This is a genomic window from Levilactobacillus huananensis, from assembly GCF_003946145.1.
Classification (GTDB): Bacteria; Bacillota; Bacilli; order Lactobacillales; family Lactobacillaceae; genus Levilactobacillus; species Levilactobacillus huananensis.
In genome coordinates this window covers 57,672-113,130 of record NZ_RHOC01000007.1, presented here as the reverse complement: position 1 = coordinate 113,130, position 55,459 = coordinate 57,672, and the positions used below count along the sequence as shown (strand labels likewise).

64 protein-coding genes, 1 tRNA gene and 2 riboswitches are annotated in these 55,459 nt (G+C 46.9%); of the genes, 42 read left to right on the top strand and 23 right to left on the bottom strand.

The window, feature by feature from the left end:
• Positions 1-579: 579 nt before the first annotated feature.
• From EKM71_RS07340 to EKM71_RS07330, 3 genes are read right to left on the bottom strand one after another with little or no spacing between them, the layout of a single operon-like run.
• Complete coding sequence (locus EKM71_RS07340; RefSeq protein ID WP_125573959.1) at positions 580-1,521, bottom strand: sce7725 family protein; 942 nt, start codon at positions 1,519-1,521, stop codon at positions 580-582.
• Entirely contained in the window at positions 1,518-2,210 is a 693-nt protein-coding gene (locus EKM71_RS07335) for a hypothetical protein (protein ID WP_125573958.1), read from the bottom strand. The genes EKM71_RS07340 and EKM71_RS07335 overlap by 4 nt, the downstream gene beginning before the upstream one ends.
• Positions 2,207-4,570 carry an ATP-dependent DNA helicase gene (locus tag EKM71_RS07330; protein WP_125573957.1) on the bottom strand — a complete coding sequence of 788 codons (2,364 nt, stop codon included), beginning with the start codon at positions 4,568-4,570 and terminating at the stop codon, positions 2,207-2,209. Before EKM71_RS07330 ends, EKM71_RS07335 begins: the two co-directional genes overlap by 4 nt.
• A gap of 154 nt (positions 4,571-4,724) precedes the next feature.
• Here EKM71_RS07330 and EKM71_RS07325 point away from each other — a divergent pair, with 154 nt between their 5' ends.
• Both EKM71_RS07325 and EKM71_RS07320 read left to right on the top strand, forming a co-directional pair.
• Complete coding sequence (locus EKM71_RS07325) at positions 4,725-4,991, top strand: HPr family phosphocarrier protein (RefSeq protein WP_125573956.1); 267 nt, start codon at positions 4,725-4,727, stop codon at positions 4,989-4,991.
• 64 nt (positions 4,992-5,055) lie between these two features.
• On the top strand, positions 5,056-5,259 hold the full coding sequence (locus EKM71_RS07320) for a hypothetical protein (protein ID WP_125573955.1): 204 nt from the start codon (positions 5,056-5,058) through the stop codon (positions 5,257-5,259).
• Positions 5,260-5,371: 112 nt separating this feature from the next.
• Here the strand turns inward: EKM71_RS07320 and EKM71_RS07315 are convergent, their stop codons facing one another.
• On the bottom strand, positions 5,372-5,722 hold the full coding sequence (locus tag EKM71_RS07315) for a hypothetical protein (RefSeq protein ID WP_125573954.1): 351 nt from the start codon (positions 5,720-5,722) through the stop codon (positions 5,372-5,374).
• A 349-nt stretch (positions 5,723-6,071) separates the two neighbouring features.
• Between EKM71_RS07315 and EKM71_RS07310 the strand changes: the two genes are divergently transcribed.
• From EKM71_RS07310 to EKM71_RS07235, 16 genes are all read left to right on the top strand, one after another.
• Complete coding sequence (locus EKM71_RS07310) at positions 6,072-6,962, top strand: phosphate ABC transporter substrate-binding protein PstS family protein (protein WP_125573953.1); 891 nt, start codon at positions 6,072-6,074, stop codon at positions 6,960-6,962.
• Positions 6,963-7,050: 88 nt separating this feature from the next.
• On the top strand, positions 7,051-8,004 hold the full coding sequence (gene pstC / locus EKM71_RS07305; protein ID WP_057878580.1) for a phosphate ABC transporter permease subunit PstC: 954 nt from the start codon (positions 7,051-7,053) through the stop codon (positions 8,002-8,004).
• Positions 7,994-8,881 carry a phosphate ABC transporter permease PstA gene (gene pstA, locus EKM71_RS07300; RefSeq protein WP_057878579.1) on the top strand — a complete coding sequence of 296 codons (888 nt, stop codon included), beginning with the start codon at positions 7,994-7,996 and terminating at the stop codon, positions 8,879-8,881. Before pstC ends, pstA begins: the two co-directional genes overlap by 11 nt.
• A gap of 11 nt (positions 8,882-8,892) precedes the next feature.
• Positions 8,893-9,696 carry a phosphate ABC transporter ATP-binding protein PstB gene (gene pstB / locus EKM71_RS07295; protein ID WP_125573952.1) on the top strand — a complete coding sequence of 268 codons (804 nt, stop codon included), beginning with the start codon at positions 8,893-8,895 and terminating at the stop codon, positions 9,694-9,696.
• A 128-nt stretch (positions 9,697-9,824) separates the two neighbouring features.
• Positions 9,825-11,213 carry a MocR-like pyridoxine biosynthesis transcription factor PdxR gene (gene pdxR / locus EKM71_RS07290; RefSeq protein WP_125573951.1) on the top strand — a complete coding sequence of 463 codons (1,389 nt, stop codon included), beginning with the start codon at positions 9,825-9,827 and terminating at the stop codon, positions 11,211-11,213.
• A gap of 81 nt (positions 11,214-11,294) precedes the next feature.
• On the top strand, positions 11,295-11,714 hold the full coding sequence (locus EKM71_RS07285; RefSeq protein ID WP_125573950.1) for a GNAT family N-acetyltransferase: 420 nt from the start codon (positions 11,295-11,297) through the stop codon (positions 11,712-11,714).
• Between the two features lie 239 nt (positions 11,715-11,953).
• Positions 11,954-12,535, top strand: a complete 582-nt coding sequence (locus EKM71_RS07280; protein WP_125573949.1) for a flavodoxin family protein — start codon at positions 11,954-11,956, stop codon at positions 12,533-12,535.
• 2 nt (positions 12,536-12,537) lie between these two features.
• Complete coding sequence (locus EKM71_RS07275) at positions 12,538-13,191, top strand: NAD(P)H-binding protein (RefSeq protein ID WP_125573948.1); 654 nt, start codon at positions 12,538-12,540, stop codon at positions 13,189-13,191.
• Between the two features lie 19 nt (positions 13,192-13,210).
• Entirely contained in the window at positions 13,211-13,639 is a 429-nt protein-coding gene (locus EKM71_RS07270; protein WP_125573947.1) for a MerR family transcriptional regulator, read from the top strand.
• Between the two features lie 152 nt (positions 13,640-13,791).
• A complete protein-coding gene (locus EKM71_RS07265) occupies positions 13,792-14,274 on the top strand; it encodes a flavodoxin family protein (protein ID WP_125573946.1) in 483 nt (160 codons plus the stop codon).
• Positions 14,275-14,288: 14 nt separating this feature from the next.
• A complete protein-coding gene (locus tag EKM71_RS07260) occupies positions 14,289-15,332 on the top strand; it encodes a zinc-dependent alcohol dehydrogenase family protein (protein ID WP_125573945.1) in 1,044 nt (347 codons plus the stop codon).
• 168 nt (positions 15,333-15,500) lie between these two features.
• The gene (locus EKM71_RS07255) at positions 15,501-16,841 is read left to right on the top strand and encodes an MFS transporter (RefSeq protein ID WP_125573944.1); all 1,341 of its coding nucleotides are present in this window, start codon (positions 15,501-15,503) and stop codon (positions 16,839-16,841) included.
• An 82-nt stretch (positions 16,842-16,923) separates the two neighbouring features.
• Positions 16,924-17,526, top strand: a complete 603-nt coding sequence (locus EKM71_RS07250; protein ID WP_125573943.1) for an NAD(P)H-binding protein — start codon at positions 16,924-16,926, stop codon at positions 17,524-17,526.
• Between the two features lie 35 nt (positions 17,527-17,561).
• Complete coding sequence (locus EKM71_RS07245) at positions 17,562-17,924, top strand: nuclear transport factor 2 family protein (protein ID WP_125573942.1); 363 nt, start codon at positions 17,562-17,564, stop codon at positions 17,922-17,924.
• A 71-nt stretch (positions 17,925-17,995) separates the two neighbouring features.
• Positions 17,996-18,373 (top strand): NAD(P)H-binding protein, encoded by a 378-nt coding sequence (locus EKM71_RS07240; RefSeq protein WP_164504752.1) that lies wholly within the window; start codon positions 17,996-17,998, stop codon positions 18,371-18,373.
• Between the two features lie 221 nt (positions 18,374-18,594).
• Positions 18,595-19,446: an aldo/keto reductase gene (locus tag EKM71_RS07235; protein ID WP_125573940.1), complete on the top strand. Its 852-nt coding sequence runs from the start codon at positions 18,595-18,597 to the stop codon at positions 19,444-19,446.
• A gap of 240 nt (positions 19,447-19,686) precedes the next feature.
• Here EKM71_RS07235 and EKM71_RS07230 read toward each other — a convergent pair whose 3' ends face one another.
• A complete protein-coding gene (locus tag EKM71_RS07230) occupies positions 19,687-20,085 on the bottom strand; it encodes a tautomerase family protein (RefSeq protein ID WP_125573939.1) in 399 nt (132 codons plus the stop codon).
• Between the two features lie 116 nt (positions 20,086-20,201).
• Here EKM71_RS07230 and EKM71_RS07225 point away from each other — a divergent pair, with 116 nt between their 5' ends.
• A complete protein-coding gene (locus EKM71_RS07225; RefSeq protein ID WP_125573938.1) occupies positions 20,202-20,945 on the top strand; it encodes a LysR family transcriptional regulator in 744 nt (247 codons plus the stop codon).
• A 646-nt stretch (positions 20,946-21,591) separates the two neighbouring features.
• Here the strand turns inward: EKM71_RS07225 and EKM71_RS11220 are convergent.
• Together EKM71_RS11220 and EKM71_RS07215 are read right to left on the bottom strand one after the other, a co-directional pair.
• Entirely contained in the window at positions 21,592-22,746 is a 1,155-nt protein-coding gene (locus EKM71_RS11220) for a site-specific integrase (RefSeq protein ID WP_125573937.1), read from the bottom strand.
• A gap of 63 nt (positions 22,747-22,809) precedes the next feature.
• On the bottom strand, positions 22,810-23,454 hold the full coding sequence (locus EKM71_RS07215) for a helix-turn-helix domain-containing protein (RefSeq protein WP_125573936.1): 645 nt from the start codon (positions 23,452-23,454) through the stop codon (positions 22,810-22,812).
• Positions 23,455-23,582: 128 nt separating this feature from the next.
• Between EKM71_RS07215 and EKM71_RS07210 the strand changes: the two genes are divergently transcribed.
• The 10 genes from EKM71_RS07210 (at position 23,583) to EKM71_RS07165 (ending at position 29,425) form a co-directional block, all read left to right on the top strand.
• Positions 23,583-23,798 carry a helix-turn-helix domain-containing protein gene (locus tag EKM71_RS07210; protein ID WP_125573967.1) on the top strand — a complete coding sequence of 72 codons (216 nt, stop codon included), beginning with the start codon at positions 23,583-23,585 and terminating at the stop codon, positions 23,796-23,798.
• Position 23,799: 1 nt separating this feature from the next.
• Positions 23,800-24,468 (top strand): Rha family transcriptional regulator, encoded by a 669-nt coding sequence (locus tag EKM71_RS07205; RefSeq protein WP_042750086.1) that lies wholly within the window; start codon positions 23,800-23,802, stop codon positions 24,466-24,468.
• 16 nt (positions 24,469-24,484) lie between these two features.
• A complete protein-coding gene (locus tag EKM71_RS07200) occupies positions 24,485-24,769 on the top strand; it encodes a hypothetical protein (protein ID WP_125573935.1) in 285 nt (94 codons plus the stop codon).
• Positions 24,770-25,077: 308 nt separating this feature from the next.
• Positions 25,078-25,308 carry a hypothetical protein gene (locus EKM71_RS07195; protein WP_125573934.1) on the top strand — a complete coding sequence of 77 codons (231 nt, stop codon included), beginning with the start codon at positions 25,078-25,080 and terminating at the stop codon, positions 25,306-25,308.
• Positions 25,308-25,532: a hypothetical protein gene (locus tag EKM71_RS07190; RefSeq protein ID WP_125573933.1), complete on the top strand. Its 225-nt coding sequence runs from the start codon at positions 25,308-25,310 to the stop codon at positions 25,530-25,532. The genes EKM71_RS07195 and EKM71_RS07190 overlap by 1 nt, the downstream gene beginning before the upstream one ends.
• Positions 25,533-25,543: 11 nt before the next feature.
• The gene (locus EKM71_RS07185; protein WP_225418009.1) at positions 25,544-26,314 is read left to right on the top strand and encodes a bifunctional DNA primase/polymerase; all 771 of its coding nucleotides are present in this window, start codon (positions 25,544-25,546) and stop codon (positions 26,312-26,314) included.
• A gap of 13 nt (positions 26,315-26,327) precedes the next feature.
• Entirely contained in the window at positions 26,328-27,806 is a 1,479-nt protein-coding gene (locus EKM71_RS07180; RefSeq protein ID WP_125573931.1) for a DNA primase family protein, read from the top strand.
• A gap of 404 nt (positions 27,807-28,210) precedes the next feature.
• Positions 28,211-28,606, top strand: coding sequence for a hypothetical protein (locus tag EKM71_RS07175; protein WP_225418008.1), 396 nt, complete (start codon positions 28,211-28,213; stop codon positions 28,604-28,606).
• Between the two features lie 24 nt (positions 28,607-28,630).
• Entirely contained in the window at positions 28,631-29,005 is a 375-nt protein-coding gene (locus EKM71_RS07170) for a DNA replication protein (RefSeq protein WP_125573930.1), read from the top strand.
• A 6-nt stretch (positions 29,006-29,011) separates the two neighbouring features.
• The gene (locus tag EKM71_RS07165; RefSeq protein ID WP_125573929.1) at positions 29,012-29,425 is read left to right on the top strand and encodes a hypothetical protein; all 414 of its coding nucleotides are present in this window, start codon (positions 29,012-29,014) and stop codon (positions 29,423-29,425) included.
• A gap of 1,821 nt (positions 29,426-31,246) precedes the next feature.
• Here the strand turns inward: EKM71_RS07165 and EKM71_RS07160 are convergent.
• From EKM71_RS07160 to EKM71_RS07130, 7 genes are all read right to left on the bottom strand, one after another.
• Positions 31,247-31,696 (bottom strand): DUF3021 domain-containing protein, encoded by a 450-nt coding sequence (locus tag EKM71_RS07160; protein ID WP_060463101.1) that lies wholly within the window; start codon positions 31,694-31,696, stop codon positions 31,247-31,249.
• Complete coding sequence (locus EKM71_RS07155) at positions 31,693-32,127, bottom strand: LytTR family DNA-binding domain-containing protein (RefSeq protein WP_047020933.1); 435 nt, start codon at positions 32,125-32,127, stop codon at positions 31,693-31,695. The genes EKM71_RS07160 and EKM71_RS07155 overlap by 4 nt, the downstream gene beginning before the upstream one ends.
• A gap of 343 nt (positions 32,128-32,470) precedes the next feature.
• Positions 32,471-32,543, bottom strand: a tRNA-Ala gene (locus EKM71_RS07150).
• Between the two features lie 57 nt (positions 32,544-32,600).
• Complete coding sequence (locus tag EKM71_RS07145) at positions 32,601-32,972, bottom strand: hypothetical protein (protein ID WP_125573965.1); 372 nt, start codon at positions 32,970-32,972, stop codon at positions 32,601-32,603.
• A gap of 14 nt (positions 32,973-32,986) precedes the next feature.
• On the bottom strand, positions 32,987-34,207 hold the full coding sequence (locus EKM71_RS07140; RefSeq protein WP_125573928.1) for an ABC transporter permease: 1,221 nt from the start codon (positions 34,205-34,207) through the stop codon (positions 32,987-32,989).
• Positions 34,200-35,096, bottom strand: coding sequence for an ABC transporter ATP-binding protein (locus EKM71_RS07135; RefSeq protein WP_125573927.1), 897 nt, complete (start codon positions 35,094-35,096; stop codon positions 34,200-34,202). The genes EKM71_RS07140 and EKM71_RS07135 overlap by 8 nt, the downstream gene beginning before the upstream one ends.
• A 249-nt stretch (positions 35,097-35,345) precedes the next feature.
• Positions 35,346-36,665: a nucleobase:cation symporter-2 family protein gene (locus EKM71_RS07130; protein WP_318530883.1), complete on the bottom strand. Its 1,320-nt coding sequence runs from the start codon at positions 36,663-36,665 to the stop codon at positions 35,346-35,348.
• A 182-nt stretch (positions 36,666-36,847) separates the two neighbouring features.
• A riboswitch (purine riboswitch) is annotated at positions 36,848-36,946 on the bottom strand.
• Between the two features lie 292 nt (positions 36,947-37,238).
• Between EKM71_RS07130 and EKM71_RS07125 the strand changes: the two genes are divergently transcribed.
• From EKM71_RS07125 to EKM71_RS07110, 4 genes are all read left to right on the top strand, one after another.
• A complete protein-coding gene (locus EKM71_RS07125) occupies positions 37,239-38,222 on the top strand; it encodes an asparaginase (RefSeq protein WP_318530882.1) in 984 nt (327 codons plus the stop codon).
• Between the two features lie 71 nt (positions 38,223-38,293).
• A complete protein-coding gene (locus EKM71_RS07120; protein WP_125573924.1) occupies positions 38,294-39,457 on the top strand; it encodes a hypothetical protein in 1,164 nt (387 codons plus the stop codon).
• A 22-nt stretch (positions 39,458-39,479) separates the two neighbouring features.
• Positions 39,480-39,725 (top strand): zinc ribbon domain-containing protein, encoded by a 246-nt coding sequence (locus tag EKM71_RS07115; RefSeq protein WP_164504751.1) that lies wholly within the window; start codon positions 39,480-39,482, stop codon positions 39,723-39,725.
• A complete protein-coding gene (locus EKM71_RS07110) occupies positions 39,726-40,235 on the top strand; it encodes an O-acetyl-ADP-ribose deacetylase (protein WP_125573922.1) in 510 nt (169 codons plus the stop codon).
• Between the two features lie 83 nt (positions 40,236-40,318).
• On the opposite strand, the gene EKM71_RS07105 is transcribed toward EKM71_RS07110, so the two are convergent.
• Positions 40,319-40,513 carry an LBP_cg2779 family protein gene (locus tag EKM71_RS07105; RefSeq protein WP_125573921.1) on the bottom strand — a complete coding sequence of 65 codons (195 nt, stop codon included), beginning with the start codon at positions 40,511-40,513 and terminating at the stop codon, positions 40,319-40,321.
• Between the two features lie 277 nt (positions 40,514-40,790).
• Here EKM71_RS07105 and EKM71_RS11075 point away from each other — a divergent pair, with 277 nt between their 5' ends.
• Complete coding sequence (locus tag EKM71_RS11075) at positions 40,791-40,961, top strand: hypothetical protein (protein ID WP_164504750.1); 171 nt, start codon at positions 40,791-40,793, stop codon at positions 40,959-40,961.
• Positions 40,962-41,169: 208 nt separating this feature from the next.
• Here the strand turns inward: EKM71_RS11075 and EKM71_RS07100 are convergent, their stop codons facing one another.
• From EKM71_RS07100 to EKM71_RS07080, 5 genes are read right to left on the bottom strand one after another with little or no spacing between them, the layout of a single operon-like run.
• Positions 41,170-41,532 (bottom strand): hypothetical protein, encoded by a 363-nt coding sequence (locus EKM71_RS07100; protein WP_125573920.1) that lies wholly within the window; start codon positions 41,530-41,532, stop codon positions 41,170-41,172.
• A gap of 43 nt (positions 41,533-41,575) precedes the next feature.
• Complete coding sequence (tenA, locus tag EKM71_RS07095) at positions 41,576-42,259, bottom strand: thiaminase II (protein WP_125573919.1); 684 nt, start codon at positions 42,257-42,259, stop codon at positions 41,576-41,578.
• Between the two features lie 20 nt (positions 42,260-42,279).
• Positions 42,280-42,933, bottom strand: coding sequence for an energy-coupling factor transporter transmembrane component T family protein (locus tag EKM71_RS07090; RefSeq protein WP_125573918.1), 654 nt, complete (start codon positions 42,931-42,933; stop codon positions 42,280-42,282).
• Positions 42,930-44,339 carry an ABC transporter ATP-binding protein gene (locus tag EKM71_RS07085; protein ID WP_125573917.1) on the bottom strand — a complete coding sequence of 470 codons (1,410 nt, stop codon included), beginning with the start codon at positions 44,337-44,339 and terminating at the stop codon, positions 42,930-42,932. The genes EKM71_RS07090 and EKM71_RS07085 overlap by 4 nt, the downstream gene beginning before the upstream one ends.
• Positions 44,340-44,362: 23 nt before the next feature.
• A complete protein-coding gene (locus tag EKM71_RS07080; RefSeq protein ID WP_125573916.1) occupies positions 44,363-44,917 on the bottom strand; it encodes an ECF transporter S component in 555 nt (184 codons plus the stop codon).
• Positions 44,918-44,996: 79 nt separating this feature from the next.
• Positions 44,997-45,088, bottom strand: a riboswitch (TPP riboswitch).
• A 220-nt stretch (positions 45,089-45,308) separates the two neighbouring features.
• Between EKM71_RS07080 and EKM71_RS07075 the strand changes: the two genes are divergently transcribed.
• The gene (locus EKM71_RS07075; protein ID WP_125573915.1) at positions 45,309-46,475 is read left to right on the top strand and encodes a D-alanyl-D-alanine carboxypeptidase family protein; all 1,167 of its coding nucleotides are present in this window, start codon (positions 45,309-45,311) and stop codon (positions 46,473-46,475) included.
• Between the two features lie 165 nt (positions 46,476-46,640).
• The gene (locus EKM71_RS07070; RefSeq protein ID WP_164504749.1) at positions 46,641-47,465 is read left to right on the top strand and encodes an HAD-IIB family hydrolase; all 825 of its coding nucleotides are present in this window, start codon (positions 46,641-46,643) and stop codon (positions 47,463-47,465) included.
• Positions 47,466-47,499: 34 nt separating this feature from the next.
• Here the strand turns inward: EKM71_RS07070 and EKM71_RS11305 are convergent, their stop codons facing one another.
• Positions 47,500-47,568 (bottom strand): hypothetical protein, encoded by a 69-nt coding sequence (locus tag EKM71_RS11305; RefSeq protein ID WP_404819418.1) that lies wholly within the window; start codon positions 47,566-47,568, stop codon positions 47,500-47,502.
• Between EKM71_RS11305 and EKM71_RS07065 the strand changes: the two genes are divergently transcribed.
• The 4 genes from EKM71_RS07065 to EKM71_RS07050 all read left to right on the top strand — a co-directional run bounded on the left by EKM71_RS07065 (position 47,553) and on the right by EKM71_RS07050 (position 51,244).
• Positions 47,553-48,848, top strand: coding sequence for a PTS transporter subunit EIIC (locus EKM71_RS07065; RefSeq protein WP_125573913.1), 1,296 nt, complete (start codon positions 47,553-47,555; stop codon positions 48,846-48,848). The genes EKM71_RS11305 and EKM71_RS07065 overlap by 16 nt on opposite strands.
• Positions 48,826-49,635 carry an alpha/beta hydrolase gene (locus EKM71_RS07060; RefSeq protein WP_125573912.1) on the top strand — a complete coding sequence of 270 codons (810 nt, stop codon included), beginning with the start codon at positions 48,826-48,828 and terminating at the stop codon, positions 49,633-49,635. The genes EKM71_RS07065 and EKM71_RS07060 overlap by 23 nt, the downstream gene beginning before the upstream one ends.
• Before the next feature lie 61 nt (positions 49,636-49,696).
• Positions 49,697-50,512: a Cof-type HAD-IIB family hydrolase gene (locus EKM71_RS07055; protein WP_125573911.1), complete on the top strand. Its 816-nt coding sequence runs from the start codon at positions 49,697-49,699 to the stop codon at positions 50,510-50,512.
• Between the two features lie 81 nt (positions 50,513-50,593).
• The gene (locus tag EKM71_RS07050) at positions 50,594-51,244 is read left to right on the top strand and encodes a hypothetical protein (RefSeq protein WP_125573910.1); all 651 of its coding nucleotides are present in this window, start codon (positions 50,594-50,596) and stop codon (positions 51,242-51,244) included.
• A gap of 152 nt (positions 51,245-51,396) precedes the next feature.
• On the opposite strand, the gene EKM71_RS07045 is transcribed toward EKM71_RS07050, so the two are convergent.
• Positions 51,397-52,353 (bottom strand): nucleoside hydrolase, encoded by a 957-nt coding sequence (locus EKM71_RS07045; protein ID WP_057878481.1) that lies wholly within the window; start codon positions 52,351-52,353, stop codon positions 51,397-51,399.
• 184 nt (positions 52,354-52,537) lie between these two features.
• Between EKM71_RS07045 and EKM71_RS07040 the strand changes: the two genes are divergently transcribed.
• Positions 52,538-53,581, top strand: coding sequence for a PrsW family intramembrane metalloprotease (locus EKM71_RS07040; protein WP_125573909.1), 1,044 nt, complete (start codon positions 52,538-52,540; stop codon positions 53,579-53,581).
• Here EKM71_RS07040 and EKM71_RS07035 read toward each other — a convergent pair.
• Positions 53,566-54,321, bottom strand: coding sequence for an alpha/beta hydrolase (locus EKM71_RS07035; protein WP_125573908.1), 756 nt, complete (start codon positions 54,319-54,321; stop codon positions 53,566-53,568). The genes EKM71_RS07040 and EKM71_RS07035 overlap by 16 nt on opposite strands.
• Positions 54,322-54,363: 42 nt before the next feature.
• Between EKM71_RS07035 and EKM71_RS07030 the strand changes: the two genes are divergently transcribed.
• On the top strand, positions 54,364-55,362 hold the full coding sequence (locus tag EKM71_RS07030) for an NAD(P)/FAD-dependent oxidoreductase (protein ID WP_125573907.1): 999 nt from the start codon (positions 54,364-54,366) through the stop codon (positions 55,360-55,362).
• Positions 55,363-55,459: the final 97 nt, after the last annotated feature.

Below are 55,459 nucleotides of genomic sequence, written 5' to 3'. Positions count from 1 at the left end.
GTGATAGATGTGATTTAAATCAAAAATAGAGGCACCGCACAATTATCCCGAAGATAGTTGTGCGGCGCCTTTTTCAGATCTGAGCGTTTAAAACTAGCGTTTGAGAGGGCCATTAGACCCTTTCGAACACTTTCGCTGCCCCATGTTTTTGCGCGACAACTCGCCTGAGCTGGCAAGTCTGGTACACCGTGAAAAAGTATACGCTTAACTGCCCAAGCAGCGAGGTGCGCTAATTTAGAACGCTTTCCAAACGCATCCCGATTAGCCCCTTAGTGCTGTTCATCTCCACGATAGGCATTGCGAATGATGTTAACAATCAAGTTGGGACCATGACTAAAGTGTAAGCTAGTCCCTTAATTAAAAGCGTCCACCAGGTGGTTTCCCCGAAAACCCGCGCGATAGTTTCTAAAATTGTCACTGGCCAGAATAGTAGGATGAGTAACCGTCCCCATTTGGAATACTGTTACGTGACTTTATTGTAGCCCAGTAGATGTCGCCAGTTTTTTCGATTAAGTTTCGTATGAATTCCCCTTCTTCCGTTAAATTCAGTCTAATACGTTGCTTTTTAGGGTGAACCGTTTAGGGAAATAAAATTTTTTTATTTTTAACTGGATAGTGGGTTTTAAAGTAGGCCGTCATGGTTTGCAGGTGGTGCTCTAGACTGAGACGCTTAACGACACCGAGTCCTGGGAAGTGTTGCGTCACGTGATAGTTGGCTAATGCCAAAGCCGCAGGTGTTTGCACGGCAGCTGATTGTGTGGGTAACCAGGCCGCAAGTTTGGCGACGGCCTGAAAGAATTTTTCCTTGGGATGACGGAAATCCTCGCGGTCGTCAGAGACAAAGCGATGGATTCGGAGCTGGTCACCGGCAAAGTAGGTCAGGTGAAGGGTCACGGCACGAGCGGGATAACCATGTTCGCTGTAGTGAGCACCGCCAATCGTGTAGTCACTGATACTGGTATAGCCGTCGAGGCGAGCTTGTTGCCAATCGTTGCTAAAGAAACCGTCCGTGATGTCAGCGTAGCTGCGATCGTGTTCGGGTAGCCAGGCATGGTCAAAGAGACTACCACTAGGCCGGGTGAGTAGTTGGCGAATCCGGGCTTCGGGTGGAACGAGCAAATGGGTTGGGGCATTCAGCCAACCAGCATGGCTTGCCGCAAGGAGTTCATCATATTGGCGAGCGACCAGCAGCGTCTGATGAGTCGGTGTCGCCTGCAGGTCATCAGGGATAGTTGTTGGCGTTAAAATGTGGCCCACGATGAGATTGGGATTGTCGGCGTACGAGTGCCAGTCGTAAAGTTTTTGCTGCGTAAGCGCGTAATCGCCGACGGTGGGATTCGCAATCACGACCAGCGGTTGATGATGTTTTACGAATGCCGCGACGGTCTGAGGTAAAGCGCGATTGTCACGGACCGGTTCAATGATGGGGATGATATTCACTGGCAGAATGTGTTGTTGGGCAATGTTCTTTAGTGCGAGTAGGTCGTATTGGCGACCCCGAAAGTAAGGGAAATAGATCATGATCGCTGCTCCTTGAGTTGTTGCTGAAGATCGTGTCGTTCTAAGTTCAAAGCATCGATTTCGCTCTGCAGGGCCGTCACCGCGGTCGATTGGGTATCGTCGATGAATTGATCGTAGAAATTAGCTTCGGGGTCATAGACGTCGTAGTGTTGGTGGCGTTTCTTTAATTCCTGGTAGAGGCGTTCAGTACTGTATTGTTTGAGTCCGGTGGCCATTTGTTTGGCTTTGCCGACTTCTCGGGCTTGCGAGGCAATGAAACGTGTCGTCAGTTCGGATTCCGGCACTTGAAGCGCTTGGCGGCGGGGGGGACGTACCACGGTTAAATAGCCTGGTGTACTAGGTGCTTCCGTAGCCGTTGCCAGCATTTCCGGATTGAATGGTCGGTAGATCAACACGCCAATATGAGCGGGAATTTCGTCGGCAACTTCCTGGTAAAGTTTTAACGGGAGTACAAAATAATTGTAATGCCCCACAAAGGAGAGCTTGGCTTTGGAGTGAAAGTCAGATTTGGTGACCTTGAGTTCATAGCAACGCCACTCAATCTCACCATTCGGAAGTGCCTGATAACTCAGCGTGTCCACGATGCCTTGATCATCGGGCATCGTGACTTCTTCAACGGCAAAGGCGCCGGCTTCACGGCAATAGGCGTAGAGCGTACTTTCGAGTTTGAGGGTTAATTTGGTTTTCATGGCGAGACCTCCTGATGCCAGAAATTTTGAACGGCACTGGTGAGTTGTTCCGGACGGTAAAGTCGATGGAAATGTTGCCAGTGTTGGGGATATAAGTGCGTGTAGCGGGGACTGCTGAAACGCTGGTCCATAAGTAGAATAATGCCGACGTCTTTGGATCCCCGAATCAGTCGACCCGCGGCTTGGAAGACATTGTTTAGGCCTGGTAGCTGATAGGCGAAGGCAAATCCTTGATGCGATTGTTGGTCAAAGTAGTCGCGTAGGAGATCGGTTTCCGGATTGATACCGGGTAAACCGACGCTAACGACGCCGACACCAATGAGTCGGTCAGCCTTGAGATCGATCCCTTCGGCGAAGATCCCGCCTAGCAAGGCGAATCCTACCAATGTTGATTGGGGATTAGGGATGAAGTTTTCCAGAAAAGCAGCGCGATCGGCCTCAGTCATCTGAGCCTGTTGGACGACCGTTTTTAAGTGGGGGTAGGCCATTGTAAAGGCCTGGCTAACATCGAGGAGGTAGTGATAGGACGGCAGAAAGATCAGATAGTTCCCGGTCTTGCCGTCGACTAGGGTTTTGATAGCCAATAGGATATTGGCCAGGTTGGCATCCCGTTGTTTATAGGTGGTTTGAATGTAGTTGGTGACAAGGATTGCCTGATGTTGTGGCTTGAATGGTGACGTGAGTTGATAAGCCAGGCTGTCCTCATTGCCGCCGAGCACCCGCTGATAGTAGTCCATTGGTGACAGTGTTGCCGAGAAGAGGACGGCACCGTGGCCCAGAGCCAGACTGTCTGATAGAAAAGCACTAGGGTCAAGACAAAGTTGTTTGAGCGTAATGTTGCCATCTGCAATGGTGAGTCGCATACGGTAGGTGTCATCGTAGTAGTCGCTAATTCGTTGGTAGCTGATAGCGGCAAAGTAGTAATCCAGAATGGCCTGGGTAAAGGGGGTGTGGGGTTGATCGACAAGCCAGTCGTGAATAGCTTCTACCAGTCGGCCAAGATCATGGTCGATTGCCTCTGGAGGGGTTAGGAAAGTACTGTCATCGCGGTCATCGGCCAGGAGTGGAGCCGCGATATCGCTAAAGGTCGCTCGCAAATCTTGCAGGCGACGGCGAAGTTTTGGGGTTGCCTGATCCAAGTCCCGACTTTGTTCGATGAGCTGGTCTAGGGGGCGTGTAGTTAGCTCAGCGGAGTACATGTCACGCGAACGGCTGACCAAGTTGTGGGCTTCGTCAATTAGAAAGAAGTTATCGGGATCCTCGGTTGTGAAGAACCGCTGTAAGTGGACTTGTGGATCGAAGAGGTAATTATAATCGCCGATGATGACGTCACAAAAGAGACTTGCATCCAATTGAAATTCAAAGGGATCAAGCGTATGTTTGCGCGCGTAAGTCTCGATCACAGAGCGGGTCAGCTGATCGTTATTTTGAATGAGATCTAGAAGTGCTGGTTTTAAGCGATCATAATAACCTAACATATACGGATTCTCTTCAGGCAACAGGTCGGCTTCCTCGGGGAAGGTGATCTTTGCCTTCGCCGTCAGCGTGATACTTTTAAGTAAGAGTCCCTGGGAAGCCATGAGGTCGAGGGCCTCTTCGGCGACGGACCGAGTACTCTGTTTAGCAGTGAGATAGAAGATGCGTTGGATCACCCCTTCGCCGATAGCTTTAATGGTGGGAAAGAGTGTGGAAATCGTTTTTCCAGTACCAGTCGGTGCTTCAGCAAAGAGACGCTTGCTGGTGAGAATGGTCTTGTACACGGCAACGGCGAGTTCCCGTTGACCTGGTCGATACTCGCCAAAGGGGAAGGTAAGCTGTTGAATGGTCGGGTCGCGGCGATCGCGGAGGTCCGCTCTGAACTTGAGCCAGGTGACGTATTCGTCGATGACCTTGTCAAAGAATTCTTGGGCTTCCTGCCGGGTGATGGTTTGGTCTGTCTGCGTGGTAGTTTCCGTGTTGGTTTGAAAGTAAGTCAGGGTAAGGGTGACCTGGTCTAAGTCCGGTTCATGGTCCATTAAGAGGTAGGCGTAGAGCTTGACCTGACCCCAGTAGAGCGTGAGGGTATTGGTGCTGAGATTAGCGAAGATCGTTTCAGAAGTTTTGATTTCCTCGATACTGGCTTGACCATCCGTCAGGGTCACACCGTCTGCACGTCCGTGGAGTAGGTACGCGTTGCCATTGAGCGTGAGTGTCTTATCCAGATAGTATTCCTTCTGGTAGTCGGCCCCACGCTGTTTTTGTAGACGACGATGAATGCGGGCTCCTAATAACGCCGTGTTTTGACTGTTACTGGTTGTGCCCAGGTCGCCGGTTCGTAAAGTGAATTCGACTAATTCGCGTACCCCTAATTTAATTGGCATTCAATCGTCACCTCCTTTTGCTGATAATCAGCATACCACATTTTACGGTGGGTTTGAACGCGTGTTCGCGATTGGCTAACGAGCGTGAAAAGTGAGTCAAGGGGATTGGCAAAATCTATGAAATCGCTTACAATAAGAAGCGAGGTGATATTGGATGAAAACAATTGGCTTTCCGCTACACGAAGAGATAACTGCAATTGATGAAGCGTCTGCGCTTCAACGGATCTGTCAACGACACACGAGTAAGGCCACGATTAAGGTTCGTGACATCGAAATTAATCCCCGAGAACAAGTTGAAATCGCAACGCTTGGCAATTATGGTGGGAAATTCATTCGAATCGTGACGGATGGTCCTGACGAAGCCCAATTGGCGACCGCTATCCATCAACAGCTTGTCAAGGATCAGTATTGTGATTACTAAGCCTTGACCCACTCGTTAGGATTCGTTAAGCTCGACTTAATGAAGTGAAACGAGGGATGGCACTATGAATGAAGAACAGGTCGATAGACTCTGTCGGATTGCCCCAAAGTATGGGTTACAATTAGCCCATGAAGGGTTGATCATTACTGAAATTAACGAGCAGACCACGTCATTTGACGCGGCAACTTATATGCCTGATCAACTGATTGATATGCTGTCCAAGATTATCGCCACACAAATGAAAGCGGATCTGTGGCAGTGGCAATAGAAAAACGGGTTGTGACGTTTGACGTCACAACCCGTTTTTTTGACTAATCTATAGCGTTGAAACGTGTTGCAGAAGGTAACAACTATACTTAAGGTTTACCGGCTAGACACCTTTATTCGTCTTCCCAGCGATCAAAGTCCTGTGCGTGGCTGGCGAGGTAGGCTATGGCTTCTTGTCCGAGTTGCTGACTTTCTTGATCGAAGTTCTGGTTGTCTGACTCACCTTCGGCATCGGCTTTGTCACGCAAGAAACCTGCAGCGAGGTCCAAATACTTAGTACGACGGCCGATCCCGTTGTCCTTGAAGAGCTCGTCGAGCTTGGTCAGATCATCTTTAGCAGCAGCCGAAACGCGTTGTGCCAGGTCATGTTGTTTACCTAATTTAATGGCAGCATAGTCCATGAGAAAGTCATTCATATCAATGATAATCGCTTGCCGTTCTTTTTTTTCACTTTTTTTTGCCACTTGTGATCACCCCTTAGTTTCATTCTAGTCATTCGACTTTAATCGCGCAATTATTCTCCTTGACAGACGAGGCGTCTGGTTAACAAGTGACCCAATGATAAAGAGCATTTTGAAGTAAAACGTTAACATATCATCGAACTAATTGTCATAACAATCGTGTTTGGGTATTAACCATCTAATTATTAGAAAAATTATGCGGATTTCCCCAACATTTACCGAAAATTTACACGATTGCGACGATTACTATATATTCATCGCTTAGAATCAGGGTTGTAAGTTAAGGGGAGGCATTCGGGGTGCAAGTTGGCTTTGGATGGTTCTACTATCTCAAAGACATGGAGTGACAGAGATGAATAAGGGATCAAAATTAGCAATGGGGATTGCAGCAATTAGTTTACTTTTAGTTGGATGTGGCAAGGCCGCTAGTTCAACTAGCAGTAAGGAAAGTAGCGCAGCGCTTTCAGGAAAGGTTACGGCCGTTGGTTCAACGGCATTACAACCATTAGCTGCCAAGGCCGGGTCAAACTTCACTGCCAAGAACAGCAAGGTTAACTTGACTGTGCAAGGTGGGGGTTCCGGAACTGGGCTGAGCCAGGTCCAAGCCGGTGCGGTTTCTATTGGTGATTCTGACATTTTTGCCGAAGAAAAAGACGGCATCAAGGCTGACAAATTGACCGACCACAAGGTTGCAGTCGTGGGGATGGCCCCAGTTGTCAACAAGGATACCGGGATTAAGAACTTAAAGATGGCACAATTGAAGCAAATCTTTACCGGGAAGATTACTAACTGGAAAGAAGTTGGCGGTAAGGACGAAAAGATCGTTATCATCAACCGGGCCCAAGGTAGTGGCACGCGAGCAACTTTCGAAAATGCCGTTTTAAAGGGAACTGATGCCGTAAAGTCTCAAGAACAAGACTCTAACGGTGCCGTACAAAAGATCGTTTCGACGACGCCAGGGGCCGTAAGTTACTTGGCCTTCTCATACTTCACGAACAAGCTCCAAGCCGTTTCTATCGACAACGTGACGCCAACAGACAACAACGTTGAAACGAACAAGTGGAAGATCTGGTCCTACGAACACATGTACACGAAGGGCACGCCTGACAAGGCAACCACTGCCTTCCTGAAGTACATGGATTCCAAGACCGTTCAAGACAGCTTGGTTAAGGACATGGGTTACATCAGTATCCATGACATGAAAGTGACGAAGGACGCTAAGGGTGTCGTTACCCAGAACTAAGCATCCAGAGCGGATTTAGAAGATGTTGAAATGGGGTGAAGGTGCGGTTGAAGCACTTTCACCTTTTTTAAAAGGGGGGAGTCAACTTATGGAGCAAACAAATTTTCAACTTAAGAAACAAGATACCCAATCACAGGAATGGTCCAAGCGCCTGCACCATGCCACTCGAGCGACTCGTGAAGATTGGATTGGCCGGGGGATCAGTTATCTCTGTATTGGGGTCATTATCCTGGTCGTAGCTTCAATGCTGTGGTTTATCACCTCAAAGGGGATTGCCACCTTTACGCAAAATCACGTGAGTCTCTGGAAGTTCTTGTCTGGCACCGACTGGTCGCCAAGCCAAGGTAAGATCGGCGCGTTACCCATGATTGTGGGGTCCTTTGCTGTGACGTTCGCCGCTGCAATTGTGGCAACGCCATTCGCTGTTGGGACCGCCATCTTCATGACTGAAATCTCACCCAATAAGGGCCGGAAATTTCTCCAACCCGTAATTGAATTACTGGTTGGGATTCCTTCCGTGGTCTATGGGTTCATTGGACTGGCAGTTGTGGTTCCCTTCATGCGGCACTTGGTTGGAGGGTCCGGATTCGGAATTATCTCGGCAACCTTCGTGCTGTTTGTGATGGTACTCCCAACGATTACGTCAATGACGGTGGATAGCTTGCGGGCGGTGCCGCGTTACTACAAGGAAGCGTCACTCGCCTTGGGAGCAACCCGGTGGCAAACGGTATCTAAGGTTATTCTTCGGTCAGCAACACCAGGGATTTTGACCGCCGTCATCTTCGGGATGGCCCGGGCTTTTGGGGAAGCCTTAGCCGTTCAAATGGTGATTGGGAACGCTGCCGTAATGCCTAAGGATTTGATTTCGGCAGCGTCCACGTTGACGAGTCAATTAACAACTGGGATTGGGGATACCATCGATGGCACGTTGCCTAACAACGCCCTGTGGTCATTAGCGCTGATCCTGTTACTCATGTCACTATTCTTCAACGCCCTGGTACGGGTCATTGCAAAGAGGGGGCAACTCAAACATGAACGCTAAACGTAAAGATATGATTGCCACGGTAATCATTGATCTCATTGTCGCCATTGTGGTTGGGATCCTCTTCTTCCTGTTGGCCTATATCCTTATCAAGGGACTGCCACACGTGAGCTGGAGCTTCTTGACCGGAGCTACGGACTCCTTTGATGGCACCGGGGGAATTGGGGTCCAACTGTTCAATTCCTTCTACCTGCTGGTCTTGACGATGTTGATTTCCATTCCCATCTCATTGGGAGCCGGGATCTACCTGGCAGAATACGCTAAAGATAACTGGCGGACCAGCCTCATTCGGTCAGCCATCGAAGTTCTCAGTTCCCTACCATCCGTTGTTGTCGGGCTGTTTGGGTTCTTACTCTTTGTCGTTAAGTTCAAGATTGGGTTCTCGGTTATTTCTGGAGCCATTGCTCTGACCTTCTTCAACCTGCCACTGTTAACACGGAACATTGAGGAATCGCTCAGTGCCGTTCCTCGTAGTCAACGGGAAGCCGGTCTCTCCTTGGGGTTGTCAAAATGGAAGACTGAAGTGGGGATCATTCTCCCTGTGGCGCTACCTGGGATTGTGACTGGAGTTGTTTTGAGCGCCGGCCGGGTGTTTGGGGAAGCCGCTGCCTTGATTTACACGGCTGGCCAAAGCGCGCCAGTGACCAACTTTGCCGACTGGAATCCAATGGACGCAGCGAGCCCGCTTAATCCATTCCGACCAGCCGAGACGCTGGCAGTTCACATTTGGAAGATGAACACAGAAGGACTAGCCAGCAATGCCGCTGCCTTGTCCGCCGCTGCCTCGGCTGTGCTGATTATTGCGGTGTTGCTCTTTAATCTGGGTGCACGAGTTCTCGGGTCGTACCTGTATCGTCGGGTTACGGCCAGCAAGTAGGGGGTGTGATGATGCTTAAACAATACTCATTTGATAAGACTGCCGTACAAACGTTTGACGACCAGACCTCTCTGGCATTGAAGACGGAGAATTTGCAGGTCTTCTATGGCACCAATCACGCCATGCATGATGCCAATTTGGCATTTCCTAAGAATCAGATTACGGCACTCATTGGCGCATCGGGTTCTGGGAAGTCCACCTACCTGCGTTCGCTGAATCGAATGAATGATACGATCGCCACGGTGACGGGGAAGATCTGGTACCACGGTGTTGATATCAATGAACCAAATGTGAATATCTATGAGATTCGGCGGCACATAGGGATGGTTTTCCAACGACCGAATCCCTTTGCCAAATCTATTCGGGAGAATATCACCTATGCTTTGCGGGCAAACGGGGTGAAGAATAAGACTGAATTAACGGAACGCATCGAGAAGAGTTTACGAGGAGCCGCACTTTGGGATGAGGTGAAGGATAGTCTCGATAAGAGTGCCCTGTCCCTCTCCGGTGGGCAACAACAACGGTTGTGTATTGCCCGTTCGATTGCCATGGCGCCGGATGTGTTGTTACTGGATGAACCTTGTAGTGCCCTGGACCCGATCTCGACAGTTAAGGTTGAGGAGACTCTCCTGGAGCTGCAGAAGCAGTACACGATCATCATCGTGACGCATAACATGCAGCAAGCCGCGCGGATTAGTAGCCAGTGTGCTTTTTTCCATCTCGGACACGTTATGGAATATACGCCAACTGGGACGATGTTTAGCAATCCACAGATTCCGGTCACGCAAGATTATATTTCCGGAAGTTTTGGGTAGTTATTTTTAGAGCTGTTAGTTGCTCGTAGCCATGTGCTACGAGCTTTTTGCGTTCAAAGAGGCCATACAGGCGTTAACGATTACTGGTAAACTAAGGGTATCGTTATTGAGAAGTGGGAGGGCTTGGGATGTACTTTTTACAAGAAAAAGGGTCACTGCCCCTATATGAGCAATTGATCCAGCAGCTTTCTGCGGCAATGGATCGGGGCGAATTGACGGGAAAGTTGCCATCAATTCGCTCACTGGCGACTGAGCTGGCGGTCTCTAAGGGGACCGTGGAGAATGCCTATGAACAGCTCGTGGCGGAGGACCGAATCGAGAATCGTCCCCAGCAGGGGTTCTTTGTCAAAACGCCGTTGGTTACGTCGTCGATGGTCAGCGAACATGACCGTGATTTAGTTCAGCCGGATTTTGATTTCTCACTGGGCTATGCCGCCTCATTACTAGAAACGCATGCCAAGACCGCTTGGAAGCGGTCATTGGAACGAGCTATTCAGGACCAGGATCGGCGGGATCCCCAGACCGCCATTCGGCGGCAAGGGTCACTCGCGTTACGAGAAGAAATTGTGGCTCTCTTGGCCCGCCGGCGCGGGATGCACTGCCAGCCGGAACAAGTGGTGATCACCGCCGGTAACAGTGCTTCACTGGTTATGGTGACCCAGCTAATGCAAGATCGATTTCAATCGCCACTCAAAGTTGGATTTGAAAATCCCGGCTATCGCAGTGGACTAGAAACCATTCGACGTCAGGGCGGTCAACCGGTCTTGATTCCAGTTGAAGAAACAACCGGGATGGACGTTGATCGCCTGCGGGCCGAACCAGTTAACTTGGTTTACGTGACGCCCTCCCATCAATTTCCTTTGGGACCAGTGATGCCATTAGCCAACCGCCAGTCTTTACTAGCTGTCATGCGGACTAAGCAGGGCTTGATTATCGAGGATGATTACGACAGCGAGTTTTCGGTGTCTATGCGACCAATGCCGGCCTTGGCTTCACTGGATGCTCAGCGGGTTATTTATCTGGGCGGTTTCTCCAAGTCCATTTCGACTGAATTGCGACTCAGCTTTATGGTGTTGCCGCCGCAGTTGGTGGCCAGTTATCAGAAAGTATTTGCCTATGAAAACAATGGCGTCGCGGCTATTATTCAGGCGGCGACGGCAGAATTCTTGGCTTCGGGGGCTTATAGTCGACACATCACACGGGCCTTGCGCTTGAATCGCCGGAAGTATGCATTTTTACAGGAACAATTGACGCCATTCGTTCAGCGAGGGCTCATTTCCGCTCGCTTTGGAGAGGCTGGTATTCACTTGGTCTTTCGTTTGAAACGGCCACAAGAAACGACTAAGTTTGATGAAATCTTGGAGCGGCGGCACCTTTATCTACGGAAAATGGATCAGTATTGGCTACAAGACAAACAACCCGGCTACTACATTGTCGGGTTTGCCCACTTTGCGTTACCGAAGTTTCGACAAGGGGTCGCCAAGTTAGTGCTAGCGCTAAAGGAACTGTCCGCTTAAACTAGTCATCAACTGTCACTTCATCTCTCATGTCATCTGCCTATACTGAGAGTTAGTTAAGCAATCAGAAAGGGCGATTACATGATAACTTATCAATTAGAGGCTAGGTTAGAAGTTGCCACATTTAGAGATCTTCTTTTACGGACAGAGCTTCACCGTCAGACCAATGATCCGCAGAAGCTTCAGGGAATGTTGGACCATGCCGACTTCTTATATACGGCTTGGGATGGGGACAAGGTCGTTGGCTACATTCGCGGATTGACGGATTATGCCGATGTTATTTACGTGGCCGATTTGGCCGTCGATGCCGATTATCGGTACCAAGGGATCGGCCGGCATTTGTTGGGGATGGTTCAAGACCAGTTGGGGCAGACGCTGCACACCGTGTTATTAGCATCTTTATACGCTAAAGATTTCTATGCCAAGATTGGCTTTACGAAGGATGCACGCGGCTATGTAAAGAATCCACAGCATTTGGATCCTGCCGACTGGACAGTTTAAAAAAAGAGATGGGGACATCTGAAATAACTTCTAACTTTGCCGCAAATGGGTAAGCTAGCGAGGCCCCACATTGACTACGAAAAAAGTCTTACCAAATTGGATGCCTTGAATTTAAAGCAGTAACGACAATCGCCGCCCTGAAAAGGGAGGGCGATTTTTTTGATTTTTCACTTGCCTTGAAGTACACATTAAGGTTTAACCTAAAATCATTCAAGCAAGTAGAAAGAAGGTAGTGAATAATGACAAAACAGTTACCAAAAGGCCGTGGGGCCCGTTCTGATGGACAAGATACCAATCGAAACGAACAGCCAAACCGACATTTAACGCCAACGGCTAAGACCCTGATTATTTACTTCTCCCGGAGCGGCAATACCGAAGCTCAGACAGAATTAGCACAGCGTTATCTACAAGCTGACAGTTATGAATTAGTGGTCGACCAGCCATATCCTAGTGATTATCAAGCGAGTGTCACCCGGGCAACGGCAGAACGTGAGCGACAAGCTTGGCCGACATTAAAGGTAACCGACCTGCCTGACCTAAGTCAGTATGATTTGATTTTATTAGGTCACCCAATCTGGGCAATGACCCCGGCTAATCCGATGCGCCAATTTTTGATCCAGTTTGGTAAGCAGTTAGCCGGTAAACGAGTCGCGTCATTCTCAACTAACGCCGGGTATGGATCGGGTGATACACAGCAGGTATTAGAATGTCTAACGCCGAACAGCACAACGATTCTACCCAACTATAGTATTCACGATGTGCAGTTAGAACACACGACCAGTGATTTTAAGCGCTGGTTAACACAGACAAAGGAGTCTTAATCATGACAAGAAAAGTAATGATTTTAGCAGCAAATGGCCAGATTGCAAGAATTGTTGAACAACGGATTTTAACGGAAGACCGATTTGCTGATGTGTCGTTAACCCTCTTTCTCAGAGATACTGGGCGGCTGGCCGATTTACAATCAGATTCACGGGTGACGCTGGTGGACGGGGATATTACCGATCCAGAGGCCGTGCGGACGGCAATGGCCAATCAAGATTTAGTGTTTGTTGCCGTCGTCGATCATGATCGCCAGAATCGGTTGACGAAAAATGTCATTGCGGGAATGCGAGCCAATCAAGTATCTCGCGTAATCTTTACGAATGTTTTGGGCCTATATGATGAAGTTGGCGGTGAGTTCGGTCAGTGGAATCTTGACATGATCGGTGCTGGCATGGCACCAGCGCGAAAGTCCGATCAGTTATTGGCTGATTCAGGTTTAGACTACACGACACTACGGTTGCCTTGGCTCAATGATCGGGACATCAATTATACCGTTACGACCCGTAATCAGTCCTATAACGGGGTTTCAGGGTCTCGTCAAAGTATCGCAGATGTTGTATTAACCATTATTGCTGACCCTAGCAAGTACAGTCGTGATAGTATTGGGATAGCAGATCCTGATACTGAGAGACAAACGCGACCAGTCTATTAATTTATAGGGAGTGACATAAATGAACATTAAAGAAGCCAGTGAAAAGACAGGGGTGTCCTCGGCTGCCATTCGTTACTACGAGAAGGAATCCTTGATTCCGCCAATCGATCGAACTGAAGTGGGGAATCGTGATATCGATGCCCGGATTATCCGACGAATTAAGTTTGTGACACAGATGCGGGCTGCCGGAATGAGTATTGAAAATTTACGACGCTACATTGAGCTGTTCGATGCGCAAGAGGATAATACTAAAGAACAAAAAGCATTGTTGCAGGAACAGTTAGCCGTGATGGAAGAAAAGCGAGATGACTTGCAAGCCGCCATTGACCATTTGAACTATAAGCTTAACCATTTCTATGATCATATGCAGGAAACGGAAGAGGAACTCCGTGAGCTGGAGAAACAACATGCAGCGAAGGTTGAACGGGAAAATAATGAAGCTGACTAATGGATTTCATGATTAATCGCCAATTCTAATATATATTTGGCGTCAAATAAGCACCTGAGCTTTGTTTCAGTTGTTTTATTTTGAAGAATACTTGCCTTAAAGTCCACTTCAAGGTCTAGACTGGAGCGTAGTTAAGTTTAGGAGGAGTCGACATGACAAATAACGTTCTAATTGTGGATTATTCATGGTCTGGTAATACGGCAAAACTGGCAACAATCATCCAACAGGAAACCAGTGCAGATCGGCTGGATTTAACCGTGTCGGCAGGCACGTTTCCAGACGACATGTATGCGACCGCCGATGTGGCGAATCAACAATTGGCGACTGGTCAGCTTTCCATGCTGACCAATGAGCAGCCACGGTTGGATCAGGTCCAGTTATTACTGGTTGGTGGTCCAGTCTGGTCAGCCAAGGTAGCAACGCCAGTGCGGTCTTTCTTGCAGCAGTTGCAGGGATATCAGGGCACGGTGGCGCCGTTCTATACAGACGCGGGCACACCAGGTGACTATGAGACTGATTTTGCTAAGTTAGTCCCAAGTCTCTCGGTAGCGACTGGATTAGGTGTCGCAGCTAGCGAACTGCCACAGTCGAATCAGCTAGTGGCTGATTGGCTACAGAAATTAATGGTTAAATAGTGGAGGCTAATGACATGAAAACAGCAGTATTTATTGAACCAGGAAAAGTTGAAGCGCAAGAATTACCTAAGCCAACGGTCAAAAAACCAACAGATGCCGTATTAAAGATTGTCCGCGCCTGTGTTTGCGGTTCTGATTTGTGGTGGTATCGCGGAATCAATGACCGGCAGAAGAATACGCCAGTTGGACACGAAGCCATTGGCATTGTCGAAAGTGTGGGGAGTGCCGTTACCAACGTGAAACCCGGTGACTTTGTGATTGCGCCATTTACTCACGGTTGCGGTCACTGTGCGGCTTGTTTGGCAGGCTTTGATGGAAATTGTGAAAATGCTCGGACTGATGATGAAATTGTCGGCTACCAAGGCGAGTACTTACGGTTTAAGAACGCTGACTGGGCGCTGGTTAAGGTTCCCGGCCAACCTAGTGATTACTCGGATGCGCAACTCAATGACCTTTTGACATTGGCTGATGTGATGGCCACTGGTTACCATGCTGCGGCAACTGCCGAAGTCAAAGACGGTGATACGGTTGTTGTGATGGGTGACGGTGCAGTTGGCCTTTGTGGCGTCATTGCAGCTAAACTCCGTGGTGCCAAACGAATCATTGCGATGAGCCGGCATGCGGATCGTCAGGCATTGGCTAAGGAATTTGGTGCGACAGATATTGTTGCTGAACGTGGCGACGAAGCTGTTCAACGTGTGATGGACTTAACAGCTGGCGCTGGTGCAGATGCTGTGTTGGAATGTGTGGGGACGGCGCAGTCTGTAGATACGGCTGTTAAAGTTGGCCGGGCTGGCGCAGTTGTTGGTCGCGTGGGTGTTCCCCAGAAAGCTGAAATGAATACGAACAATCTTTTCTGGAAGAATATTGGGCTCCGTGGCGGTATCGCTTCGGTCACCACTTATGATCGTGATGTGTTATTGGCTGCCGTTTTAAAAGGTGATATTCACCCAGGGAAAGTCTTCACACAGCGTTTTGACTTGGATCACGTGGCCGATGCGTATGCTGCAATGGACCAGCGGAAAGCGATTAAGTCATTATTGGTGATCGATCAATAAATTTAAAAATAACGAGGATGTTTGCATTGAGCAGGCATCCTTTTTTGCTAGTAATAAATTCTAGTTATGAAAAAATATTTTTGAAAAAACAAAATTATGGCTTGCCTTGAAGTACAGGTGAAGGTCTAAACTTCTAATCATTCACTTGAAAGAACGAGAGGTAATGACATGAAAAAACGAAAAGGTTTTGATTGGATTCTACTGGTTATTTTAATGAGCTACTTTATGATTCTTCTGGACAATTCGATTATTTTTACGGGAACAGTTAAAATTGCCCACGACTTAGCGCTTAACCAAGCGACACTTTCCTGGGTTAGCAGCGCTTATTCGTTAACCTTTGGTGGGTTTCTCTTATTGGGTGGTCGTGCCGGAGACTTGTTCGGTCGACGCCGTGTCTTTCAACTAGGCTTAGTGATCTTTGGATTAGGGTCATTACTAGTTGGACTAGCAGTCAATGCACCAATGATCATTGCGGCACGGGCTTTTCAAGGAATTGGCTCAGCCATTCTAGCGCCGACGACTCTGGCGATTTTAATGGATACCTATGAGGGGGCAGAGCGCATCAAGGCAATTGCTTATTATGGGGCCATGGCCGGTATTGGTGCTAGTGTTAGCTTGGTCATTGGCGGCGTATTTGCGAGTTTATTGACTTGGCGGGTAGGTTTCTTCATGAACGTGCCAATTAGCATTTGGATGTTTTATTTGGCCGTTAAGCACTTACAGTTGGATCATGGTCAGGGTGGCCGCTTAGACTGGTGGGGTACGCTAAGCTCCTTGGTAGGAATGAGTGCCTTAGTTTACAGCATTATTGGCAAACGGGCACGATTGCTTGCCTTAGTGGTGGCCGTGATTGGTTTGGTCAGTTTTATCTATCAAGAATATCGAACGGCACAACCAATCATGCCACTGCGCTTATTTGTCGATCGTGAACGGATCGGCGCCTATGTCGGTCGGTTTCTGTATCTGGGCGCCATGATGGGATTCTGGTTCATTACGCCACAGCTGATGCAAAATCAATTAGGTTTTAGCGCGTTGATGTCAGGTGTGGCCTTCTTCCCCTTAACTATTGTTAACTTTGTTGTAGCGTTACAGGTAGCAAGACTGACCGCTAAATGGGGCAATGGTGGCTTGTTGGTAGTAGGGATTGCGTTAACCGCAGCGGGCATGTTGTGGTTAAGCTGGTTTACATCCCCTGTTGGCTATTGGTGGGGGATTGCGGCACCAATGGTTGTGATTGGCATCGGCCAGGGACTGTCGCTGAGTCCCTTTACGGCAGCCGGTGTGGCCCATACCCAGGGAACCGATGCCGGCGCCGCTTCTGGTGTGGTGAATGTGATGCATCAGATTGGAGGCTCGGTTGGACTATCGATTCTGGTGACGACACAGGATCTATTTGGTGGTCATATTGAAGGCTTTCAGCACGCAATTCTAGTAGGGGCAGGCTTACTGCTGGTTGCGCTGGTTGCTGCTGTCGTGTTGATTGTGCCAGGTGAGCGGCAATCAAAATAAAAAAATTTTAAATACGGCTTGCCTTGCAGTTACTACAAGGGACTACACTAATCTTATTCATAAATGAACGGAGGAATTGATGATGACAAACGTTTTAATCATTGGGGCAACTGGTTCTGTTGGGAGTGTTACCCGGCAATATTTCTTGGATCATACGGATGATCAACTAACTTTAATGGCACGGAATACCAATCGCTTGGGTCAACTGTCCAATCGCGAACAGGCAGTTGCCGGCAGTGTCACCGATGTAGCAACACTACGGACAGCATTGCGTGGGCAAGACGTCGTTTTTGCGGCGTTGAGTGGTAATTTATCTAATATGGCTAGGAGTTTAGTTGCTGCTATGGATACAGCAGGGGTTCAGCGCTTGGTGTTTATCACATCGATGGGAATTTATAATGAAATTCCGGCGAGTGTAGGGGCTAGTGGTAATCTCCGTAGTAATCCCATGTTACAAGGTTATCGTGCGGCTGCCGATGTTGTTGAGGCGTCTGACCTTAATTATACGATTATTCGTCCGGGATGGTTTGACAATGGTAATGATACGGATTATCAAGTGACTAAGAAGGGTGAGCCTTTCGGCGGCCATGATGTTTCACGCAAGAGTATTGCAGATCTTGTCGTTCGGTTAGCTCATGATGAGACGCTCGGTGCTCGTGATAGTTTAGGAGTTAACCGGAACTAACAAGGTGAATGATGATTTGAAAGGAAGTCCCATGGATGAACGATGATATTTTAAACTTATATCGGGCCTTCAATATAGCGATGGCAGCTAATGACACAGTAGCTTTAGATCAGTTGCTGGCACCAACCTTTACATTGACGCATATGACGGGGTACGTTCAGCCCCGAAGAGAATGGTTGCATGAGATACAACAAGGCACGATGCACTACTTTTCATCGGTTGAAGATCATGTCACGATGGTCACAACGGCGACTGGCTGGCAAGTCACTGGTCAAAACCGAGTGGTGGCTAGTATTCACGGAAGCCGTCAGCATGAGTGGCCTTTAAATACAGTGATGACAGTTGAACAGGTTGCTGGAAGTTGGCAAGTCGCGGCGGCCGTTGTGACTACTTATTAGGGTGAAACATAATTGATTTTGGATACTGCATATTTGGTCACAACGTCAAGCAACGTTTAGCCATTGATAATTTGTGCGTTCAGTTCGTTGATGGTGACTTAGAGGACAAAGAGAAGGTAGTAGTGTCTTTAAGTGGTCAAGACCTGGTATTTCTTAATGTTTCGCTGACTGATGCCATGAATGCAACACATCAAACGATGAAGATTGCGGGTGTTAAGCGACTGGTTATTTCAGAAACTATTGGTCTCTACGACGAAGTAGGTGGGAAGTTCGGTGAATGGGCTGAAATCAAATCGATAGCAGACGACCCGCAAATCGATGAAACTTATATTCGGATGACCATGCTCTATAACAATACGCAAAAGACAGACTATACGTTGGTTCCGTTTGGTGAAACGGTCACTGGTGCCCAAGTTTCTCGTCAAGCCGTTGCTAACTTGTCACGGTAATCGTCAAGCAACCAAATCTTGAAGTTCATCAAAATATGGCCATTATTGAAAAGTGTTCTGAGAGCATGGCAAAGCCATCGTTCTATTAAAAGGCCTGGCGAGGGTTCTTGATGAGTTTCGTAATAATAAAGGTTTCAAAAAAATTAGAAAAGGACTCGCTATGGAGCTAGCTGTATAGTTTATAGTGAATCCACGAAGTCAAACAAGGGAGAAATATAAATATGACAAGTGTACCAATGATTAAATTAAGCAACGGTGTTGAAATGCCAGCAGTTGGGTTTGGCGTTTTCCAAATCCAAAATGGTGGGACTAAACAAGCTGTTTTAGATGCAATTGACGCAGGCTACCGGTTGATTGATACGGCTCAAGCATATGGTAACGAGGCCGAAGTTGGTGAAGCTATCAAGGAATCACCAGTTGCTCGTGAAGATCTCTTCGTGACGACCAAAGTGTGGGTCAGCTCAACGGGTTACGATGCAACGATGAAGGCATTCCAAGATTCACTGGATAAATTGCAATTGGATTATTTGGATATGTACCTGATTCACCAACCTTATGGTGACGTTTATGGGTCATGGCGTGCTATGGAAGAATTACAAAAGGCGGGTAAGGTTCGGGCTATTGGGATTTCCAACTTCAATGCCGACCGGTTCGTTGATCTTGATATCCATAACGATGTCACGCCACAATTAAACCAAATTGAAATCAATCCGTGGAATCAGCAAAAAGATGAAATGGATTGGTTAAAGAAGGAAGGTATCCAACCAGAAGCTTGGGCACCGTTTGCTGAAGGTAAGCACAATCTGTTTACTAATGAAACGTTGGCGAAGATTGCACGAGCTCACAGCAAGGGCGTCGGTCAAGTGGTTCTGCGTTGGCTCTACCAACGAGGTGTCGTGTCATTAGCTAAGTCCGTGCACAAGAACCGGATGGAAGAGAACATCAATATTTTTGACTTCGAATTGTCGGTTACTGAAATGGACCAAATTGCTGCCCTCGACATGCAAAAATCAGCCTTCTTTGATCACCGTGATCCTAAGATGGTGGAAGCATTAGGCGGTCGCCAAGATTAATCAATTAATTTTAAATGTGGCGAGTCTGGGACAAAACTCTAGAATCTGAAATAATAATTTGAACTTTAGAGAAGAACAGGTCCAGAAGAGTCAGTTCATTTTCGATGTGTACAGTGCCGATTGCGTTATTTTTCAGGCGCGCGCATTGATCTGTTTACTTATTTAATGGCCAAAATTTAAATACACGAAAAGCATCGGTTACCAACAGTATTGCTGGTAACCGATGCTTTAATCTATGAGCTAAATTTGTGGCGCAATGTACCGGTAGGCTTGGGTTTTGCCACTGAAGCCCCAATCATCCGCATCAACATTCTTCACGACTACGTAGCTGGCAGGTGCGACTGGGCCTAGGATGGCCTGCATACCCGTGAAGGCTTTCTCAATAAATTGGGCCTTCTCATCGCGCGTATTTGTCCCTGTGGTGACCTTGATTTCAATGTAGAAAGTGACGGCATCCTGATTGGCAATGGCTTGGCCGCCGACGAACCAATGGGGTTGATCGGCAAACTGAACATCTACAGCGACAACGTCATGGGCTTTTCCCAATGTGTCCGTTGCTAGGTTGGTTAGGAGTTGGGCGACTTTTTGCGCGGTCTCAGTGGATTTGGGTGCGGCGATTCTGACGTTTAAATATGGCATAATGAATGTCCTCCTTAGTGATTTACAAGACTTAGTATAGCCAGAAATGGGTAGCCTGCCTATGTTCAAAATATGGTATAGTTATCGTAAAATACGATGGCCTAGGAGGATGAACGATGCAAATTCAAGATCTTAGTTTGTTTCAGGCAATGTACACTCTAAAGTCAATTAATCGAGCCGCCACCCAGCAAGGGTATTCGCAGTCTAATGTCTCGGCCCGGCTCCAGGCCTTGGAAGCTGAACTACAGGTTAAGTTGTTCGTGCGCGGTTACCAGGGGTTGACCGCCACAGCTGCTGGGGACACTTTTTATCGTTATACCCAAAAGGTTTTAGCAGAGACAACCCGGTTGCATCAACAATTGGGCCAGACGCAAACAGGGACGCACATCACCATTTCAGAGCTCCTGTTTGACTACTTAGTCGTCACGCAACATAAATATGATTTGGAAAAATACCAGTTTGCCATTAAAAAGTCGACCAAGCTGGTGAATGACACGACGGAAACAGCGCAATTAGTCATTACCTATGCGGATTTCAAAAATCCTGATTACCGTGTACTTGAACGTGGCTGGTTGCAGGCCGCTTATGCTGCCCAGCGAAAAGAAGTCACGGGTAAACCCCTATTGATCAATAGTGATCCGGCCTGTCCATTTCGACGGGCAACGTTGGCGGCAGCTAAACCAGGAACGCCTATCAGTGAGGTGGATTCTTGGAGTGGTATCGTTGCTTTGGTAAAAGCAGGAGAAGGTGTCGCACTGTTACCACAATTTCTGTTGCAGCAAAATCAGCTTGTGCCGCTGGCAGAAACAGCTACCCAGAAAATACCGTACTGGACGTTTCAGAAAGTAACGTCTGATTGATCACGGAACCAGCTTACTATTAAGCCGTCATTAGTTATTGACTAAACGTAGGAACGAGTCTGGGACAGACTCGTTTTTTGATACCATCCATAACGAACCACAATTTATTCTTGAGGAATAGAAATGTGGCAAAGTAGTAGTTAAATTCCAAAAAACGTTTTTGAGTTGTATTTCGTATTCGCTGTACTCTATGGGGGACAAGGGATTGGCAAAGTGAAAATGGGGCCGTTATTTGAATATGTATTTTATATAGCTGATTTTTGGAAGGCAATTAGATAGTCTGTTTTCGTTGCCGATTACTGACATTATCAGGTCGATTGTTGAAACCTTTATTAAAAAGGTTCAATGATATTGAGGTCAAAAAGTGATGCTCAGTTGGTGTCATTGGTGCGAAATAAAAAATAGAGCGTGAGCTAATTTCTCAGCTCACGCTCTATTCATATCTATCACTATCGATAACACTTTGATGCTCATTACATTCCACTAAAACCTATCCAATGGACCCTACCGGGATTGAACCCACATTTTAACGAATGCTTATATACCAAGGTACATGGGGGATGGAATTGCTTTTTAAAATTCTGTGAATGCCAAATTGAATGCCATTTACCTAATTTTTGCTCAATTTACTGGAAAATACTGGAAATTAAGATTCCATAAATCGAGTTAATTTATCCGTCGTATTTCTACGCTGTTCGTTAGAAACGTGAGCGTAAACATTCATAACAGTATCAACATCGGCATCCCCTAATCTATCCTGTACTTCCTTAATAGAAGCGCCAGCCTCAAAAAGTAAAGTAGCATGAGTATGCCGTAGCTTGTGGATTGTTATTCTAGGGAACTCATCCGGTTTATCATCGATGATTGCGTGTAACCATTTTCCCGGAGTATTAAGCGACTTCATGCCATTCTTAGTGTTGGCAAAGATTAATTGGCCCGGTGCCATGGTATTGTACCCCATCATGAGATATAAGCGCTGTTGAGCATGCCGCCAGTGTTTAAGGTGGCCTAGTGTAATATCATCTAAAGGGATGATCCGTTTACCTGTATTAGTCTTAGGCGGCTGGATAATCTGTTTACCACCAGTGCCTTGCGCAATAGATTTATTCACTGATAGGGTGGCTTGCTTGAAATTAATATCCTGCCATGTAAGGGCCAGACACTCACCACGGCGAATGCCGGTATAAGCTAATACACGAAACAAGGTGTACTTTTCAGCGTCCTCTACCGGGTCAATATAGCTAAAGAAATGAATTAATTGTTGTTTAGTCCAGAACTTATTGGGATCACGTTGCCAATTGTCCCGACGTTTAGGCATGGTCACCAGAGTAGCTGGGTTGCTGATGATATAGCCCTGCTTTAAGGCGTATTTAAACACCATATTGGCAAAGTTATACCAGCGCTTATAGTTTACCTTAACTTCCTTAAACCAGCCGTTAACGGCCCTCTGAACGTCTGCTAACGTGATCGTTCGAATGCGTTTATTACCAAAAGCTGGTAAAATATGATTATCGAACATCTTCGTTACCCGAACAGTGGTGCTTTCCCGTACAGTGTTGACGTACTCGGCATACCATTCGTGATAGACCGTTTCAAACAGAATATTATTGTCTTGTTGCAAGCTACCAGTGCTGGCTTCTAGTTCTAACCTAGAGGCGGCAAGGGTGGCTTCTTTTTTTGTCTTAAATCCCCGGCGAGAAGTCTTTTTAGGCTTTCCCGTTTGTGGGTTAGTCCCAACGTAGAGTTGAAAGCTGTAACGGGTATCTCCGTGTCTATCAGTGTACTTTTTAATGCTTGCCATGATACGAACTCCTCCATAACCCAGCGGTGGTAGGTATGTAAGAAGCGTGGAGTTAAGAAATAGTTAAAATGGGGTAATAGGTAGAGCTATCGAAAATGTAGCGTTGTTGAAGATAGTACTGCGTGAACTTTCATTAAGAAATTGAATGGCCGATTCCTTAAACACTTTCTGAAAACGGTTCTCTACAAGACTATAAAAAGCGTGCAAAGATTGTTCAGTCCAAAAAGAAATCAATTCTTTTCCTACAGAAGAAATGTCTAAGTTTATTGTTGGTAGGCCAAATAATTCTACCGAACTAGTATCTTCGTTAGACGGTTGATAGTCACCATTCAAGCCAGCGTTTAATTCGTAAGTATCGTACGAATGGCCGTTTTTAGATATCTTGACGAAAATATCGACTTTAAAAGTGTTAATGCCAACAATAGGACCATCTAGAGAGTCATCAGTATCGCTTTTTGGTAAACAAAATGCGGAAACATCCACAGGTTGTATGTCAAACTCTATATCAAACGGAGAGTATAGAAGAAAATCATTTGGGGTTATACGCAAATAATTACACAATGTGTTAATTGTTTCAAACTGTATCATTTTGCTCGATTCATTTGTGAGACCGGATAAAGTAGAACGAGCGATACCAGTATCACTGGAAATGCGTGTTGCCTTTAGTTTTCGTTCTGCCATAAGGACAGACAATTTATTTGTAATCATAAGTTCCACCTCTAAAAGAATTGTAGCATATATCCTGCATTATGTATTGACAATCGAACTTTTATTTAGTATCTTTAGTATGTTCAATGAAAAAAGAAGCGTTAAAGCTTCAAAAAGGAGTTGAGACAATGAAAAATAATTTATCAACAGTAATGGGGGTCAAACGTTTGAAAATTTCAGATATTCATAGGGGGACAGGCATATCACGGTCAACTCTTACTAGCCTTTATTATGGAACGGGACATGCTAGCTTAGAAACCTTGTCTAAATTATGTGATTACTTACAAATTCCACTGTCAGAGTTAATTGAGTACACGCCAAAGAAGCCTACCAAGGAGGCCTAGCATGAATGATCTAGTTTTCTTATCATCCCAGCAGGTAGACGCTGAACCGTTTACGACCGGGGATGTGATTGCGGAGTATGCGGGAATTGAACGAGATTCAGTTAATCGTATGATTCGGAATATTTATCAACGATTGGAGCGAATGGGTAAGGTCGGATTTAAAATCCGGCCTATGGCAAGTGGTCAGGAGTCTAAAACTTACTTACTAAATCAGCAGCAGGCAACACTCCTCATCACATTTTTAAAGAACACACCACGGGTTGCTGACTTCAAAGAGGAGTTGGTAGCACAGTTCTATGCTATGCAACGTGAACTGATTGAACGCCGTGCCCAGTTTGAGCTTGGTAAGCAGTTCTCAAAGAGTTTACATGCCACGATAGCTGATAGCCAGATTAAAATGCACGGTCACGAATACAGCACGTTTAATCGCTTGATCTATAAACAGGCGTTAGGCGTAGATAGCACGAAGCTACGTAAGGCACGGGACATCCCCAAGAGCGAAGCAATCACCACGTACCTAAGCAGTGATGAGGCCGAAGCAGTGAGACTGGTTAAGAATCGGGTAGAAGTATTGCTGGATGTGGGGATGGACTACCAGCAAATTAAACAGGCCCTTCAAATTAAGGGGGTGGTTTACAAAGTCACGTTGCAATTGCCAGTTAAAAACTAATAAGAGGGTGTGGCCAGTGGATCAATCACCATTCCGGGTGGTGTTATCGCCAGAGTATGACGAGCAATTGAAGAAGCAAGTAATGGCAACGATTAAGCAAGCGGTGGAAGAAGCACGCCGCCAAACGGGCATAGATAGCCCGTGGTTGAGTTCTAAGCATTCCATAGCTAAATGGTTAAAGGTGACTGACACAACGGTGACGGTACTTATTAAGAGCGGTATGCCAATCCATGAAATGCCAGAGGTCAACAAGACCATGGGTTACAAGCGAGAAATTACGGAATGGGTTTTGAATCAGTAACACATAAAACAAAAACCAGCGGTGGTAGACCATTTCGCAATCATTTTAAGTGTCCCACTTTGAGGAGGTGAGCGTATGACATTAGTTAATTTGCTGTTAGTTGGCTTCATGGCTAGTTACTTTCTAGGCATTGCAACCGGCATAGTTGGTCTGAAACGTAAGTAAGAACGGAGAATAGTAATGAATAAGAGCATACAAAAAAACACATCCCCTAACTTTGGCGAGTACAGGATGTGCCAGAAATAACAGCATTTGTATGCTTTTTTCATTGCCTATTTTACGCAAAATACAGGAAAGAGGCAATGATTTTGGATGAAAAAGAATTATTGAAGCAGGCTGAAACGCTAACAGAGGCTTGGGAGTCGATGAAAGTCAGCATTGACAGTCTAAGCATGATTATCGCACTTACAAGGGATGATAAGGCTTGGGGAAACTATTATTTTGAGAGTCATTTAGCGGATAACTTGGAAGATAACCTATTAAACATCTCTGAAACCATGTTTGCTGTGTCAAACGCTATTTGCCCGGAGGAAGACTGATGAACAATCAATCATTGAAGTTAACTCATATATTGCATGAGGCCACAGTGGCTTTAAATGGGACGCTAGTTCAGTTGGATTACTTACAGAAACTGGTCAACAAAACAAAGCTAACAGATAAGCAACGTCAGGCCGTTAATCAGCAGATACACCGGCTTAAAGTCAACAACGCAGGAGTAAAGAACTCACTGGCCATTATGCCTCATCTTGGCCACGCCAAATAGAGGTGATCAATGTGGATAGAAAAGAGTATGCACTCGCGTTGGCTAGGCAGGGTTTTAAGTTGTTTCCACTAGTGGCTAATACCAAGCTACCCTTGAAAGATACTGATGGGTACAAGTCGGCGACAAGCGATTTAGAGGCCGTTTCAGGGTGGTTTAAGGCAGGGCCTCATATCAACATTGGTTTGCGCTTAGATGCGGCTAACCTGCTAGTAGTGGACATTGACCGGCACAATAGCAGCCATAACGGGGTAATCAGTCTGGCTAAGCTAAAGGAAGCCGGTTATGAACTACCCATAAACACCTATAGTGAGCAGACACCGGGGGATGGACTTCATTTGTTCTTTAAACTTAAGGGGCAGCATCCCCATAAACGGGTGAATTGGCGACCGGGCATAGATATACTGACGGACTTTGTCGTGATTGCACCCAGTGTAATTGATGGTAAAAGCTATCATCCCTTATCTGGGGCAACGATAGCCCAAGCTAAGCAAGTACCAGACTGGTTAACCCGTGATCTAACCAAGTCAAAGCTGGATGTAGCCCGTAAGACCGCTAAGGCAACCCATAAGACATGGGCTGGCCGGTGGTTAGATGATTTAGTACAAGGGACGACCACGGGTAACCGCAATGTGTTTCTAACCTCACTAGTTGGCAAGATACTCAACACGGGGTGCCAAAGTGAAACAGCTTATGAGTTATTGCAATATGCCAACGGCCGGTTAGAGACGCCTTTACCAGATAAAGAGGTTAACCGGATATTCATATCAATTCTGAAACGGTAAGGAGGTTAAGCGTATGGATGCGGAGATCGAACGGTTAGCCGCTGAACGAGATAAAAAGATAGTTGAGGCTGATAAGGCCGATATATACACGCTGTTGAAAGCAGACGGTAAGAACTGGAAGTTATCCCACCAAACGGACAAACAAGCCGAGAGAGGCATTTTGCCCCATCTACCGACATTAGAGACCTCCTACATCATGAGGCGTCATTTAAAAATGTGCCTATTTTCCGAGAGTGAGACCGAACGACTGGCGGTCTATCTACCAAGTAGTGGCATTTACACGCAAAACTACCGGTATATTCACCGTTTAATTTCAATGGTTGATCCAGATTATAACGAGAGAGACGCAACGGACGTGGTGTACCACCTAATGAACCAAGTTCCCATCAAACAGCCGACCAATGAGCGTTACCTTATTCCAGTGGAGAACGGTATTTGGAATTTAAAGCAACACCGGCTAATGCCGTTTAGCTCAGATTATGTGTTTACGACCAAAATAACCACGAGCTACCGTGACAACCCGGTGCCACCTAACATTAAAGGCTGGACGGTAGACGGCTGGTTTAACGAGTTGGCTTGCGGGGATAAAGAGATTATCAATCTGCTATGGGAGGTCATTAACGATTGCCTGAACGGTAATTATACCCGTAAGAAAGCCATCTTCTTGTTCAGTGAGCTAGGTAACAGCGGTAAAGGGACATTTCAAGAACTTATCCGGCACTTAGTCGGGTTAAACAATGTTGGTGCTTTGAAAGTGAATGAGTTTGATGCCCGTTTTCGCTTGTCTGGATTGGTCGGTAAAACGGTCTGCATTGGAGATGATATTGCCCCGGATATTTATATCAAGGACAGTAGCAACTTTAATAGTGTGGTAACTGGTGACTTGGTAAACATTGAGTCTAAAGGGCAAGACGGGTACACGTCAGCGCTAAGGTGCACGGTTGTTCAGTCCTGCAATGGCTTACCCAACTTTCACAACAAGGGGGGAACTATGCGGCGGATTGTGATCGTCCCATTTAACAATCACTTTCAGGGTCATGGTGATAATTGGAGCATTCGTAACGATTATATTACGCGTCAAGACGTATTGGAATATGTACTCTATCAGGCTTTACAGTTGGATTTTGAGAAGTTTAGCGTCCCCGAGGTCTCTAAGAAAGCCTTGGCTGACTTTGAAGAAGATAATAACCCGTTGGTTGGGTTTAAGGTGAGCTTCTTTGACCAAGTCAATGTGGATAAGGTGCCAACATATTACCTGTACGAGTATTACAAGAAGTATTGCAGCATTAATGGTCTTAAGGCCCTAGGCCAAAGCAAATTTATTCGGCGATTTATGACGACAATTCCCACTTACGAGAAGAAAAGGGCTAAGTTGTCCAAGGCAGATATTCGGCAAGTAAAGAGTCTGAACACACAAGATGAATTAGTGGCTTTTGTCAGAATACCCGAACAAGGGAAAACTTACAATTGCATTGTTAAAAAGAGTGTGTAAGTGAGTTGGGTTAAAAAGTGTAACTTGTGTAACCAGAATAGGCTTATCCCTTGGTAATCAAGGCGCTATCATGGTTACACTTTCGAAAAAATAAGTGTAACTGGTTACACTTTAAAAGTGTAACCGTCATCGAGGTTACGGAAAGTTACAGAAAAAGTGTAACCAAGTTACACTAAAAAAGGCATAAGTGTAACCAATGAACCCCTTGATATCAAAGGCCTCATTGGCAATTGGTTACACAAGTTACACTTTTTTCGTATTTCAATTCTACAGACGTTATATGTTAATTCACGCTAATCTGAATAATACGAACAATGTGCATTTTAAAAATATAATTAGTTCGTTTTTATACAGAGCGAGTGTGTGATGTTTCATGATCGAATAACAAAAAAAGGTGATAAAACATGAATAGAATGGATTTAGAAGCTGAATATTGTGGCGGACAGCTCCCCATCCCCGTTGAGTCGCTTTATGGGAACACCGAGTATAGTCGGCCAGACTTTAATAAGTATGATTCACCTAATGCTTTTTGGGAACTAACGGATGAGCAACAATCAGCATTAGTTGAGTGGTGTCAGCAACTAGGTAAGCGCAAGACAATTTACCATGGCAGAACTAGCTACGGTTTAAAACACCTTTTTGAGCGTAACGGCTTTTATGTTTATAACGGGGCTTTTAAGGGCGCTATGTTGTTAGCTGGTTTCCGGGCGGCTGGCTTTGAATATGCTGACTGGTGGTTTAACGTCAGTGAACGTTCGGTCAAGGAAGTTATTAGGCGAGAGTTTAGAGAAGATGTGTGACAGCAATAGAAAAGGGGTTCTGAAATGAAACAACTATCAATGATTGAACAAAGCGTTTTGAATGCACTACCACACGGGTCAGAAAACCCAATTAGCACCACGGATGTATGTAAGCTAACTGACCTAAAAATGCGTGTCGTCAGAGAAATCATCAGTGTGTTGGTGAACCGCTATGGTGTACCTATCGTGGCTTTGCGGTCCGGTGAGTATAGAGGGATGTTTATTGCGACAAACGAGGCTGAACGTAACCTAGGCATTGCCAGCTATGAAACACAAATTAATAGCATGGGAATCCGGTTAAAGGCCATCCAAGAAGCCGACTTAGACAATTGGCAAGGTCAGTTGAAGTTTAAAGTTATCCCAGCAAATGAGCTAAGTCATCAGCAGAAAGCAGAGTGATCAGATATGAAAATTAAGTATCCTAAGTTAGTAGAAGACGCGTTCACGGTAGCTAAGCAACATGGCAAAATCGCACCGGGTAAAGAGAACGATGTTAAGGCCCGGATATATCAAGTTATGTTTGATAGGGGGATGTTGAATGAATTAGGCGAGCCAACCCAATTGGCTGTGGATAAAGGCATAGCAGACGGCTTAGGGCCAAACACGCAGTCTGATTCATTAGTAGAGTTTAAACGACAATTCCCCATCTATAGAGAATTTGACGACAGCCATTTTAAGCGACTTAATGGCGAGTGGATGGCAGACACTTACGTTATAAAGGCCATTTGTCAGGCAACGATAGCAGACCCCACCAGTGAGCCAGAACAACGGCTGCAGGCTGAGGAAATGCTACAGCAGATAGAAGATAGTAAAGGTTAATCAAAGGGCCGTACGTGAGAACGTATGGCCCTTTTGGGTATGCGGAAAAGCTTCATTTGTGTTTCTTGTAGTAATGGTCACGGAAAATTATATAGAGCATATATAATAAAATGATAAAAGTAGGTATTATCGCTATCCATTTAGAAAATTCAAATAATTGTTGGGCTAGTGTCAAAGCGAAAATGCAAAGATAAAGTTTAGTTATGGTTGTCATATTTTTAACTCCTAGGAAAATGCTGTGTTGTGAATGCGAAATTAGTCTTATATGAATAGCAAGGAAGATTAAAGATACCCCCGCCCCTATCAATATACAGGTAGAGCACACACATTGCCATGCGTTTATGAGATAGACCAAATTTGAAACTTTTAGGGTAGGGGGGCATATATAACTAGGCCCTGCTACTGAGGTATCTATGGACGTTCCAATCACTCGTTTAGTATCCGTTTTAGAAAGTCAATGCAGCTTAAAGCATTGATTGCAAAGTGTCTAGGTGAGATTTACATTAATAACTTGGTATTGGGAGCAAGAAATATCTGACAATCGAACCAACAAAAAAAGATGTGTCCGGTTTTGGACATAACCTCAAAAACCTCAGGCCGGAGCGCAACAAAACCTGACAAAACCTTACCTCAAAACCTGAAAAAACCTGAACTGCATTTAGACTAGTATTCATTGTTGCTTAGTTGACAAAACATGTTTTCTAGTAGAGCTGAATTTTCAGCCGCGAAAACAATTCTAATCTGTCCTTTTATCAGGTTAGATCAACGCAAAAAATAGTGTAGCGGAAAATTCCGCTCCAGTGGTTCTGGTCGTATAGCATACTCACTCGGCCGGACTTTCGGCTTAGCTATTTTATACGTAACTTTTGCTATAATCCGTTACCATGCTTAATCACTAATGAAAATGGTTTTAAGGCCTATCAAGAAAACATAAGATTTCCTATGATTTAGGGTAAAGGACACAACGTGGATTCATTGTGGAAAACGCTTGTCATTCCTGACTTTTGGCATGTTATATTTACCAACAATGCACACAAAGTAGGTGCACCCCTTTTCAAAGATACACATAAAAAAGGGTGCACCAACTCGGCCTAGTTTTCGGCTTAGCTCCCCAAAATTGGTGGCTCAAAATTGAGCCGCGAAGGACCCTATCCCGTCATCTTAACGGGTCAGCTAATGCACCAAGTTAGTGCGTTGGGGTCGTAACTTGCGACCTCAGATAGCACAGCGGAAAACTTCGCTTAGTAACTCGGCTGAAAGATCTGCGCAGAATTGCGCAGATATACTACCTAAGTTTAAGTTAGTTACCAATTTATAGCTAACGTACTTTAATAGCCCCATTAGATGGGGTTTAGAGCAACCTTTAGCTTGAGTATAATTATTTTAAAAATGGTGGAAAATGGTGGAAACCAAACATCAATTTTAAATTGCCATTAGGAAGAATAACACGAAGAAACAAGCTTCCAGAAAAGCGGTAGATAAAATGCCACCATCATCGTAAAAACGATTGAAAATGAGTCCACAAACTGAGTGTAATAAGGAAATACCAAAAATAATTGTAGTCAAGAGAAGAAAGGAATATTCAATGTTTGTGTTAACTTGTATGATACTGGGTATAACCATCATTACTAGACAGAAAAAACAAGCTAATCCCCAAAGATAAATAGTTTTTTTCGTAGGTGAGATAATCTTTTTCATGCTTAACATCCCCTTATTGATCCAAGTATAGAATAAAATTTTCTTAAAGCAATCCAATGCCAAAATAAAAACTGCTAGCCAGAAAGCTAACAGTTAGTGGACTATTAGTGTATATTTACAAACTTAGCCCTCTTTGATACGTTTATTAATCTCGTTAATCTGGTGACGAGATATGGCGACATTTACAAGCCACATAATGATATATATTAAGATAAACGTAATCGTGAAAGATATTAGATAATAAATATTGAATGGAAACCATCCTGCTAGAATTGCTAACGGTGTAAAACCTAAATAATAGATAAAAAAGTTGATTATTGTTCTTTTTAGAAGTGACCAGTTTTCAACTTCAAAAATGATAGCTCCCAAGCTGAATAATAATCCTATGGTAGCCCATAGAATAATTGAAACGAGTACAGCATTTAGGGGATTTGTGAAGTGTTCTGAGAATTGAGGAGATGATGGGTAGTAGTGGCTTGACCCATATAAGTAATTGAAAACTAGAGATATAAATAAGCCCAGAACAACGCCAGTTTGCATACCGTAAATAGAACTTTTGATTGTTTTTTTCATATTCCTAATTTCTCCTTTAAATTTTTTATCTTTCGACGTGATATTTGAACGCGTTCTCTGTTTATCATAATCACATCAATTTTGCCGTTGTCTAACAACTCAAGATGATCAATTTTTTTATAGTTGATAATGGTTCCCCGTGCGGATTCAATAAATTGTGATGGTAATTGCTCAATAAGTTGTGTGATTCGAGCTTTGCAATAGTAAATATTGTCAGGCGTTTTAACTTCAATTTGATTGCCAACTGTTTGCAGAACAAGGATGTTTTTGTAATCAACTGGTTCAATCTCTTTATCGTGATAGCACCATAATATTTCTTGTTCCTGATTCAACTGAGAAGTTACATTGGATATGCGATCGGTTATTTTACGTAACCAAAAGTCAGCGTGTTCATCTTTTAAATTGGGGTCAATATGAAAGTTGATTTTCATTTAGTAGTGCCTCCTTATATATTGATACTACTACGCTAATTTACTTGAATATGATAAATAGGGATCAATGGTCATTTTTTGTGGTTGAGTGGTCACGAATGATTGGCCAGTGGTGTTTATGCAAAAATAAGTGAAATAAAAACTGCTAGCCGGAAAGCTAACAGTTCAATCCCTACCACCGCTATTTATTTTTGAACCCAAAGTGAATGCCATTTTAGAAACTGAATGCCAAATTGAATGCCATTGAATGACGTTCTATGGACTTCTATGAAAAACTAAAAAAACAAAAACGTTGATTTATTAGGCTTATGGGCGCCTATGAAGCCCTATGATATATCACCAATGGACCCTACCGGATTTGAACCGACGACCTCCTGCATGCGAAGCAGGCGCTCTCCCAACTGAGCTAAGGGCCCAAAACTTACCCATTAATTATAGCACGTTGCCGTGATTTGTTAATGGGTAATTGATATCTAGTGACGACTACTGCGGTGACCACTGGTACCGTGGGTCTTGATAACGTTGCGCTTGAATTTTGGACCGGTAGCGTCAGCGATAAACTTAAAGTGCCGCAATCGGCCGACATAAGGTTTGCCAGCCAATCGAACGGTGGTCCAACCACGCATGGCCTGGGCCATCGTGTCGGTGGCGGTTACGAGGTCTGCACGGTGTTCCGCTTGAGCGGCTTCCCGGAGGTCGGTCGTCAAACGTTGCACCAAGCCCTCATGATACGTGAGCAACTCTTGTGTCAACGGGGCACTTCGGTAGCTGTTAAAGAGACGTTGCACTTCCTTTAACGCGTCTGTGGTGTTCTTCGGTTGGTAATAACGCTCCTGCTCAGTCATGCCCATTTCCTTTCTTAATTCTGATGGCGCCAGCCATGAATCCACTGTTGCCAAACACTCTTTGAATCAGTTTGTAGCATTAAACGTTGGTATTGGCTGCCGATGTACCAGGCAAATAAACCAATTGCTGCTAATAAAATGACAAGTGAGAGGCCTTGTTCCAGGCCACTTGCGGTCCCGTTGATAATGCGCATTGGCATGAAGTACGACGAGAAGAAAGGGACGTACGACATGATTTTGACGAAGGCAGCATCGAGGTTGCTTTGGAAGGGAAAGGTGAGAAAGAAGCCTAGCATTCCCAACATCACAACCGGTTGAGCGGCCTTCGAGGCATCCTCGGCCTTGGCGACGATGGCACCACTGTACGCAGACAGAACGGTGTAGATGACCACGCCAAGTAGGAGGTAAACGAGATTCATGTTGAGGAGGTTGTGGATGACAGCATTGATTAGCGAATGGTATTCGGTGAAGAGCGGTTTTAATTTGGCATTGTTGATGGCAAATTGGTAGCCGGCCCAACCACCTAGTAGATAAACCACGATCTGTGTCAGAATGACCAGTAGAATTCCCGTGATTTTTCCAATAAAATAGCTCGTTGCCGTGGTGCTGGAGAAGATAATCTCCATAATTTTGGTGCCTTTTTCGGAGGCAATCTCTTGGGCTGCGATTGAGGAATACGTGATCAAGATGATGTAAATCATGGTGACCAATAACCAGAATGAAACTTTCTTGGCGGTGTTGGCGGTCCCGGTCTTCTTAGCAATGTGCTGTGTGAGGGCTGGGGTTCGGGCCAACGTTTTTCGTTGTTTAGCAGTCAGGTTAGCTTGTTGGTAATTGGTGGCTTGCTGATAGGTAACCAGGAAATTCTGAGTCTGGGCGCGCAGGCTACTTCCCATGGTGTCGCTACCATGGTAATCGGCCTTGAACTGTTGATTATGGTTACTTAGTACCAGATACCCCGCAAGATGGTCTTTCTTCAGGGCCTTCTTGGCAGCTTTGACCGTGGTGATTTTGGTATTCAGACCATCCTTCTGTTTGATGAAGGCTTCTCGCAGGGGTTGCGATTCACTGATGACGGCGACCTCACGACTACTTGAAGCACTGTTCGCACTGACGTAGCTGATACCAATGGTCAGTCCGATCATCAGGAAGGGACCGATAATCATGAAGAGAAAGCTCCATGATTTGATTTGGCGCAGGTAGGTTTCGAAGGTGACAATCCAGGTTTTATGCATGGTCTTCACCTACTTTCAAACGGAAGATTTCATCGAGGGTTGGTGGTTGTTGACTGAATTCTTCGATGTAGTGGCCCTCGGTTAGTGCGTCGAAGATGGCTGGGCCAGCGGCGGGGTCATTGAGCTGCAAGAGATATTGATGGGGTTGGCGAATCGTAACAGCAGCAACACCTGGCAAGCCCTTGAGTTGGTCTGGCGTCCAATCGGTTGTCACGTAGAGTTCCGTCTTGCCAAATTGGTTCCGAACTTCTGCCAGCGTCCCATGTAAAACGACATCGCCTTTACGCAACATGACTAACCGGTCACACAGAGCGGTCACGTGTTCCATGTCATGACTGGAGAAGATAATTGCGGCACCCTCGTCACGGGCCCTCAAGACGGCCTGTTTAAGGAGATCAGCATTGACAGGATCGAGGCCACTGAAGGGTTCATCCAGGATCAATAACTTGGGATGATGGATTAAGGTACAGATGAGTTGGACCTTCTGTTGATTTCCCTTAGAGAGGTCTTTGATCCGACTCTTACGGGTCCCTTTAACGGCAAAACGTTGAAGCCACTCGTCGATATGGGCCCGCGTTTCTTTAGCTGGTTGCCCCTTGAGTCTGGCCAGGTAGACCACCTGTTGTTCGATGGTCAATTTAGGCATCAGACTACGTTCTTCTGGCAAGTAACCAATGGTATTGAAATCGTTGGCGGACAGGGGGTGTCCCTGCCAAGTAATGGTGCCATCATAAGTAATAAAATTTAAAAGGCTATGAAACGTGGTCGATTTTCCCGCCCCGTTTTGGCCAATCAGTCCTAAAATTTGGCCATCTGGCACATCAAAACTAACGTCGTTGAGTGCGTGGACGGTACCAAAGTGTTTACTGATATGTTGAATGCTGAGCATCGGTTGAGCTCCCCTCGTAGATGATGTTCTTATTATACGCGAACGATAGGGAACACGCCAAAAAATCGGATCAGGGCAAATAGTAGTTAAGACAAGCGAATACCTAACTTATAAAATGACATAATTAATTTAACCAGTCTTTCTGTAAATGAAGCGGCATAGTTAGGACACAACCTAATTTGAATCTAATTTAAAAAGCCGCCCAATCTTGTAAATGTTACGCAAGAAGGGTGGCAATTAACATCTAACTTACTTGTGCTGTGCCTGATTTTGTGCGGTCGTGTTCAACTGTGCCTGGGCTGTGCTGGCCTCACGGCGAGGCATCATGTTGAAGAGGACATTTAAGATGACCGCAGAGAAGCTGCCAATGACAACCCCATTGTTCATAATGATTTGTAAGGATTGGGGAAGGGCTTGGAAGATCTGGGGGTAGACCGTCACGCCTAGTCCCAGGCCAATTGAAATGGCTGAGACCAAGAGGTTATTGTTATCTTTGAAGTCGACTTGTTGGAGCATCCGGATGCCTTGCACGCCAACCATGCCAAACATCACGATCATGGCACCACCCAGAACGGGATCGGGAATGACCGTAGCTAAGGCACCGATCTTGGGCAGTAGGCCTAAGAGAATTAAGAATAAAGCAGAGAAGTAGATTGGCTTGCGTGTCTTAACACCAGACAATTGGACAACCCCAACGTTTTCGGAGAATGTGGAGTAAGGGAAGGTGTTGAACAGCCCACCCAAGATAACGGCGATTCCTTCAGCTCGGTAACCCCGTTTTAAGTCGGCTTCTTCGAGCTTTTTGCCAGTGATCTCGGCAAGAGCGAAGAAGACACCAGTCGATTCAACCATCGTGGTTAAAGAAACCAGAATCATGGTTAGAATTGACGACCATTCGAACTTGGGCGTCCCGAAGTAGAAGAATTGTGGGAGATGGAACCAGCTGGCCTGACCAACGGCAGTCAGAGAGACCATACCCATTGCCCCAGCAATGACTGTGCCAACGAGGATACCAGCCAAGATGGCCAGTGACTTCATGAAGCCTTTAGCAAAAACACTTAAACCTAAGATAATTGCCATTGTGAGAAAGCCGATCAGCAAGAACTTCGGATCGCCGAAGTTCTTAGCCGTGGCGTTCCCACCACCTAAATCTTGGAACCCAACGGGAATTAAGGTAAATCCGATAATGGTAATCAATGATCCCGTGACAACGGGTGGAAAGAGATGCTTGATCTTTGAGAACCAACCGGCACTGAGAAAGACGAAAATACCGGCACTAATAATGGCACCATACATGGCCCCAACGCCATATTGCGTTCCGATGGCACTCAGTGGGGTGACCGCTTGAACGGCACAACCGAGCACTACGGGCAGGCCAATCCCAGTGAGCCGAGTTCGCTTCAATTGGAGAAGGGTTGCAACCCCACACATGAAGATGTCTGCACTAATCAGATAAGCCATTTGCATGGCATTGAAGTGTAGAGCTCCCCCGATAAGTAGGGGGACCAAGACGTCACCAGAATACATGGCAAGTAGGTGTTGGAAGCCTAAGATAGCGGCTTTCCACAGGGAAAGGGACTGACCGTTTGAGGATGACGACGCTGGTGTTGCGGAATTTGTGGACTGCAAGAAAGTTTCCTCCTTCTCGTGACAACCATACAACGCCAAGGGATGACAAACAAAAAGCCCCCTTCGCAAAAAGGGGGCAATGGGAAACTCGGCCGACGAAGACTCTTCATCGGCAAAAAGAGTTTCGTCCTCAATTTGCTTATAGTCCAGAATTTACGGTTCTGGGTAGAAACTCGCCAACCTTATCTTGGCATTATATAGGCAATCACTATTTTAAATTTAATGGAATGTTGACTACTTTACCACGAGAAAAAATAAAAAACAACACCACAACGTGATTTCTAATGCCGGTGCCATACTTTGCGCCAAAGACCCTTAAACCAGGTCATCAGCGGACCCCAATCGGCAAGTCCGCCTGAGGAACTGTAACGTTTTGCATGAATCTGAACGCCCGGACGGTTAGGGTTGGCATTTTCATCTTTTTTCGGCAATCTTCCGTCATCCTCTCCTAATTCTAACTAAATTTTACCGCAAATAGGGTACAATGTGGGTAGAAATATTTTTGAAAGGAAGTTGACGGTTGTGAAGAATATTCTGGCCATCCATACAGGCGGCACCATCTCGATGTCCCAAAATGAACAAGGAGAGGTCGTGCCCAACAGTGAGAATCCAATTGCCCAACAAGAAACGATTTTAGAGGGGCGCGTTCACCTGGTGACAGATGAAATGTTTAACCTGCCATCGCCACATATGACACCAGTAGAAATGCTGAAGATTAAGCAACGTATCGTGGCAGCAGAGACTGAGGGCATTGATGGCGTCGTCATTACTCATGGGACGGATACGTTGGAAGAAACAGCGTACTTTCTCGACTTGACGCTTCCCAGTACGATTCCTGTCGTGGTGACAGGGGCTATGCGGTCCTCTAATGAGGTTGGAACCGATGGCCTGTATAATTTCCGAGCAGCCATTGAAGTGGCCGCAGACGACTCCTCACGAGACAATGGGGTCATGGTGGTTATGAATGATGAGATTCATACCGCGCGATACGTAACCAAGACCCACACGACTAACGTGTCCACCTTTAGAACACCAACTTTTGGCCCGATCGGAATCGTGGCCAAGGGTCGTCCAGCCTATTTCCAGCAACTCATTCGGCAGGCTAACACGGACATCGACCATGTCATCGACCATGTTTATTTGTTGAAGGCTTACGCCGGGATGGATGCAACGCTCTTCGATGCCTTGAACACGGACGAGACAAAGGGGTTAGTGATTGAAGGCCTTGGGGCGGGGAATTTACCGCCAATTACCTTACCGGCGTTGCAACGCCTGTTGGACCGCGGGATTCCGATCGTTTTAGTGTCACGGTGTTATAATGGCTTCGCCGAAGATATCTATGACTATCAGGGAGGCGGCATCGAACTTCGAAAGATGGGGCTAATGCTGTGCCAAGGTTTAAACGGGCAAAAGGCCCGTATCAAGCTTCTGGTCGCATTAAGTGCCGGCTTCACTGGCGATCGCTTAGCAAGCTTTATGAGTACCGCCGTTTCATAAACAGGAGACGAGCTATTTGCAAGGGACTATGCTAAGCTTTTCAGATAACTAAAATAAAGGGGGTCGTCATCATGAATTCTATTGTAAATGATTTAAATCGCGCATTGGCGCAAAACCTGTTAGTTAACGTGTATCAAGCTAACCAAGAAGTCGTTTACACCGGGTATGTGACGACGGTGACGTCGACTGGTATCATTCTGGCGACCTACGATGATTACGGGGTACCCGATGGGGCCGTTTTCCTGGCTTTACCTGCAATCGATGAAGTTGAATTTTCAAGTGACGATTTGGACAATATGGCTTTTCGGATTCAGACCGCTACGGACCAACACTTTACTCAGGCGAGCGGTCTTAGCATGACCTTTGACGACCGTCGTGATTTGCGACGACAAGTCCTCAGTCATGCTTGGGTCGATCACCTGGTGGTCATGCTGGTTTTGGCTAATGATGACCACTTCTATGAGGGGTTGGTAACCGGCGTGGCCGCTGATCAAATCACGGTTCAGTTACTCAATAAATTTGATTATACCGACCAACCTCAGTTGACCTTGACACCCGATGAAATTGAAGTCATCGAGTTTCAAGGCCAAGAGCTAAGCCTGCAAACCATTGCAGCTCCTCGGCTACGACGACTGGTTCACGTCGAGCCAGTCGAGATAACCGAAACGGATCTCATTCCAGGTACTTTACGACAGCTGGCAGGCAAGGATCCTCTAGTGGCCTTGGTGCCGGAACATGATCAAGATCTGTTCTTTGTCGGGCGGATCAACACGGTGACTGACGATGCCGTTGTGATGAATTTAATCGATATGACAGGCCTCTTTGGGGGCTATACCGTTATGCGGTTAAGCGAACTTCACAGTGTTGTGCTTGTTTCAGACTATCTACAAACGATGCGTCTGTTTTCCTTACTCAATCAGGCTCGCCAACAGGGCAATCAGCCCGTATTGAACGCCGAACGACTTTTTGATCCCACCGATGACCAATTCAGTGCGCGATTGAACCAGGCGGCGACGTTCCGGACAATCATCCGGTTGAAACTCCATGATGGTGAACACTGTCTAGGGTATCCGAGCCAGGTGGGCGGTGAACGCTTTATTTTCCACACCGTAGAGGATAATCAATTGGATCAGGTGGGCAAGGTCTTTAAGATTGGCGACGTCGATGAGATCGCATTTGGCTACCTGGATGCCTATCTCGTTGAACAGCAATTGCGTATCGAAGGCGATCTATAAACGACTCAAGGAGGCAATGATGATGACTGAGGAATTAAAGTTCTGCCCCCATTGTGGGTCACCGGTGACGGTGGATGACGTCAAGTGTCCACAATGTCAGACGGATCTCAGTGTCTTTCGATCAGACGCTCCGGCGCCTAAAAAATTGAACCTAAACGCACTTTACAGTAATCCGTATCGTGAGGGAATGAAGCGGGTGCACGATCGGCAGGGAAACAAACCCGCCAAGCATCGATGGCGCTGGCCGTGGTCAAAGGAGTCAAGGTAAATGGCAGAATTTGACGTGATTCAAGGAGACATCACGAAGAGTGACGTGGATGCTATCGTGAATGCTGCCAATACCACTTTGCTAGGTGGGGGTGGTGTTGATGGTGCGATTCATCGCGCGGCTGGGCTGGAGCTATTTGCAGCCTGTGTCCCGTTTAACGGTTGTCCTACCGGAGAAGCGCGGATCACACCAGGATTTCTTTTGCCGGCACGGTGGGTCATTCATACGCCGGGCCCAGTCTGGCGGGGTGGCGATCATAATGAGGCTGTGGACCTAGCTTCCTGCTATCGTGAGTCGTTGCGATTAGCGGTTGCCAAGGGCTGTCACACCGTGGACTTTCCGTCGATCAGTACGGGGATTTACGGCTATCCGTTAGCCGAGGCTGCTACGATTGCCACGCAAACGATTGCCAGCGTCTTGAGTCAGTCAGAAACGTTAACTCAGGTGAGACTAGTAGCGTTTGATCCGAAGACTGCTACAGCCTATCGTGAGGCTTGGGCGCAAGCCTAGTGTTCGCTTGTTGACTTAATCAAATCACTTAAAAAAAGGGTCGACCAATTTGGTCGACCCCTTTAAATTCTGAAAACCTAACCTTAGTTTGGCTTGGTGGCAATGTAGTGTTTCAAGGAACTTTGCTCATCGGCGTTGGGGTCAATTTCCCCAGACTTGATGGCGTGGAACTTCTCGACAGAGATGCGGGAACCAAAGGCCATTTCGCCATCGGTCTTGTCGTACTTCTTTTGGTAGGCGATGATTGCTTCAGCCAGATCACTTAATTCTTGACTCATTAATAATCCCTCCAAATGATTGTCCTGTATGGTGCTTACACTTATTATACTAAAGTTTTGAAAAACCGGCGAGATGAGACTCGTGATTCGGATTTTTTTTTGCATTCTACTTGATGAACGAGCAAAAATTGCGTAAACTAATACCCAATATAACAATTGTTCGTGACAAACATTACGGAAGTGTCATCACATTTTTTTCTTTCCGTTACCGTTTTGTGATAGTTGATGTGTAAGCTGGAGTCAAGCGGTCGGGATAAGTCAAACATGAGGTGATGGGATGGATTTAAGACAGGTGATCAGGAGCCTGATAGCGGCAGTTGTGACTCTGGCGGTCATCAGTTTGTTTTCATGGTTTATGCTGGGAAAACGAACCGTCACGCACCTCAGTACGCAGCCCATGATTAGTCATGCACCGCAAACCCATGTTTCACGGGCATTTGCCAATTAACGCGGGAACCTCTCCGCCCCGAAGCCGGCTTGCCGGTTGTGTCACTTAAAAGATGGTAATCATAATGATTACATGACTACAAGTCTCTTGTAGTTTATCAAGCAGGGAATCAGGCCAACTTCGGTTGGTCTGATTCTTTTTTAGACGATAAAAAAAGGCACTGCGAGGAGTTCCTAACAGTACCCGTAATCAACTAGTTTAAATGAAATTAAAAGTGAAACCACTCACTTTGGTTGCGCCGAACTTCCCCCCGTAATCCGAAGAAATAAATCAAGAAGGCCGCAACCGCAATGGCCAACAGAATAGTCCAAAGCCAGGCGTGCGTGTGAATGAAGGTAAAGTAAGCAAAGCCTAACGTACTGAGACCAATTAAAATTAAGTTGGTTGGTAGGCGTCGGCTGTGAATAAAGGCAACCGCCAAGGTTAAGACCACGGCACCACCAAACATTTCGTCGCCACTCAGACGCGTTCCTGGATTACTGAGAGCCGCATAGATTTCAATGACGATGCCCAGCGCAAGGGCTAGATAACCAAAGGTTTGAAGAAACGTTAATTGCTGCATTCGCTTCATCATCAACACCACCTTTTCCTATGAGTGCCCCCATTATAGCGCATTAGACGGTGGTTGAAAAATCAGACGGTTCCGTCAGTTCCCAGGTTTCATGAGTTAATGCCATTTGCCAAAAATGTAATTCATACCAACTGCTCTTGTTAAAAATATCGAGTAGAGCAGCGGTGTTGGTCGGCGTGGCGACACGATTGGCTAACGCCAGTTGGTCGGTCATTTCGCCCGCATAGTCATCGGATCGGTAGCTTTCCAGCCAATCTTGGTAGATGGGAACGGGTGAGCCTTGTTCGGCCAACTCGGCCCCAATCTCGGCGTAGAGCCAATAACAAGGCAGTAAGCCAGCAATCGCGCCAGCAGTCCCGTGTGTCATTAATGCCCGGTACATGTGGCTGGTGTAGGCGTAGCCAGTTGGGGCGACTGGGGTGTTGGCCACCTCATCGTCGGTGATGTTTAAACGATCGAAGAAGGTCTGCCGTAAAGCCAGTTCGCCTTGTCGGAGATGCTCGGCATCGGCGTGAAGTTGGGTAGCGACGTCGACTGCGGTAGCTTGATTGGCCGCCAGATCTTGTATGGCACCAAACGCCCGCAAATAGGCGTGATCTTGAATCAAATAGTAGCGAAAAGTTGCTAATGGCAGTGTTCCTGCCAGCAGTTGTTGGATGAATGGGTGCTGCTTGGAAGCCTGCCAGGAGGCCAGGTTAGCATTGTGAGCGATGGTTGTGAATTGCAAATGAAGTCCTCCTTAAGGGGTTAGGGTAGGCCCACGAAAAGGCCGATCTGAACGAGTGCCAGACTTCCCACTAGGAGCACCCAGTCGCGGGTGATAAGTGGGATTTCAGAAGCGTGAGTTCGCGGTGCATCTTCGACGAAGCCGTGAGATGTCATGGCAGAAGCAAGCTGGTCCGACCAATTCATCGCGGCTAGAATCACCTTGAAATAGAGTTGGGGTGACCAGAAATGAAGCACTTGACCGCGCATTAGCGCCGCCGCTTTAATGGTGGCAACTTCTGCTTGAATCTTGGGCATGAGGTTGAAGGCTGCCAAGAAACCATAGGCAAATTTAGAGGGTAACTTGGCATTTTGTTCCAGGGAGCGGGTGAGCGTTAAGGGATTCGTCGTTTGGGCAAACCAGCCCCCCATGTAGACGTAGGCCACCATACGGGTGAAGATCACCAGGAGAAAATGGGTCGAAGCTGTTCCCCGCAAAGTTAAGGACCAGACTAAGGCCCCCCCGAAGAAGACGGGGATTAGGGTTAACATCACTAATCGTTTGAAAGCTACGTGACTCCAGACCATTAAAATAAGACTTACTACGATCAAGGCTATATTAACTGTCCAGACATGAGTAAAGGAAATCTCCAGGGCGACAAGAACTAGCAGCGCCAATTTTAGACTAGGATTCATGCGCTCACCCCCAGATAGGTCAGATGCTGGTCCGCCAGCTGAAGGTGGTAATCGATGAAAGTATCGAGGCCGCTGAGCTGGTGGCTTACCAGAATGTAGGTGAGGTTCAGCTCGCGTTGGACCCGTTTTAAAATTTGAATAACTGTCTGTATTGACTCGTAGTCGAGACCTTTAAACGGCTCATCCAAGAGAAGCACATCCGGGGCCATGATCAGCATGCACAGCAGTTGTAATTTCTTCTGTTGGCCGCTACTCAGGGTATAGATGATTTGTTCTCGCCGATCGGCCAGGTTCAACTCGGTTAGAAGGTGGGTCACCATGGTCGTGGTGAAATGGTCGGCGTAGCTATTTTTGAGGGATAAGGCCAATTCTTCATCGACCGTGACATTGAGAAATTGCGTCGCGGCAGATTGAAACATTAGGGCGACTTGACGGGCGTAAGGACGGCGCTTTAGTCGATGAATGTCAGTACCATCGTAGGTAATGACACCTTCGTAGTGACCGAGTTTAACCAGGGAACGGAACAAGGTGGATTTGCCACTACCATTGGGCCCCGTGATGAGGGTTGTATGGTGGGCAAAGAGCCCCAAATCCTGTGGGGCAATAAGGGTGCGGCCGTTAGTAGCTAGACTCAGCTGCGTGCCTTGAAGCAGGGCTGGCTGATTATCACCAGGGACTGTGACGTGTTGTAGGCGCAACCTGGCAGGTGCAAAGTTAGCTAGTCGCTCCTGCGTCGCTTCTGGTGACAGATGTGAGAGGCGACCATCCGCGAGGACAGTTAATCGGTCCACGTAGTCGGTGTAGCCACTGAGATCGTGGTCTGCCAGAATCACAGTTTTTCCCCGTTCACGGCTCAACTGTGCGAGTCGTTGCAAGAGAACGAGCCGGGTTGCTGGATCGATACTGGCAAAGGGTTCGTCCAACAAAATGACGGCACTATCCATCGCAACGATGATCGCCAGTGCCACCTTCTGTTGTTCGCCACCGGAGAGGTGCATGAGTTTTCGATCACGAAGCGGAGCGATGCCAATGAAATCCAAGGCGGCGGTCACACGTTGTGAAATTTCGTCAGCCGGAACCTGTTGGTTTTCCAAGGCAAATTGAAGTTCATTGGCTACCGTATCCATCGTGAATTGCGTACTTGGTTCTTGAAAAAGCATGGCCACCGTTTGGGAACGTTGGGTTGCTGGAATCTGTGCGAGTGACTGGCCATTAAAAGTAACCGTCATCGCGTCGGTTGGCAAGAGGCCCGCAACAAGCTTGAGCAAGGTTGACTTACCACCGCCGGATACCCCGGTAAGCAAAGAGAATTGACCAGCAGGAAAATTAGCATTTACCGCATTAAGGACTGGTTGGGCTTGCTGCGGATACGAGAATGTTAAGTTGTGAATTGAAACGTTTACCACAAAAACTCCCCCATTTATACCGATTAATGTTTCAGAACGTGTGCCCGGTCTAGCAGATTAGTAATGAGTTTCGTCAGGATACCGCCAAAGACGAAGACGGACACAAAGCGAACAGCGAATAGCAAGAGTAAGAAGCCAAGATGGTAGGCACTGTAGCCTTCGCGCGCAAGACTCCAGCCGAAGGTAACCAAGGTCGTAGTCAGGGCACTTAAGATCAGGGTGATCCAGTCATAGCGCCGATAACGCGTGGCCATGAAGCCTAATTCAGACCCAAAGCCTTGTACGGTCCCAGAGATCAGGGTACTGGCGCCCCAGACGCCCCCAAGAAACATTTCGACAACGGCACCTAGGAGTTCGCCTAAGGTTGCCGCACCGGGGATGCGAATGACGAACCCAGCTAGTGGGCCAGCCATGGTCCAGACGCCCAGCAAGATCTCGTTAGCCAGTGGCTGGAGACCCATGGGTGCGAAGACCGCTGTGAGTGCAGAGTAGAGTGGGGTGATGGCCCAGAAAATAACCCCCATAAAAATTGCTAAGATGGTGACGAGAATGATATCGCGGATATGCCAACGTTTCATAAGATTAACTCCTCCTAAGGTGATTGACGCGCCCAAAAGACGAAAAAGTCCCCACTAAGTGTTGCTAGTGGGGGTCATTGATAGCTATGTTACGCGTTCCCTTCGCTGGTTTTAACCAGAGCAGGTTCAATGGGTTTGATCTCAGCCGGACGGGCACCCCAATCGTATTTGATTACTCTTAGCCTAACCAATTTATCTGGCAAAAGCAAGGTACCACGGGGAAATGGGGTGAAAGTTTAAATGAAAAATTTTATAGTCAGATTGTTTTACAAGGGCGTTACAAAGGCGACAAGCGAGTTACAAAGAGTCTCAGGGGCTTTCGGTCATGCTCAGATCATGCTAGGCTGAAGGTTAGTTAAGCTAATTAGTCAAAAATGGAAAGGTTAGGAACATGAAGAAATTACCTATTAAGAGATTCGTGATTATCGCCTTAGCAATTTTAACGGTAATGGGGATCGGTTATCAAACCGTACCAGCCGATGCGGCAACCTACAAGACGGTTTCAACGCAGTCATTGAAGACAACGGCCTATCACAAGAAGAGTACGAAGGGCGCCGTGTATAATCAGTCACACACACGTAAGATTGCCAACTTGAAGTCGTACCCGAACACGACGTGGTACGTGTCCAAGAAGGTCGTCTTGAGGCATGGGAAGACCAATGCCGTCTATTATTATGCCGTCAATGGTCGGCACACCGTTAAGGGCTTGATTTGGCACGGTTATCTCAAGAAGGGCAAGGCCCCCTTTGTTCTGAAGAAGGCTAAGGCCGCGGTAGCCGTCAACGAAGAGACGGGGAAAGTTGTTTGGTCCAAGCATGCCAATACGGCACGGCCCATCGCTTCTGTTTCCAAGATTATGACGCTGTACCTAGTTCTTCAGAAGATTCACACCACATCTGCGAAGTGGTCTGACCACGTTAAGACCAGCAACAAGGGTCTCGTGTCAATGGGGAACAGTTACGACTGTGGGGGTTTCCGTTTCAAGAGCGGTCACAAATACACCGTTCAGGAACTCTACTACGCCGCCCTGCTGGATTCTTCGAATAACGCGGCGATTGCTCTGGGCCAATGGGTCAGTGGCAGTAACGCTAAGTTTATCGATAAAATGAATACGCAGGCTAAGCGTTGGAACCTGGGCAAGGCGCACTTTGTTTCCGCCTCAGGATTGGAAAACAGTGATTTGCAGCGCTTCGGTTACAATTATGGATCGGCCAACGCTAACCAGGTCTCCGCTAAGGATGTCGCCTACATCGCACAACACTTAATTCAGGATTATCCCCAAATCTTGAAGGACGGTCAGATTGGCTCTAAGAAGATCAATGGTCAAACCTGCTACAATTACAACAATCTGTTGAAGGGTCGAAAGTATTACCAGGCAAGTTTGAAGGTTGATGGTTTGAAGACAGGTTACACGCCACTGGCAGGTTACTGTTTCGTTGGGACGGCCAAGAAGAGCGGTCACAACCGAATTATCACGGTCGTTTTGCATGACGAGGACGAATTTACTGAAACCCGTTCATTGATGAACTACGTTTACAAGAATAATTTAGATAAATAAACGAAAAATAGTTTAGTGGGTCACCCAGCGTATTGGTTAATACGGGGTGGCCCGTTTTTAGTTAGGGGTTGATCGGTTACCAGCTAACCTTAGTTAAGGGGTGAAGAGTTGTTGTCAGGATAGGGATCGGGTATGATCAAGACTAACAACTCAGGAGGTGCGGTTATGCGGCCACGGATGATTATGACAGATTTAGACGGAACTTTTTTGGATGCTAATGGGCGGTATGATCGGGCCAGATTGGCAGACCAACTGACCGAGATGGCAGCACATCAGATTAGATTCGTTGTCACAACCGGGGACCCTTTAGACCATGTGCTTGATTTATTTGGTGATCTGGAATTTGCCCGAGACTTACTCTATGTGGTGGAAGATGGGGCGCTAACGGTCACGGGCAGCGGTGAACAGCTGGACTGTCATCCAATTTCTCATGATTTGTGGCAGACCGCTGTCCATTGGCTACAGATGGCCCCTGTGATGGCACAACCCTATTTGATTGTCTGTGGTCGCGACCGAGCCTACACGGATTTGCCGGCCGATAGCGATCGGTTTCACCAATCCCAAGTCTTTTACCCACAATTGACTAGTGTCACGGATCTAACAGCAGTCGCGGATCCTATCCTCAAACTAGATGTCACCTGGCTTCAAGCAGACGTGGCACCATTTGTAGCGGCCTTCAATGACCAGTTTGATGGCGACCTTGTCGCCACCAGCAGTGGCCTGGGCGGCTTGAACGTTAGCTTGCCAGGCGTAAATAAGGCGAATGCAGTGGCAAATCTGGGACATCACTTGAACATTACGCCGGCTGAAATGGTGGCCTTTGGTGATTCTGGGAATGATTTGGCGATGCTTCGATCAGTGGGCCAGGGATTTGCCGTGGCCAATGCCGCGCCGGAACTGGTTAGTGATAGTAAGATTCAACAGTTATCCCGGACCAACCAACAGGGGGCAGTCAGTGCAGCCATTGACAGCTTACTCGAACAGTTTTAAAGGCGGCTACCTTAACCGAATGTTACAGGGGCCACTAGTGCGTCGTTGCCCTTACAATTTGAGTGTTAGGGCAGGAGGCGGCTAAAAATGGAACAAGAAACAGGCTGGTTAGGGTGCCACCTGATTCAATTGGATGTCACTTTTCGACAAAATTCACAGATCAAGGCCGTTAATCAGGCCTTTCACCTTGCTTTTCCCGTAGTGCTGGTGGGGACGCTGGCCGACATGATTCGGCAGACGTGGCTGGCATCGACTGGTTATTATTTTCAAACCTTACATGTTGGAGATTGGCTGATGCAACGCGCTATCCTCAAACATTACTTGAGTCTGTTGAGTGCAGGCACCCTGGGGCTGGTCGCCATGGTCATGGCTTTTGCCGTCAGCTATTATCTGGTGGCCCCAGTCGCTAAAAGAACGACAGATCGACTGATGGTTGGGGTGGTCGCGGTCACAGGGCTCAAGTTTTTTAACGTGGATCGTTTGACGTTGTTGAATGGTCAGTCTGTACAGTGGCTCTCAAATAATTTAGGAATTTCTGGCATTTTGGTCGGTATCCTGATCGGTCTAGTGGTCGGGGATGGTTACCGCTGGGGAATTCAGCATTGGTTATTGGCGGAGGAACGATTGGGGCAAACCATGACGATTACTAGCATTTGGCTCCTAGTGTTAGCTGCTGGTGGTCTAGCCTGGACTCTGACGCAGAAGGGAAGTTTGAATGCGACCTTTCTTAGTCTGGCGCGTTGGCCATTCCCGCTCCCACATCATCTTCCAGGACTGCTGGGATTTAGCCTATTGACTGGTTTGTGTCAGTGGCTAGGTATCCTAGGCCCTGTGGCCAGCGTTGGTGGCCAGTCGGTGGAGGCAATGCAAAATCTGACGTCCGTCCTGACGCATGCCGGCTGGCAAGTTCCCCATCCCATTACCATCCATACGGTAGTGGATGTTTATACAAATTTTGGGGGACCCGGAATGGTTCTGGGACTCCTGCTTGCCATCTATTTAGGTCATTCGAATGGCGCGCAACGACGAGTCGGAGCAGCTTGTTTATTGCCGACCCTAGGCAACTTCAACGCGCCGCTAATGATCGGCTTACCGGTAGTTTTGAGTCCAATTTTAGGGATTCCCTTTTTGGTAACGCCGGTTGTCTGCAGTCTGTTAAGTTGGACCTGTCTTCAACTCCACTGGGTTCCCGCGGTAGCTTATCCAATTGCCAATGGGACGCCGGGAATCTTGCAGGGCTTTTTGGGCACTGGGGGTAATCTGGCGGCGTTGGCCTTAGCAGGGATTGAACTATTGATCAGCGTCTTAATCTATTACCCATTCGTTAAATGGGCACGATTGGCGGGGGAGGTGGCACATCATGCTGAAAAAACGAGTCATTAGTTTTTTAGTCTTAGTGACGGCCATCCTGTTACTGAGTGTGCCAGGCTTTCTCTGGCGACCCCAGCAGGTCACGAGCGTGCGCGCGACGTATCGGAGTGCCATGGCGCCGGTCTTTCTGGTTCCGGGGTCTAGTGCTACGCAGAACCGGTTTAACGAGCTGGTCACGGAGCTGAACCACGAGACGACCACCAAGCATAGTCTATTACGAGTGGAAGTCATGACTAATGGGCAGATTCAATATACGGGAAGTATCACGCGTAAAGACACTCAACCCATTATTGTAGTGGGGTTTCAGAACCATCATGATGGCTATGAAACCATTAAGAAACAGGCCGTTTGGTTTAACCTGGCCTTTCGTCAACTACAGAAGACTTATCATTTTAACCATTTTTCTGCGATGGGTCACTCTAATGGTGGACTCGTGCTGACACTTTTTCTGGAGCACAGTTTGCCCAAGGAAACCTATGCTGAACGGCTGATGACAATCGGAACGCCATTCAACTTGGAGGAGAGCAATCCGGATGTGGATACGCCACTTTTTAAAGAACTTTCAGCCGATCGTAAACGATTACCTCGTTCACTGACGGTCTATTCAATTGCCGGCAGTGAGGGTTATGCTGGCGATGGGATTGTGCCCTTCGACAGTGTTAACCGGGGAAAGTTGATTTTTCAAGGCAATGTCCGGCATTTTACGCAAATGACGATTACGGGTGCCAACGCCAATCACGCTGACTTGCCAGAGAATCAACAAATCGTGGCATTGATTCGTTCAGACCTCCTGACGTAAGCACGGTTTATTTCGGTGCGCGTTACGTGTAAACTAGAGAAGAAATGGAGGCCAACGACGAATGATAAAGATGATTGCGCTCGACCTAGACGAGACGCTACTGAACACAGATAAGACAATTAGTGAAAAGAATGCGGCAACCTTGCGTCAATTACATGCGGCAGGAATTAAGGTGGTACTCTGCACGGGCCGCCCAATTAATGCCATTTGGAAATACTTGGAACAATTAGGGTTGACGACTAGTGAAGATTACACGATTACCTTTAATGGGGCTCTCGTGATTCAAAATACGACGAAGGATGTTTTGGCTCAGAGTGGCTTAAGCAAGCAAGACTTTCAGCCTCTACATGACTTTGCGGCTGAAAATGGGTATCCACTGGATGTTCTGGACTTTGATCAGGTCTACCCGGTGGCTGATCTCAAGCCATCTGAATATCAAAAAATGTTGAAGGCCCCCATGGCATTTGTGCCAACGGCCTTCGCTGACTTACCAGAGCATCTGTTTAGTAAGGCCGTTATGGCGACTGATCCAGCCACGTTGGACCAAGTTGTGGCGAATTTGACGCCTGAATTACACGAACAATATCATGTGGTGCGTTCTCAGCCGAAGATCCTTGAATTTTTGGCGGCTGATATGGACAAGGCTGTGGGATTAGGACAACTATTGACACACTTTGGCTGGGGGTTCGATCAACTCATGGCATTCGGTGATGCTGAAAATGATTTGGGGATGATTAAGGCTGCCGGAGATGGCGTTGCCATGCTAAATGGGCAACCCGAAATTAAGTCAGCTGCCAATCATGAAACCCCAACAACAAACAATGAGGCCGGGGTTGCAGCGTACTTGGAAAAAGTCTTTCCTGAAGTTTTAGCCTAATCGGTGTGAACGCTTGCATTTTGAGAAAAACAATGTCAGTATAAAAGGTGTACTGGATGAATTTTAAGGAGGATTATAGTCATGAAACGTTTGATGGTGAAATTGGGGTTAACCGCGATGGCTCTGGGCACTCTGGGTGGATTAGTTAGTCCCAGTGTCACGGCTAGCGCTAAAGCCAAGCCAACGATCACGAATACTGATCTAAAACGGTACTATAAGAGTTCGAAATCCAAGACCGCCTTTTATTTTAAGACTTATAAGAGTGGCAAGAAGACGGGAACCTTACTTATTTTGGGGGATTTTGGATCATCAGCTAATGTGAAATATGGGGTTCCTTCGTCAATCAAGCTCAGCAAGAACCGTCGGACCTTGACGACCAAATACCGTTTGATTCAATTTAAGACGGCAGACAACAAGACCACGACGGCTTTGAGCAAAAAAACTTACACGTTTAAGTTAACCAAGATGTCTAGCACGCAATTCACTACGAAGATCGCGGGAAGCAATGCCAGTCGTCGGTTAGCAACTTCTGGTAAGAAATATACGTATACCAAGACCAAGACGAGTCCCGGAGCTAAGTACGCTAAGAAGTATGTCCGGCCAGTCCTGTACCAACAATACAAGAAGGCCTTCGCGTCACTTGCTAAGGACCAACAGAAGAAGTTTGCTAATCAGTACGCGGACATGGGTGTCAAGACAATGACCAATAATTTTAACTACAAGATTAAGTAATATTGACTTAACAGAGGCAGCCGCTAGTTTACGGTTGCCTTTTTTTATTCTCGTACCGACTATCTGGCCCAATTTTAGAGGCCGTCAGGTACTATACTGGCATAAAAAAGAAGCCATGCTCCGCGGCATGGCTTCTTTTAAAGCGTTAAAATTTAGTTCTTTTTGAATAATGCGGTTAAGTATTCCATGAAGGTCTTCAGGTAACGGTCCTTGTCAACGGCAACAGAAACTTTGACGTTGGTAGGTTCGTTCAGACGGTTATCATCACCGATAGTCCGGCCATAAGTTTCCTTGTTGTAGTTAACCACCATGTTTAAGTCAATGGTCGTGACGAAGCTAGGGTCGAGTGCAACACCAACTGCCAGTGGGTCATGCAAAGCACAGCCACCGAGGTTGTCGTTAACGTCAACGTAAGCTTGAATGTAGTAGTCCACGATGTCGGCGAACTTTTCACCGGCTTCGGTACCTAAGTCACGCCATTGTTGAGTTTCTTTCTTAGTTAAGAGGGTCCGTAAGGTAACGTCCAAACCAACCATAGTTGAGTGCATTGGGCTAGTCAATACGGCGTTAGCAGCTTCAGCATCTTGGTTGATGTTGGCTTCGGCATAGGCCGTTACGTTACCAGGAACAGTCAAGGCACCACCCATGAAGGTCATGTTCCCGATTTCATTGGCGATTTCAGGAGCTTTCTTAAGGGCGGCAGCTAAGTTGGTCATTGGACCAGTAGGTACTAAGGTTAAGTCCTTACCGTATTTGTGGGCAGCTTCGATTAAGAAGTCAACACCAGATTCTTTTTCGATAGAACGCTTTGGTTCAGGCAATTCGACTTGACCAATCCCATTTTCACCGTGAATGTCGGCACTAACTTGCATCCGGTCAAAGTGATCACTAGTTGAAGAATGGCTTTCACCCAGGTAGACAGGAATGTCAGTGTGGCCGAGTAATTCCAAAATCTTCAAAGAGTTTTGACCACCGGCTTCAACAACAACGTTCCCATAGGAACCAATAATCCCAATTAAGTCTACATCTGGAGCACCTAATGCATAGGCGATTGCGAGTGAGTCGTCAATCCCAGTATCTAGGTCTAAAATCATTTTGCGTTTTGCCATGATATATTTATCTCCTCTTTCAGCTATAGTTGGCGGGTCGCCTACTACAACTATAATGTAACGGTTTACATTTAGCAACCTCCGAACCATCAGATGTTGAAGCGACTCGTCGTTCAGGGTAAGATAGGACTCAGGTTTAAGAAACGACTTGCAATATGCCTAAACCGTTTAGGGGGGACTGTGTATGGCTGATAAAGAGTCAGTAAAGCCGGTTAAACGGCATTTCGAGTACCACAATCATTTACTGGATGATGCAACGAAGGAAATGAACGAGTGGACCGGAGAAAATAAAGTTGTGGAAATTCATTTGTTTTCAATGTTTTCCGCCGTGTTTAAGCATCATGACCTGGACGACGCGGAGTCGTTGTTTATCGTTGGAACCCGAACGACCACGCCGTCGTTGGAGGCTGTTTCGGCGGCACCCGTTAAGCCGTGGCTATTTTCACGGGTCTTTGGCGTCCTCGGGGTTAGTTTTGTGCTCTTAGCGCTGTTATTTCTAGGGTTTCGGAGTAATAACGCCGTACCGGGGATGATTTTCATTGGGTCATTGACGGTGCCGTTCTCACTGCTGATCATGTTTTTTGAAATTAATGTTTTTCGCAATATTTCCGTCTACCAATTGATGACGGTCTTCTTAGTCGGCGGCATCCTGTCCCTGGTGGCTACGATGATTCTATATTCCCTGATTCCTTCTGGAAATGGAACCTCATGGGAATCGGCCGTTATCGTAGGCTTTATTGAAGAAACAGCAAAGATGTTGATTATTGCTTATTTTGTCAATCGATTTAAATTAAACTATATCTTCAATGGTCTGCTCATTGGGGCGGCGATCGGTGCTGGATTCGCCGTCTTCGAAACCGCAGGGTATACCGGTCAGTATGGCTTGGTGACATTACTCATGCGAAGCTGGCAAGCCATTGGGACACATACGATCTGGTCAGCTATTATGGGAGCTGCTATCATTCTAGCTAAGGAACGGCACCAACCCGTTACGGGGAGTAATATGGTTGCCCCCAAGTTTCTCAGATTCTACCTACTGGCGATTGCGTTACACTCTGGTTGGGATTGGAATGCGCCATTTGATGTTTTGGACATTCTCTACCTGCAACAGTGGGTCTTGATTGCCATTGGTTGGCTGGCGATCTTCGTTCTTATCAATGCGGGATTACGTGAGGCTCGGACTTTACAGGGGCAACGCATTCTAAAGAACAGTCAACTCGGTGGATAGAGGAAACGAATCATGATTCGGTCAATTGCCGGATTTTCGTGAAGTAGGGAGTGCTGCATCTGCCAGACAGGCCCTATAAGCTCTTGGAAGCGATAGCTGGCGACATGACCGGCTACGAGTCGCTTCAGAGGTGTAACGGTGTCTATGGGCACCTCACTGTCATTATCGAGGTACCCAATGGCACCAGCCAGATTTAAAATGTGGAGTTGCGGTTCGGCTTGCTTGAGTGGTTGTCGTTCTGGAAAGTCTGCGCCGATACAAACAAGTCGTGAAACAGTAACTGGCGCGCGTTGCGTCCGATTCAGATAATCGTAGGCAATCGTGCCTCCGGAGGAATGACCGACCAGATTAACGCGAGTGATGCTGTAGCGGTCATGGAGTTGCCGGAGGACGGTCACGAGTTGTTGCGCCTCCTTTTGGGGGTGAGTGTTGTCTTTAAAAAGCACAGGAATCAGGGCGTTCGTCGTGATTGGCGCATGTTGCTGCCAGCTGACGTGACCGTCCACCGTGACGCGAGCGGTCAGACTGTAGTGTCCAAGATGAGGTCGATCGAGACTGGTGACCATGCCGCGCAGGGATAACCAGCCGCCACTGTTTCCTGGTAAGAATAAGGTTGCGGTGTGGGTTTGCGGGACGCTTAGGTTAGCTAATGATCGTTGGCGCGACTGCCAGGCCCAGCCTAAGACGCCTAGCGTCAGACAAGTTGTGAGAAAGATGATGAGGCCACGACGATGTTTCAAGACTAAGACCTCCTTTAAAGGCATCGAAATGGAGTGAAAAAATTGATCGAAAATTATGATATCACGATTATTGGTGGAGGACCCGTTGGGATGTTTGCGGCCTTCTATGCTGGCATGCACAATGCCCACACCCAGGTTATTGAAAGCCTGAGCGAGTTGGGTGGTCAGGTGAATGCTTTGTACCCTGAGAAAACGATTTTAGATGTTGCCGGGGTTCCAAGCATTACCGGTAAAGCACTGATTCACGCCCAGCGAGAGCAGTTGACGCAATTTCCGTTGACCTTGAAGACCGGTGAGGCCGTTAGCAACGTTACCTCGAATGAAACGGGATTTCTGGTGACGACGCCCAAGGGAATTAGTCAGACCAAAGCGGTGATTGTCGCCGTCGGTAACGGGGCGTTCACCCCACGGCCACTCAAGGTGCCGGGGGCCGCCGAACTTACGGGTCAGCATCTCTTCTACAGTGTTCGTGACCTGGAACGGTTCCGTTCTCGGCGCGTCCTGATTGCCGGTGGTGGGGATGCCGCGATCGACGAGGCCCTGATGTTGGCAACAGTAGCTGAATCGGTCACACTGATTCACCGTCGGACCCAGTTCAGAGGGCTTCCACACATGGTAGACCGGTTACAAGCCTCCAGTGTTCAGGTGGTGACACCGTATTTGATCAAGGCACTGACTAGTACACTAACTGGTGAGGTTGCTGTGACCTTGAAGCCCGTGGGGGGCGACGGTGAACCGCTAGAGCAGGTCGTTGATGACGTTGTGGTCAGCTATGGCTTCATTGCTGACCACCGAGCGTTAGATGCCTGGGACGTGGACTTTGAACAGGAGCGCCACGTGATTACCGTTGACCGGCAAATGATGACTAGTGTTCCCGGCATTTATGCTATTGGGGATGGTGCCACGTATCCCGGCAAGCAACCCTTGATTGCCGTGGGTTATGGTGAGGCACCGCTAGCTGTCCAAGCAATCATGGACCGTGAATTTCCGGATCGTCGAGGTCCCATTCATAGTACCTCTCTGACGCCGAAACAGTCCTGATAAAGGCTTAAAAACTAAAGGAAGCTGACCAATTCATCCTTGTGGGGATTGGCCAGCTTCCTTTTAATTTTGGGATGCGGGAAAATTAGCTTGTCGA

What these genes read in the sequence shown, in the direction of transcription:
- EKM71_RS07325 (WP_125573956.1), top strand. Translation starts at nt 4,725, where the DNA reads ATGAAAACAATTGGCTTTCCGCTACACGAAGAGATAACTGCAATTGAT.
- EKM71_RS07160 (WP_060463101.1), bottom strand. Translation starts at nt 31,696, where the DNA reads ATGAAAAAAACAATCAAAAGTTCTATTTACGGTATGCAAACTGGCGTT.
- EKM71_RS07225 (WP_125573938.1), top strand. Translation starts at nt 20,202, where the DNA reads ATGCAAATTCAAGATCTTAGTTTGTTTCAGGCAATGTACACTCTAAAG.
- EKM71_RS07170 (WP_125573930.1), top strand. Translation starts at nt 28,631, where the DNA reads ATGAAACAACTATCAATGATTGAACAAAGCGTTTTGAATGCACTACCA.
- EKM71_RS07285 (WP_125573950.1), top strand. Translation starts at nt 11,295, where the DNA reads ATGATAACTTATCAATTAGAGGCTAGGTTAGAAGTTGCCACATTTAGA.
- EKM71_RS07260 (WP_125573945.1), top strand. Translation starts at nt 14,289, where the DNA reads ATGAAAACAGCAGTATTTATTGAACCAGGAAAAGTTGAAGCGCAAGAA.
- EKM71_RS07245 (WP_125573942.1), top strand. Translation starts at nt 17,562, where the DNA reads ATGAACGATGATATTTTAAACTTATATCGGGCCTTCAATATAGCGATG.
- EKM71_RS07190 (WP_125573933.1), top strand. Translation starts at nt 25,308, where the DNA reads ATGAACAATCAATCATTGAAGTTAACTCATATATTGCATGAGGCCACA.
- EKM71_RS11220 (WP_125573937.1), bottom strand. Translation starts at nt 22,746, where the DNA reads ATGGCAAGCATTAAAAAGTACACTGATAGACACGGAGATACCCGTTAC.
- EKM71_RS07045 (WP_057878481.1), bottom strand. Translation starts at nt 52,353, where the DNA reads ATGGCAAAACGCAAAATGATTTTAGACCTAGATACTGGGATTGACGAC.
- EKM71_RS07265 (WP_125573946.1), top strand. Translation starts at nt 13,792, where the DNA reads ATGACAAATAACGTTCTAATTGTGGATTATTCATGGTCTGGTAATACG.
- EKM71_RS07165 (WP_125573929.1), top strand. Translation starts at nt 29,012, where the DNA reads ATGAAAATTAAGTATCCTAAGTTAGTAGAAGACGCGTTCACGGTAGCT.
- EKM71_RS07115 (WP_164504751.1), top strand. Translation starts at nt 39,480, where the DNA reads ATGACTGAGGAATTAAAGTTCTGCCCCCATTGTGGGTCACCGGTGACG.
- EKM71_RS07255 (WP_125573944.1), top strand. Translation starts at nt 15,501, where the DNA reads ATGAAAAAACGAAAAGGTTTTGATTGGATTCTACTGGTTATTTTAATG.
- EKM71_RS07110 (WP_125573922.1), top strand. Translation starts at nt 39,726, where the DNA reads ATGGCAGAATTTGACGTGATTCAAGGAGACATCACGAAGAGTGACGTG.
- EKM71_RS07320 (WP_125573955.1), top strand. Translation starts at nt 5,056, where the DNA reads ATGAATGAAGAACAGGTCGATAGACTCTGTCGGATTGCCCCAAAGTAT.
- EKM71_RS07235 (WP_125573940.1), top strand. Translation starts at nt 18,595, where the DNA reads ATGACAAGTGTACCAATGATTAAATTAAGCAACGGTGTTGAAATGCCA.
- EKM71_RS07180 (WP_125573931.1), top strand. Translation starts at nt 26,328, where the DNA reads ATGGATGCGGAGATCGAACGGTTAGCCGCTGAACGAGATAAAAAGATA.
- EKM71_RS07175 (WP_225418008.1), top strand. Translation starts at nt 28,211, where the DNA reads ATGAATAGAATGGATTTAGAAGCTGAATATTGTGGCGGACAGCTCCCC.
- EKM71_RS07100 (WP_125573920.1), bottom strand. Translation starts at nt 41,532, where the DNA reads ATGAAGCGAATGCAGCAATTAACGTTTCTTCAAACCTTTGGTTATCTA.
- EKM71_RS07105 (WP_125573921.1), bottom strand. Translation starts at nt 40,513, where the DNA reads ATGAGTCAAGAATTAAGTGATCTGGCTGAAGCAATCATCGCCTACCAA.
- EKM71_RS07330 (WP_125573957.1), bottom strand. Translation starts at nt 4,570, where the DNA reads ATGCCAATTAAATTAGGGGTACGCGAATTAGTCGAATTCACTTTACGA.
- EKM71_RS07210 (WP_125573967.1), top strand. Translation starts at nt 23,583, where the DNA reads ATGAAAAATAATTTATCAACAGTAATGGGGGTCAAACGTTTGAAAATT.
- EKM71_RS07055 (WP_125573911.1), top strand. Translation starts at nt 49,697, where the DNA reads ATGATAAAGATGATTGCGCTCGACCTAGACGAGACGCTACTGAACACA.
- EKM71_RS07135 (WP_125573927.1), bottom strand. Translation starts at nt 35,096, where the DNA reads ATGCTCAGCATTCAACATATCAGTAAACACTTTGGTACCGTCCACGCA.
- EKM71_RS07275 (WP_125573948.1), top strand. Translation starts at nt 12,538, where the DNA reads ATGACAAGAAAAGTAATGATTTTAGCAGCAAATGGCCAGATTGCAAGA.
- pstB (WP_125573952.1), top strand. Translation starts at nt 8,893, where the DNA reads ATGCTTAAACAATACTCATTTGATAAGACTGCCGTACAAACGTTTGAC.
- EKM71_RS11075 (WP_164504750.1), top strand. Translation starts at nt 40,791, where the DNA reads ATGGATTTAAGACAGGTGATCAGGAGCCTGATAGCGGCAGTTGTGACT.
- EKM71_RS07040 (WP_125573909.1), top strand. Translation starts at nt 52,538, where the DNA reads ATGGCTGATAAAGAGTCAGTAAAGCCGGTTAAACGGCATTTCGAGTAC.
- EKM71_RS07090 (WP_125573918.1), bottom strand. Translation starts at nt 42,933, where the DNA reads ATGAATCCTAGTCTAAAATTGGCGCTGCTAGTTCTTGTCGCCCTGGAG.
- EKM71_RS07205 (WP_042750086.1), top strand. Translation starts at nt 23,800, where the DNA reads ATGAATGATCTAGTTTTCTTATCATCCCAGCAGGTAGACGCTGAACCG.
- EKM71_RS07120 (WP_125573924.1), top strand. Translation starts at nt 38,294, where the DNA reads ATGAATTCTATTGTAAATGATTTAAATCGCGCATTGGCGCAAAACCTG.
- EKM71_RS07250 (WP_125573943.1), top strand. Translation starts at nt 16,924, where the DNA reads ATGACAAACGTTTTAATCATTGGGGCAACTGGTTCTGTTGGGAGTGTT.
- EKM71_RS07080 (WP_125573916.1), bottom strand. Translation starts at nt 44,917, where the DNA reads ATGAAACGTTGGCATATCCGCGATATCATTCTCGTCACCATCTTAGCA.
- EKM71_RS07335 (WP_125573958.1), bottom strand. Translation starts at nt 2,210, where the DNA reads ATGAAAACCAAATTAACCCTCAAACTCGAAAGTACGCTCTACGCCTAT.
- EKM71_RS07075 (WP_125573915.1), top strand. Translation starts at nt 45,309, where the DNA reads ATGAAGAAATTACCTATTAAGAGATTCGTGATTATCGCCTTAGCAATT.
- pstA (WP_057878579.1), top strand. Translation starts at nt 7,994, where the DNA reads ATGAACGCTAAACGTAAAGATATGATTGCCACGGTAATCATTGATCTC.
- EKM71_RS07060 (WP_125573912.1), top strand. Translation starts at nt 48,826, where the DNA reads ATGCTGAAAAAACGAGTCATTAGTTTTTTAGTCTTAGTGACGGCCATC.
- pstC (WP_057878580.1), top strand. Translation starts at nt 7,051, where the DNA reads ATGGAGCAAACAAATTTTCAACTTAAGAAACAAGATACCCAATCACAG.
- EKM71_RS07270 (WP_125573947.1), top strand. Translation starts at nt 13,211, where the DNA reads ATGAACATTAAAGAAGCCAGTGAAAAGACAGGGGTGTCCTCGGCTGCC.
- EKM71_RS07070 (WP_164504749.1), top strand. Translation starts at nt 46,641, where the DNA reads ATGCGGCCACGGATGATTATGACAGATTTAGACGGAACTTTTTTGGAT.
- EKM71_RS07065 (WP_125573913.1), top strand. Translation starts at nt 47,553, where the DNA reads ATGGAACAAGAAACAGGCTGGTTAGGGTGCCACCTGATTCAATTGGAT.
- EKM71_RS07140 (WP_125573928.1), bottom strand. Translation starts at nt 34,207, where the DNA reads ATGCATAAAACCTGGATTGTCACCTTCGAAACCTACCTGCGCCAAATC.
- pdxR (WP_125573951.1), top strand. Translation starts at nt 9,825, where the DNA reads ATGTACTTTTTACAAGAAAAAGGGTCACTGCCCCTATATGAGCAATTG.
- EKM71_RS07145 (WP_125573965.1), bottom strand. Translation starts at nt 32,972, where the DNA reads ATGACTGAGCAGGAGCGTTATTACCAACCGAAGAACACCACAGACGCG.
- EKM71_RS07230 (WP_125573939.1), bottom strand. Translation starts at nt 20,085, where the DNA reads ATGCCATATTTAAACGTCAGAATCGCCGCACCCAAATCCACTGAGACC.
- EKM71_RS07215 (WP_125573936.1), bottom strand. Translation starts at nt 23,454, where the DNA reads ATGATTACAAATAAATTGTCTGTCCTTATGGCAGAACGAAAACTAAAG.
- EKM71_RS07050 (WP_125573910.1), top strand. Translation starts at nt 50,594, where the DNA reads ATGAAACGTTTGATGGTGAAATTGGGGTTAACCGCGATGGCTCTGGGC.
- EKM71_RS07155 (WP_047020933.1), bottom strand. Translation starts at nt 32,127, where the DNA reads ATGAAAATCAACTTTCATATTGACCCCAATTTAAAAGATGAACACGCT.
- EKM71_RS07280 (WP_125573949.1), top strand. Translation starts at nt 11,954, where the DNA reads ATGACAAAACAGTTACCAAAAGGCCGTGGGGCCCGTTCTGATGGACAA.
- EKM71_RS07340 (WP_125573959.1), bottom strand. Translation starts at nt 1,521, where the DNA reads ATGATCTATTTCCCTTACTTTCGGGGTCGCCAATACGACCTACTCGCA.
- EKM71_RS07310 (WP_125573953.1), top strand. Translation starts at nt 6,072, where the DNA reads ATGAATAAGGGATCAAAATTAGCAATGGGGATTGCAGCAATTAGTTTA.